The organism is Nocardia thraciensis (genome assembly GCF_054782435.1).
Genome location: NZ_BAAGSM010000001.1, coordinates 1 through 47,755 on the forward strand (window position 1 = coordinate 1; position 47,755 = coordinate 47,755).

A 47,755-nucleotide genomic window follows, 5' to 3' on the forward strand; every position below is an offset into this window, starting at 1 on the left:
ACCGGACGCAACCCGGTCCCATGCTCATGGCAAACCGGTGGTCCCTTCAGGCTGGCAGCCGACATCACCTCCCGACGTGCTCCCACCTCACTTCCCGGCGTGCTCCCGCTCTTAATTCCCGACGCACTCCCACCTCACTTCCCGGCGTGCTCCCGCTCCTTATTTCCCGGCATGCTTTTCGCCGGGACGATTCAGGCCAGCTCCGGGACGGGGCCGATGTGGATCGCTCGGTAGACCTCGTTGCGGAGTGCGTTGGCCTCCGCGTCGGTGAGGGTGTGGGTCAGGGGCCGGATCACCAGTCGCACAAGGGCATTGACCTGGCCCGGCGACATGGCCAGGCGGGTGCGCGCCCGCGCCGGAAGGTCCGCGTACCGGGTTCGGGTGAGCACGTGGATCGACTCGATATCACCAGCCCGCTCACCCAGCGCCGCGCGGACGGTGTCGCCGAGAGTCTCGTCGTCGGTGTCATCGGCGATCACCACCGACAGGTCGCGGCGCACGGGGGGCATCGTGGACACCGGGCGCCACGGACTCAGATCGACCATCTGCCCGGCGATGCGGGCATCCTCGGCCCGCAGGTACCGGATGTCGGGAATTCCCTTGCGCAGCATCAGGGCCCGGTCCATCCCCATGCCGAGCGCGAGACCCGACCACCGGGCCGGGTCGAGTCCGGCGCCGCGCAGCACGTGGTCGGCGATCAGACCGCATTCCGCCAGTTCGAGCCACTCGCCCTGCCACACGTCCACCTGGTGGCCCCCGCGGGTGTACGGATGCCGGGCGGGGACCATGCGCCATCGCGCGCCCGGGAGCACCGCGTCGGCCAGGTGGGCGACCATCTCGCGCAGTTCCCCGGCCCCGGTGGTCCCGGAACGCAGCCGCCACAGATCGACCTGCTGCGGTTCGCCGACGTGGATGCGGTCGACGACGTCGCGCCGGTAGGCCAGGCCTGGGAGCACGATCAGCGCGTCGGTCGAATTACCCTCCGCCGCTGTCGAATAGCCGCGCAGGACGGCCGGGATATCGGCCGATGTGTGACTGCGCAGCATCGTGGTCGGGCTCAGGTACCGGGTGTACCGCGCGTCGCGGGTCACATCCGCGGGGTCGTAGCCGAGCAGATCGTAATTGTCGGTGATCGCCACGATCGGCGTCGTGCGGACGGTACGCACGGTGGTGGACGGCCAGGCAGCGCTCAGCGCTCGAATCACGCTGTCCAGCAAGCCTTGTGCGGCATGGTAGCCCTGCGCCGGATCGGTCACGTCCCGCACGGACAAGGCCCGGGCCAGCTCGGCGGGGGTGAGATAGGTGGACATCGGGGGCTCCTCGCGGTCGGTCGGCTCGGGGACGACCCCGGCCGACAACCCCGGGAGCTACGCGAATGAGCGCATACGATTCCACCCGCGGCTCGGCGGCCGGGGGTGCGTAAATCGCCTGCACAGTTCCACATCATCAGGATAATGCCCGCCGCAACTGAATTCACGATGGGCGTGCCGGCAATGACGATGGGTGATGTCCCCTACTCGAACTGTTCGCTCGGTAGCAGAGCCAGGAAGTTGTGGACCAGGGCGCGGTCGTCGCCGACGCGGTGCGCGACGTAAACCGTTGTGGTCGCGGCGGTTTCGGCGAGAGGGAGGATGCGGACGGTCCGCGGGGCGGTGAAGGTGGCGCTGCGCGGGGCGACGGTGATACCCAGGCCCTCGCCGACCAGGTAGAGGATAGTGGTCCAATTGTTGCCCTCCTGCACGATGCGGGGCATGCGGCCGGACTCCACCAGCGGGCGCAGATTCTTGTCGTGCGCGTGCGAACCCGCCGCCCGGGGGAAGAACACCAGCGGATCGTCGGCGAGTTCGGCGCCGGTGATCTCGCGACGTCCCGCGAGCGGGTGGTCGACGGGCAGCACAGCCATGAACGGCTCGGTGGCCAGCGGAAATACCACCGTCCCGGCCTGCTCGTCGGGGTCGCGCACGATCGCCATATCGAGCGCGCCGTAGCCGAGCTGCGCCATCATATGAGTGGTGTAGCCCTCGATGAGTTCGATCTGGACCAGCGGATAGCGGTCGCGGAACTGCCGGACGCTCCGCAGCGGCTTCAGCGGGAGGACCGACGGCACGAAGCCGAGGTAGAGGCGCCCCTGACTGCCCTGGCCGATGCGCGCGACCTCGTCGAGGTCGCGCGTCGCATGGCCCAGGATCGCCGCCGCGCGTTCCCGCAGCACGTCACCCGCCGGTGTGCAGGCGACGGTGCGCGAGGTGCGGTCGAAGAGCCGGGTGCCCAGCATCGCCTCCAGACGCTGGATCTGCTGGGTCAGCGCGGGCTGAGCGATATGCAGCCGAGCGGCCGCGCGACCGAAATGCAGTTCCTCGGCGACCGCCAGGAAGTACCGCAGATGCCGCAGCTCGACCCCATCAACCATAAGCTCAAGATATCAATCCGACCTATCAAGTATTGGACGTGATGAGTCATTGCCGGGCAAGCTGACCACCGTGACACAGCAGACCGAACCCGTTGCCCCCGCACAGCTCGAATCCCTCGTCGTCGAGCCGATGTCGAGCCCGGCCGATGCGCGGGCGTTCAAGGAGCTCAACCTCGACTGGATCCTCGAGATCTTCTCCCTTGAACCCGCCGACAGCGTGCTGTTGGACAATCCGGAGCGCGAGATCGTCGCCAAGGGCGGGCAGGTGCTGATCGCCCGCGCCGGGGACGAGGCCGTCGGATGCGTGGCGCTGGTCCCCGAAGGCGACCACGGCGAGTACGAACTGTCGAAGATGGCGGTCGCCCGCGATCTGCGCGGCCGCGGCCTGGGCCGGGTCATCCTGCGCGAAGCGATCGAATTCGCCCGGCGGCAGGGCGCGACCGCACTGTTCCTCGGCAGCAGCACCACATTGCGGAGCGCCGTGCACCTGTACGAGTCGGTCGGATTCGTGCACGTCCCGAGTGATCGGATCGGGCCGATGCCCTACGAGCGCGCGGACGTGTTCATGCGATACGAATTTAGCTGAACCACTGGGGGTTTCGTCCGGCCGCACTACGGCCCCGACTGAAGGGGTTCCGCGCGCTGGAGTTCGTCCAGGAAATCACCCACCGCCTGGGCGACCCCGGCGGGATCGTCGTCGTGTATCCAATGCCCGGCACCCGGGAACTCGACGAGCCGAGTGCGCGGGCGGCGGGCGACCATCTCGTCGGCCAACTCCGCGGGCAGCAGTGGGGAGTGCTCGCCGCGCAATACCAGTGCGGGGCAGGTGGATCCGAGCCAATCGGCCCACCAGTCCCCGAGCCCGCCCTCCTGCACGGCCATCATGTCGTCCCAGTCGAACAGCAGCCGCCACCCGTCGTCGTCGGGCACCGCGCTCTGCATGAAGTAGCCCGGGTCAGGTACGCCACGCGCCCGGATCGCCTCGGCCAGTTCGTCTTTCGTGGCCGCCGTGGTCGGCCAGCCACGCACGTCCAGCGTCGGCCGCTCGATTTCCGGTGCGCGCATCACCGGGCCGACATCCTCGATGATCAACGCCGACACGAGGTCCGGACGCCGGGCGGCGAGCCGATAGGCGGTGATTCCGCCGTGCGAATGCCCGAACACCACTGCCGGTGCGAGCCCGAGGGCCTCGATCGAACCGGCGGCATCGGCCACGAAGTCGTTGCTCGCGTAGCTCTCGGACCGCCCGGAACGGCCGTGCCCGCGCTGGTCGGGGGCGATGATCCGCACCCGCTCGGACAGTTCACGCGCCAGCCCGACGAATATGCCACCCCGCCCGAAACTCCCGTGCAGCGCCACCACCGCCTGTCCATTACCGCCGAAGTCCACGACCGGAATCTCCGCATCGCCGAGCCGCACTTGCTGTTCACGCACCGAACCATTCTGCGATATGGCGCAACCGATTTTCCGCCCCGACTCGGTGTGGATCGGGCGGACAGGTGGTTGCGCTACTGCTCGTGCGGACCGACGATCAATCACTCGCCAGGCTTTGCCAGGTGCATGGTTATCACCGGCGCGACTCTGGTGACGAGTTCGTCCAGCGATTCGGAGGCGATCGGCTCCACCCGCAGGATGTAGCGCAGGTAGGCGATGCCCAGCAGCTGCGCCATCGACAGGTCGATCCGCAGTTCCGCGTCCGGACCCGGCAGCGCCGCCGCGAGCTGGGGATACAGCTGCTGCTGGATGAATTCCCGGACCAGGGCGGCGGAATCCGCGTGCGTGGCGGCCCCGCGGAGGATCGCCAGCAACGGGGCCCGCGACTCCGGCCGATCCCAGGCCTCGAAGAACACCCGGGTCAGCCGCGCCCCCAGCTCGCCGCGGTCGCCCTCGACGACACGACCGGCGATATCGGCGGGATCGAACGGCCAGCCCATGGTGGCGCGGAACAGCTCGGCCTTACTTCCGAAATAGTGCCTGATCAGCGCGGGGTCGACGCCCGCCGCGGCGGCGATGTCGCGCACGGAGGTCTGCTCGTACCCCGCGTCGGCAAACTTGCCGCGCGCGGTGTCCAGCAGCACCTGCCGGGTGTCGGTCTTTCCTGGGCGTCGTCCGATCGGAGGCATGATGCCGGAAATTCTACAGTCGTTGACTTTCTTCTCCGCGCGGGGCTAGTCTGAGATCAGAAACTCAACAAGTGAGGAGTTCCCGATGCCTGCTCCGCGATGGGTCGCCCGGGCCAACAAGTTCGGGCTGAACAGGCTCACCAGGTTCATCGCTCCCTGGGCGCCGGGGTGGGCGGTCGTCGTCCACCGAGGGCGCAAGTCCGGCAAGACATTCCGGACTCCGCTGTGGGCCTTCCGCCGGCGCGGCGGCTACGTGATCGCGCTGACCTATGGGCCGCAATCGGATTGGGTGCGCAACGTGCTCGCGGCCGAGGGTTGCGAGCTCGAAAGCCGGTGGCGCCGTTACGAAGTCGGCAATCCCCAGGTCTACCGCGACGAGCGGGCGAGCGATATGCCCGCGTTCATACGGTTCATGCTGCGCTACGTGATCCAGGCGCCGGATTTCCTGAGTGTCGACGTGGTGCGGGAAGCGGCGGCGGCCTGATCGACCTACCCGAGCTGGAAGCGAGCCAGGGCCTCGCTCAGCACCCGCAGCCGCTCCTCCCGGAACTCCGGCATCCCGTTCTCCACCGCGTGCAGCACGTCCAGCGCTGGATCCGCGCACGCCCAGAATCGCAGCTTCGCCTCCTGCCGCGAGCCGAGTTCCGTTCCGCGGCAGTGCTGTACCCGCCGCACGAAATCCGGTCCGGCGTCGGGGTACAGGTAGCACAGGTCGTAATCCGGGTCGCCGATCTCGACATCTCCGAAATCGATCAGACCGGTGATCTCCGTACCCGTCACCAGCAGGTGGTCCAAGCTGACATCGGCGTGCGTCAGGGTCGGGCGGTAGTCGAAGTTGGCGTCGTCGCCCAGATAGCCCTCCCACGCGCGCAGCAGGGCATCCGCCTCGGTCGGCCCCAGCAGCGGAACCACCTCGGCACGAACGGTTTTCAGATCCGCCGTGAATTCCGCTCGCAGATCCCAGGTTTCGACCCCCAACTCCCGCGCGCGCACCACGGAGAAGCCGTGCACGCCCTCGATCAGCTCCGCGATCCGCCGGGGCGTCGCGGGCAGGTCCAGCAGACCCAACCGCTGCCACTGCTCGTCCGACAGCGACTCGCCGGGAACCGCCGGATACACACAGAATTGACCGGGCCCCAAAGGATTCGGCGCCGTGAACAGGAAACGCGGGATCGGCACCGCGAGGCGATCGGCCAGCTCCGGCAGTAATAGGGCCTCGTGCGCGATCCCCGCGGCCCCGTGCGGATCCTGCGGCAGTCGCAGCACGTACGGCCCCTCCGGCCGCTCGAGCAGCAGCGCCACACTGTCCATCCCGGCACCCAGCCTACGCAGCGCACCCGTCGCCAGTTCCGGACGCGGTGACGCGGCGAGCGCATCGCGAACGCGCGCCTCCCAGTCCTCCGGCAACCGCACACTCGCACTCATGTCCACGCCCGTATCGTACGGATACCGGTACCTCGCGAATATCGGCGCGGCGCCGCCTGAAACCGGTGCGCTCAGACCGGGCGGGCGATGAGCAGGTGCGCCGGGATCGGCTTGTGGTCGATGACGCGGTCCTCGACGGTCAGGCCCGCCTGCTCCAGCGCGCCGATCACCTCCGCCACCGGGCGCAGCCGGAATCCGTATGCGGTGAACGGCATCTCGGCCATCCCGTCCGGATCGCCGATGCCCACCACGACGCGGCCGGTCGGGCGCAGCACCCGTGCCAATTCCGCACAGGCGCGGTCGAGTTCGGGTACGAAGTACACGGTGTTGACCGTGATCGCGGCGTCCAGGCTCGATTCGGCCAGCGGTAGTTCGGTAAGCGAGCCCTGCAGCACGCGCAGCCTGCCCGCGCCGATATCGCGAGCGAACCGAGACTTGGCCCGCGCCAGCATATCCGGTGAGATCTCCACGCCGTGCACCGTGCCGTCCGCGCCGACCCGGTCCAGCAGCAGCGAGAGCCCCGCGCCGCCGCCGAAGCCGATATCCGCGGCGGCCTCGCCCGGGGCGACCGCGGCGGCCTCGGCGGCGCCCTCGATCGCGAAGCGGTTGACGCGGTTCAGCATGGCCGCCACGCCCTTGCCCAGCAGTCCGTGCGGATTGCCGAGCTGACCGGCGAGGGTGGACATCACACGTGCGGCAACGGGATTCACCCCACGCATGCTACCGGTATTGACTTCAGGTCGGCCTGAACTTGCACACTGGTGACATGAGCAGCTCTCTCGACTCCGAGGTCCGAGAGACGGCGGACCTGTCGATCGGCGATCTGGCCGTCCGATTCGGGCTGGCCACGCACGTGCTGCGGCACTGGGAGGAGATGGGGCTGCTGGCGCCGCACCGGGACCGGGCCGGGCGTCGCCGCTACCGCGAGGCCGACGCCGAGACCGTCACGCTGATCCTGGTCGCCAAGGGAATCGGCCTGTCGCTGGAGGAGATCCGCGACCTGTTCATCGCCGCGCCCGACCGCGGCGCCCGACGCAGGCTGCTGCGCGCGCACCAGGTGCGGCTGCAAGAACAGATCGCGCAGGCGCAGGCGGCGCTGACGGCCATCGGGCACGCGCTGGACTGCGGGTCCGCCGACATACGGGCCTGCCCGAACCTCCGCGACCTGCTGGCGCGGGCGCTGCCTCTTCTCGGCGATCCCGCGCAGCGCGGCGGTCCACTACTGCGCGCGCTGACGAGCCACGAGCCCTGCGAATGACCGCGGCCAGATCCCCGGACCCGCGCTGATCCGGGCATAGCTTGCGCGCACGCTCGGGCGCGACGGGATATCCACGCTGGAACCCTCGCGCAGGGTCCAGCAATCGGCCACTGGCCCTGCATCCAGGGTCCAGTCCTGTTGCATGCTGGCCGGATGTTGCTCCGCCGCCTGTGTGCCCTCTACGTCGGACTCTGGTTGTACGGATTCTCGATGGCCGTGATGATCCGCGCGGCGCTCGGCCTGGACCCCTGGGACGTGTTCCATCAGGGAGTAGTGCGGCACGTTCCGGTGAGCTTCGGAACCGTGACCGCCATCACCGGGGTGGCGGTGCTGCTGGCCTGGATTCCGCTCCGGCAGAAGCCGGGCCTCGGCACGGTGAGCAATGTGGTGGTGATCGCGATCTCGGTGGATGTCGGGCTGTGGCTGCTCCCGCAGGTGCAGGCGCTGCCCGTGCGGGTGGGCGCGATGGCCGCGGCCGTGGTGCTGAACGCGATAGCGACCGTGCTCTACATCGGCGCCGGTATGGGCCCGGGGCCGCGGGACGGCCTGATGACCGGACTCGTACAGCGCACCGGCCGCCCGGTGTGGGCGATCCGCACCGGCATCGAGGCGACCGTCCTGGTGACCGGCTGGCTGCTCGGCGGCAGCGTCGGCATCGGCACCCTCGTCTACGCCTTCGGCATCGGCCCGTTGATCCACCTGATCCCGCTGGTCGACCGCTGGCTGCCCGGATTCCACGGCACCCGCCGCGAACCCGAGCCGGTGCCCGCCTGAGCCGGATTCGGTCGCCGCCGCCAACCCCGGTGTCAGCGCGGCCGCAGACCCGGTACCGCGAGCCGAACACGGTTGGGCGCCGACGAATTCGACCGGGTACTGAACACCAATTTGCGCGGCACCTTCCTGGCGATGAAATACCAAGTGCCCCATATGATTCGGTCAGGCGGTGGCACCATTGTGGTGACCTCCTCGTCGAATACGCTCGCCACCGAGGCCGGGCGGGGCGCGTACACGGCGAGTAAGCGCGCCCTGGTCGGGCTGGTCCAGGCGGCGGCGCTCGACTACGCGGCCGACGCCTCGCCACCGCGGAGGAGATCGCCGCGTTCGCGCTCACCCTCGCCTCCCCGGAGCACCCCTACCTCACCGGTGCGCAGCTGGTCATCGACGGCGGCAAGACCGCCCACGCCTGAAGCGGGTTCAGTTGTCGCGCACGATGATTCCCGCCGCACACGCGAAGGCCGGGGCGAGGTCCAGCAGTTGCATGGTGCTGATCATGGCGCCCCGCAGGGACTCGATACCCGCGGTGATCTCCAGGGTGACCGCGCCGCGCAGATCGACATCGTGCAGCGCCGCGCCGTGCAGCGCGACCTCGTCCAGCCGAGTGCCCGGGAAGCTCACCCGCGTCAGTGCCGCCTCGCCGAAATCGGTGTCCCGCAGCACGCAGTCGGCGAACGTGACGTCCTGGAGCAGCGCGTTGCGCAGGTTCACCGAATCGAACTTGCAGCCCTCGAACCGGATCCGGCGCAGCTGCGATCCGACGGCCTCCACCCCGGACAGCGCGCAGTCGACGAGTTCGGTATTCAGCCAACCGGTCTGGCCGAGGTTGGTGCCGATCCACCGCACATGCCGCAGCCAGACATCGTCGAATCGGGTGTACCGCATGACCCCACCGCTGAATTCGGTTGCGGTGAACGCGGATTCGACGAACTTACTGCCGCCGATATCGAGCCCCTCGAAGGTGCGACCGTCGATGTGCGCGCTCTCGTAGTCGGCATCGGATTCCGGCTCGGCACCGAAGGGCTCCAGGAACCGGGCATAGGGCAGATCGGTCAGCTCGCGAGGCACTCCTGCACCCTAGGCGAGGGCCCCGACACCGCGGCTAGCCGATCCCGGGGAACGGCGGCAGCGGCGGAAGCTGGATGAGCGGCGGCGGCGCGGGTGGAGGCGGCGGCGCGGGCTCCGGCGCGGGCTCCGGTTCGGGTTCTGGCTCGGTTTCGGGGGCCGGAGCCTCCTCCTGCACATAGGGCGCCACATACGGCTGCACGGGCGCGGGCTCCTCGACCGGGGGAGCCTGCGGCTGCGGAATACACACCCAACCGCCGTCAGGTCCGTGACCCCAGTGCGCGATGATGCCGTCGTGCGTGCAGTCGTCGCCTATCCGGCGCTCGACGATCTGTGACCGCGGTGTGCAGTTCAGGCTGCCGTCCGGCGCGGGCTGCCACTGCGCGACGATGCCACCGGCCGAACAGTCCCCGCCGACCCGGCGCGGGGGCAGCGGCGCCGCCGACGTGCCGCGGGCCCCGGTCGAGGCGGGCCGGGCGCCGGTCGAGGTGCCCGGTGTCGCGGTGTCCTTGTCCGACCGGTCGAGCAGCACCCCCACCAGAGCCGCCACCGCGATGACAGCGACGGCCACGGCCACGACGGCGACACTGCGCGCGGTGTTGTTCCCCCTGTTCGGCGGCGCGGTCGGCGGCCGACTGTCCGGTGACTCCATGGTCGGAACCCTTTCGTTGCACCAGCGTCGTGGACGCTGCCCCGAAAAGCCCGGTCACCTGGGACGATACCGAACAACGCGCCCCGGTGGCGCTGTGACGCGCCCGCGGAGCCGATCGGTCGGTCCAGATCGATGCGCACGACAATTCCTTCACACGCGCGCGGGTCATCGTCGGGCACCACCTGCGCGGTGCCGGTGTGCCAGTGGCCGGGCGGGCGCACCCGGTCGGTGCTGGATATCGCGCCGATTCACCACGGCCCGACGGTAGCACCGGCGCCCCTACCGCACGGGTTCGAAATCCGTCTGCCCGATGTCGGTGAGCGCGTAGATTCCCGAGGCGAGATCGAGGGCCGTGACAGTGCGTGCCGCGGCCTCATCGATGTGGATGCGCGGCGGATCGGGAAAGTCCCCGGTCTCCGGATAGTAGGTGTCGGGGCCGTAGAACTGGCCGTACCGCAGCACCACGCCGCCGATGTCGAGCACGGCGGATTCCAGGAATTCCTTGGCTTCCTGACCTTCTCCGCCCATCTCCCAGGCCACGCTCTGCGCCAGAAAGCGTGCGGCGCCCGCCCCCTGCGCCGCCGCCACCAGGTTGGCGGTGCCCTCGCGCCGCATCCGCGCGTTGGCGGCGCGCCCGGCGGGCAACTCGGCGAGATCGTCGGGCAGGTCGGTGAGCTGATGCAGCACCAGGTCGGGGGCGAAGGCGCGCACCGCCTGTTCCAGCGCGGGCGCGTCGAACACGTCGCACACCACCGGTTCGGCTCCCATCTCGGCCAGCGCGGGGGCCTTCCCCGGCGACCTGGTGAGCGCGGCCACCTCGGCCCCGATCGCGACCAACAGGGGCGTCAGCCGGACGCCCAGCACTCCACTCGCACCAGCCAGAAAGATCCGCACAGCCGCCACCCTAGCTCTACCGTGCGATCGTGGTGTTCGAGCCGGAGACCGTGCTGATCTCGGACGGCGGGCTGGCGACCGAGTCGGGAGGTAGCTCGGCTGTCCGCGGCCTTGCGGGGCTGAGTGCGCGACTCACAGCAAGCAGATCAGGATCCCCGAGGCGGCGGTGGCGGCGATCAGCAGCGGCCCGCCGACGCCCAGCGCGATACCGGTGAGGAGTCCGGCACGGGTGTGGACGTGCCACCCGGGCCGCGGCGCGGCCAGGCGCTCGGCGCGGGCGAGCACATCCGCTCCACTGGCGGCCAGCGCCCCGGCGGGCGCCGCGCCGGACAGGGTGAGCAGGCCCGACAGCAACGGCGCGCGACCGTGCCTGCGCACCGCGGCATCGTCGGCGCACATCTCCAGCAGCCGCGCCACCTCCCGCGCGCCGACCGTGCACAGCCGCAGCCGCGGAAACGTCGTCGCCAGCCCGCGCATCACCGTCAGCACCAAGGGGTGCCTGCGTTCCAGATGCGCGTGCTCGTGCGCCAGCACCGCGTCCAGCTCGTCGTCTTCCAGTGCGGCCAGAGCGCCGGTGGTGACCACCACGACGCTCGGCGCGCCCGCCACGCAGTAGGCCGCGCGTTCGGCGGTGTCCAACACCACCAGGTCGGCGACCTGGTGACGCCGCACCCGGCGCCCGGTCAGCCGCAGCGCGTCGGCGTGCTCGTGCGCCCGCAGCCGCATGCGCAGCTGCAGCCGGGCCAGCCGGATGCCGAGCACGATCGCGAGCGCGGTCAACGCGCAGATCACCGCCATGAGGCCCAGCTGGGCCGCCAGCCCGGCGTGCCCGGTGGCGATCTCCTCCGCCTCGTGCAGGCCCGAGGCGACCAAACGGTCCGGATGGAACCAGGTCCGGGTGATGTCGGCCAGCGCCAGCACCAGGCCGACTGTCCAGGATCCGAGTACGCTCGCGATCAGCGTCAGCCAGGCCGCCACGCCCAGGTGCGGCGCGACCCCGTGCCGGTTCAGCCGCGGCAGGACGCGCGGCGCGACCATGGCCACCGCGGTCGCGTAGCCGAACAGGCCGATCGCCACGGTCACGTACCGTCCGCCAATCGTCGCAGCGCGGCCCGCAGCCGCTCGGATTCCTCCGGGCCGATCTGCTCGATGAAGTGCGCCAACACCAGGTCGGAGCGGCCGCCGTCGTGCAGTGCCTCCCGCATCAGCCGCGCGCTGTGCTGCTCGCGGGTCAGGGTCGGCCAGTAGCGGAAGGCCTTGCCCTCGCGGCGGCGTTCCAGCCACCCCTTGCGGTACAGATTGTCCATGGTGGACATGACCGTCGTGTACGCGATCTCGCGCTCAGCGGTCAGCTCGTCGAACAGCTCCCGGACGGTGGTCGGGTCGCCGTCTCGGTTCCAGAGGCGGTCCATGACCACCGTCTCGAGTTCCCCGAATCCGCGCGTACGCACAGCACCTCCTAGTCGTCGGCCGCTCCGAACAACCGGTACAGCCCATGTGCATACTATCTACGTACATAGACAGTAGGTCAGGTGGTGCGGCCGCGATATCTACTTGACCGATCCCGGCAGCATATTCTACTGTCTACGTACGTAGATAGTAGACCAGACTTCGGCGGTCGTTCACCCTCATCGGCCGCCGAACGTCACGATGCAATCGGTCGGTTGTGCGCGCGGCACCGGGGTTTCCCTCATCATCCCTGGTGAATCGCGCGGCGCATGGGGACAACACGCGCCGCACAACGGTCCGCCACGCTCGTGACGAGCACCGCCCCGGGTCCCGGCGCCGGCACGCCGCACCCCGGGGCGGTCGCATGTCCCGGCCGAGCATGAGGGGCCGGACGGCCGATGATGGACGCGCGGCATCGGTCGTCCGCGTCCGGGTTCACCCTGCGCGCGACCCAGCGGATGGTGGGCGACGTACTGGCCGATCACCTCCGCGATCGGCTCGACATGCCGGACGACGAATTCACCGACACCGTCGCACTTGCCACCGAATACTCGTAGACGTATATTCGTGGACGAATAAGGAGGTGTGGTGGTCAAGAAGCGAAAGGTCGGCAATCTGCAGGCCCTAGCGGTACTCGCGGTGCTGGTCGAGCGGCCGATGCACCGCTACGAGATCGCGGCCGTACTCAAGCAGCGCGGCAAAGAACGCGATATGGACATCAAGTGGGGCTCGCTGTACACCGTGGTGCAGAACCTGGAGAAGCACGGCTTCCTCGAGGTCGTCGGCAGCGAGCGGGAGGGCTCGCGGCCGGAGCGGACCATCTACGCCACCACCCCGGCGGGCCGCGCCGAGCTCGAGGACTGGACGCGGGAGTTGCTCTCGACGCCGGAACCCGAGCCGCATCGGTTCATGGCGGGCCTGTCCATCGCCTCCTTGCTCCCGCCCGACGAGGTGATCTCCCTGTTGAGCGCGCGGCTGGAGGGTTTGGACCGAGCGATCGCCCGCCTCCGCGACGACCTGGCGAAGACCGCCGCGGTGCCGCGGCTGTTTCTCATCGAAGTCGAATACGACATCGCCATGCTGCGGGCCGAGGCCGCCTGGGTGCGCTCGCTGCGCGACGAACTGACGTCGGGGACCTTCCCCGGCGTGGCGCCGTGGCGGCAATGGCACGCCGAGGGCATGGCGCCTGCCGAGGTCGTCGAGCGGGTCGAAAGGGGGGAATTCACATAGACGACGGCACGTGAATACGTGTCCAGCGGAAAACCGGGCCCGGAGAGGTGCGGCAACACCTCGCCGAGCCCGATCGAATCACCGTCTCGAACCGCATCCACCCGGGGCGAACCCGGACCGAGTTTGGCAACTACAGGATAACTGGGCTCCCTACGCGTGGATCGGTGCGGACATCCGAACCCACCAGGGAGAACACTTATGTCCATTCGGACCGCTCTGGTCGTCGGCGGCGGCATCGCCGGACCGGTGACCGCCACCGCGCTGCGCAAGGCGGGCATCGAGGCCCGCGTCTACGAGGCGTATCCCGGACCTGCCTACAACATCGGCAGCGCGCTCGGCTTCGCCCCGAACGGCCTTGCCGCCCTGGACATCGTCGACCTCGGCGATGCGCTGCGCAAGGCCGCGCTGCCCATGACGAACACCATGATGTCGATGGGGCACAAGCAGATCACCGCCCCGGTGCCCGCCACGCTGGAACCGCTGCACGTGGTCGACCGCGGTGCCCTGCACGAGGTGCTGCACGACGGGGCCGTCGCGGCGGGCGTGCCGTTCGAGTACGGCAAGAAGCTGGTCGGCGTCGACGAGCACAGCGACGGCGTCACCGCCCGCTTCGCCGACGGTTCCGCCGCCACAGCCGATCTGCTGATCGGGGCGGACGGCATCAAGTCGAAGGTCCGCGCCCTCATCGATCCGAAGGCGCCGACCGCCGAATACCTCGGCATGCTCGGCTTCGGCGCCTACACCGAGTGTTCGTTCGAAATCCCGCCGCAGACAATGGTTTTCGCCTTCGGCAAGAACGCCTACTACCTGTACTGGTCGCTGCCCGACGGTCGGGTCGGCTGGGGAGTCAACCTCCCGCACAAGCAGTACATGTCGCTGACCGAGGCACAGCAGGTACCGGCCGAACAGTGGCTGCGCACCCTGCGTGAGACATACGGCGAGGACGTGCCCGGTGGCGAACTGGCCCGCAACACCACGCCCGAGGAGTTGGTCTCGGTCGGCGCGCTGCACATCATGCCGCCGGTGCCGACCTGGTACCGCGGGCGGATGGTCCTGGTCGGTGATTCGGTGCACGCACCGTCGAACAGCACCGGCCAAGGCGCGTCGCTGGCCATCGAGAGCGGCATCCAGCTGGCCCGCTGCCTGCGCGACTTCGACGATCCGGCAACGGCTTTCGCCGCCTACGAGCGGATCCGTCGCCCCCGGGTCGAGAAGATCGCGGCCCGCGGCGCCAAGATCAGCCACAGCAAGACCATGGGCCCGATCATGCGCCGAATGATGCCGGTTCTCATGCCCACCATGGCCAAACTGATGAAATTGGAGAAAACACTGACCCGCGAACAGAGCTACACCATCGACTGGGACATCCCTGTCGACGTCCACTCCGAACTCGCCAGGGCGTGACGCACGGGGCCGGTCCGACCCCGTCGTTCCGGCCCACCCCTGATTCCCCGTAGTTCCGGCGCGCTTTTTGCCGGAACTACGGGGACGCATGCGCAGGCAACGCCCCCGGCCTGTCCGCCTCGTCCAGCAACTTCGCGGCGATATTGTCCAGCGCCCGATCCAGCAGGAGGCGGTCCTCGGGGTCCGAGCAGTCCCAGTCGTCGAGGTAGCCGCACAGCCACCGGCGCCACGCGGCGAAGATCCGGTCGAACTCGCGCTGCCCCGAATCGGTGAGATCGATCAGCTCACCGTCGAATTCGACATAGCCGTTGTGAACGGCCCGCTCGTACACCGGTTCCAGCACCTCCGGCGGCATCCAGTGGGCGCGGGCGATCGACGCCAGCGTGGCCCCGCCGCGCACCCGGTTCAGCATCTCCACCTGTCCGATGGCCCAGGCCTGATCGCGGGTCAGCGAGCTTTCCGCGGCCGCCAGAATGCGCGGATCGGGTAGTTCGTCGTCGCGCAGCCGCCGCATCACGCTGGCCAGCGAATGTTCCAGCCGCACAACGCGGTCCACCGAATCCGGCACCGCGAAACCGCCGCCCACATCGGTGGCCTCGGCGCGGGCGCTGTCACGCAGCGGCACCTGCTCGAGGAACCACGCCACCAGGAATCCGAGCACCGCCACCGGAACCACCCAGCGGAACACGTGATCGATGGTGTGGGCGTAGGCGTCGATGATCGGAATCCGCTGCGCTTGCGGAAGTTCCCGCAGCAGTTGCGGATTGCCCGCGGCCGCGGGCGGGATCCCGGGATCTTGGGCGAGCGCCCCGGCCAGATCCTTCCCGATCTGATTGCTGTACAGAGTGCCGAAAATCGCTGCGCCGAAGGTACTTCCGACGGTACGGAAGAATGTCACGCCGGAGGTGGCGGTGCCGAGGTCGGAATAGGGCACGGTGTTCTGCACGACGATCGTGAGCACCTGCATGGCCAGGCCGATCCCGAGCCCGAGGATCAGCATGTACAGCGACTCCAGCCAGAAGCCCGTGGTGCGGTCCATCGTCGACATCAGATACAACCCCAGCGCCATCACTCCGGTGCCCGCGATCGGAAAGTACTTGTAGTGCCCGGTCTTCCCGACCACCTGACCGGAGATGATCGACGTGGTGAACAGCCCCACCACCAGCGGCAGCGTGCGGACCCCGGAGGCGGTGGCCGAAACCCCGTTGACGTACTGGAGATACGCGGGCAGATAGGTCATCGCCCCCAGCATGGCGAAGCCGACGATGAAGCTGAGGATCGAGCAGACGGTGAAGACATTGCTGCGGAACAGATGCATCGGCAGCATCGGTTCCGCCGCGCGCAGCTCCGCGAAGACGAAGGCCGCCAAGAGAATTGCCGCCGCGACGAACAGCCCGATGATCATCCCGGAGCCCCACGGGTACTCCTGCCCGCCCCATTCCAGCGCCAGGATCAGACAGCTCACACCGACGGCCACGAGCGCGATCCCCGCGTAGTCGATCGCCGGGCGCACCGCCGCGCGAACGGACGGAATCGCCCGCGCCGCAACGACGATCATCAGAATCGCGATCGGCACGTTCACGTAGAAACACCAGCGCCAGCTGGCGTGATCGGTGAACAGCCCGCCCAAGGTCGGCCCGATCACCGTGGTGACGCCGAACACCGCGCCCAACGCGCCCTGGTACTTGCCGCGTTCGCGCAGCGGGATGACATCGGCGATCAACGCCATCGCGGTCACCATCAACCCGCCCGCACCGATGCCCTGAACGGCGCGGGCGATCACCAGCAACGTCATCCCGTGCGCCAGCCCGGCGACCATCGACCCGACGATGAAGATCAGCCCGCTGAGCTGGAACACCAGCTTGCGGCCGAACAGATCGCCGAACTTGCCCGCCAGTGCGGTCGCGACCGCCTCCGCCAGCAGATAGGAGGTGACCACCCACGCCATATGCCCGGCGCCGCCCAGGTCGGCGACGATCGTTGGCAGCGCGGTGGACACGATGGTCTGATCGAGCGCGGCCATGAGCATGCCCAGCACGACCGTCCCGAAGACGATATTGGCCCGAGCATGGCTGACGGGCGCGGCGGCGGAATCGGTGACTGCGGGCGCTGCGGTCATTAGCTCAGTATGTGCTGCGATATCGAACTCTTCCTGCAGGCACGACAACGATCCAGCTCGAGGCCATTAGCTGACGGGTAATTCCGGTATTACAGAGTGGCATGAGCGGCGCACACCAACCGACCCAGACACTTTCGCCAGAACTTACTCTAGAGTAAGGTCGGCGTGAGAGAATGCACCGACGCTTCTCGTACACGGTAGGTAGTGAGGTCGCACCATGGCGTGGAATCCCAGCGAAATACCGGATCTGACCGGGCGGACGTTCGTGATCACCGGGGCCAACGGCGGTATCGGCAAGCACACCAGCAGGGTGATCGCGGGTAAGGGCGGGACCGTGGTCATGGCCTGCCGCAACACCGCCAAGGCGCAGGAGATCGCCGACCGCATCGACGGCGACGTGCGGGTGGCCGCGCTCGACCTGGCAGATCTCGCGTCGGTCCGCGAGTTCGCCGAGCAGACCGGCGAGTTCGACGTGCTGATCAACAATGCCGGGCTGATGAACATCCCGTTCTCGCGCACCAAAGACGGTTTCGAAACCCAGTGGGGTGTCAACCATTTGGGTCATTTCGCGCTGACCGGGCTGCTGCTGGACCGCATCCGCGACCGGGTGGTCTCGCTGGCCAGTATCGCGCACCGGCAGACGCCCAAACTCTGGGTCGACGACCTCAACTACGAGCATCGCAAGTACCAGCGCAACCTGGCCTACGCCCAGGCCAAGCTGTCGAACCTGATGTTCGCGCGCGAGCTGCAGCGGCGGCTGGCCGAATCGGGTTCGGCCAAGCGCTCCTACGCCGTGCACCCCGGGGTCTCGGCGACCGACCTGTTCACCCGGACCGAGACGCCGATCGACCGGATCGCCAAGCCGTTCATCGCGATGGTCGGCCACTCCCCCGCCAAGGCCGCGCAGTCCACCGAGTTCGCCGCCACGATGCCCGACGCCGACCCGAACATCTACTGGGGCCCGACCCGGTTGTTCGGGGCGCAGGGCCCGGTGAAGCCCGCGCCGTCGAGCAAGCTGTCGAACGATCGCGGGCTGTGGCGGCGGCTGTGGGAGGAATCCGAGCGGCTGACCGGAATCACCTACAAGTTCTAGGACCCCGGCTCCACTGTGGAAATTCCGGGCCCTGCCACTACGTATCGTGTAGTAGACGGGTACCGTGGTATGCGTGTCCGCCCCACACCGTCGCCCGGCTCTGATCATTCTGGTGGTCGTCGCCGCGCTGGCCTGCCTGGCCCTGGGCTGGTGGCAGTGGGGACGGTTCGAGTCGGCGACCGGCACCGCCCAGAATCTGGGCTACGCGCTGCAGTGGCCGCTGTTCGCCGGGTTCGTGGTGTTCGCCTACTTCCGTTTCGTGCGCCTGGAGCGCGACACCGACGCGGGCGAGCCGGAATCGTCCGATGCGGATACTTCCGCTGCACGAATCCGTGCGAACGCCAAACCCGTTGCCCCGCGCGAGATTCCGGCTGGCCTGCTGCCCGAACGGCCGACCGCGCCGCGCGACGACGACCCAGTTCTCGCCGAATACAACCGCTACCTCGCCGAACTGAACGCGCAAGACATGGACCAGCAGATGCACTCCGCCGGTCTCATCACCCGCGACACCGAGCGGAGCACCCCGTGAGCGCCGCGGCCCCACGCCTCCCGCACCCCCTACCCATTCCCGCACCCTCTACATCGCTTGCAGCGCGTGCGGAAATGAACACGGGGTGCGCGAACGGACATCGACGCATGATCACCGAGAGGAGCGCCGGTTGAGCGCCACGGACAACTCCACCGATACCGCCGGGCCGGATGCGCTGGCCCCCAAGCCGACCGCCGCCGACCCAGCGAAGGTCAAGCCCGCGCTCGTTCGGTATCGCGCGCTCGCGTGGATCACCGGTCTCTGGCTGCTGCTGCTGACCGCGGAGATGATCGCCAAGTACGGCTTCGACGTCGACACCCCGAGCTGGATCGCGGTGGTGCACGGTTGGGTCTACTTCATCTACCTGATCATCACCGCCGACCTGGCGATCAAGGTGCGCTGGCCGATCGGCCGCACCATCGGCACCCTCCTGGCAGGCACCATCCCCTTCCTGTCCTTCTACGTCGAACACATCAACGCCGAACAGGTCAAACAAACCTACGGCATCTGACGGCGCACAAGCACTTCGCGCACCCCCTGCATGCCCTCGCACCCCGTGCAGCGCTTGTAGCGGGTGCGAGAGCGAATGCGGGGTGCGGGAAGGTCAGCGTTCGGCCAACTCCGCGAGGACAGGGAGTAGGGCTCGGAGGGCGCGGCCGCGGTGGGAGGCGGCGTCTTTCTCGGCGGGGTCGAGTTGGGCCGAGGTGCGGGTGCCGCCGTCGGGGACGAACAGCGGGTCGTAGCCGAAACCGTTGTCGCCGACCGGTTTCCGGCCGATCGTGCCCGGCCATTCGCCGACCACGACGACCTCGCGGCCGTCGGCGACCAGCGCACACGCGGAGACGAAGCGCGCCCCGCGGCGGGCATCGGGGACGTCGGTGAGCTGGCCGAGCAGCAGCTCGTTGTTGGCCGCGTCGTAGCCGTGGCGGCCGGACCAGCGCGCCGACAGCACGCCCGGCATCCCGTTCAACGCATCCACGGCCAGGCCGGAATCGTCTGCGACACAGGCCAATCCGGTGGCGGCCGCGCCGTCGCGCGCCTTTGCCAGCGCGTTCTCCTCGAAGGTCGCACCGGTTTCCGGCGCCTCGTCGTAGGGCGGCACCTCGTTCAGGCCGACGATCTCGAGGCCCTCGATCCCGGCCTCGGCGAGAATGCGGCGCAATTCCACCAGCTTCTTGGCATTGCGGCTCGCGACCAGCACCCGCCGCTCGGTCACTTCTTCTTCTCCGGCTCCGGCAGCACGCCCGGGTACGGCTGCGCCAGCGCCTCCTTCTGCACCGCGAACAGCTGCTCACAACCGGCCAGCGCGGAATCCAGCAGCTTGTCGAGGGTGGAGCGCGGGAACGTGGCGCCCTCGCCGGTGCCCTGGATCTCCACCAGCGTGCCGGTGTCGGTGGCGACGACGTTCATGTCGACCTCGGCGCGCGAATCCTCCTCGTAGGGCAGGTCCAGCCGCACCCGGCCGTCGACCACGCCCACGCTGACCGCGGCGATCATGCACGAGATCGGCTGCGGATCCGCGAGCTGCCCCGCCGCGCCCAGATAGGTGACCGCATCCGCCAGCGCCACGTACGCACCGGTGATCGCGGCCGTCCGGGTGCCGCCGTCGGCCTGCAGTACATCGCAGTCCAGCGCGATGGTGTTCTCGCCGATCGCGGCGAGGTCGATGCAGGCGCGCAGCGACCGGCCGACCAGGCGACTGATCTCCTGGGTGCGCCCGCCGACCTTGCCCTTCACCGACTCCCGGCCACTGCGGGTGTGGGTGGCCGCGGGCAGCATCGCGTATTCGGCTGTCAGCCAACCCAATCCGGAGTCGCGCCGCCACGGCGGCACACCCTCGGTCACGCTCGCGGTGCACATCACTCGCGTCTGCCCGAATTCCACCAGCACCGAACCCGCCGGATGCGTGGTGAACCCCCGGGTGATCCTTACCTCGCGGAGTTCGTCGTCCGCCCTGCCATCGGCTCGTCTAGACACACGAGGCAGCCTAGTGGGAACCTCCGACGAATCCGGGACCCGCCTGGATATCTATCACCTCGCCGGGTGACACCGCGTGCACCGGACCGCTGAACTGTTCCTTCGCCTCCGCGATCACATCCTCGCGCGAGGTCCACGGCGGGATGTGGGTCAGCAGCAGTTCGCCGACTCCCGCCTGGGCGGCGATCATGCCCGCCTCGGCGCCCGAAAGATGAATGCCCGGTGGACGATTGTCCGGGTCGTGCGTCCACGACGCCTCCGACAGCAGGATGTCGGCGCCCTGCGCGAGTTCGAAGACCGCCGGGCACAACGCCGTGTCGCCGGTGTAGACCAGGGTGCGTCCACTGGCGGTGGTGAGCCGCAGGCCGTAGGACTCCGGTGGGTGGTACATGCGCCGCGCCAGCACGGTGTGCCCCGGACCGAAGGTGATCTTGTCGCCCTCCGACCAGGGACGCATATCGATCACGTCGGACCAGTCGTCGCAGTGGCCGCCGATCTCGGCCGAGGCGTTGCCGATCCGCAGCGAGGTGTCCGACGGCCCGTAGACGATCGCGCGCCCGCTCGGCGGATTCGGGTGATAGCGCCGCCATACCAGCAAGCCCGGCAAGTCCAGGCAGTGGTCGGCGTGCAGATGGGTAAGGAATATATCGACCTCACCAGGATCCTGATAGCGCTGCAGCGCCCCCAGCACACCCGGTCCGAAATCGATGACCGTCGGCGTCATATCCGGTCCGGTGAGCAGATAACCCGACGCTGGGGAATCCGGGCCGGACACACTGCCCGAACACCCGAGGACGGTGAGGCGCATTCCCCCATGCTGCCACGCTGCATTTTCGCTCAAGAGGGGATCCCCCAAACCACCGGCCGGGCTCCGCGATCACCCCGGCGACGCGGAGCGGCCGACACTACCCCCGCGGCGACGACGTTCATCCCCGGAGAGTACCCAACCGGCAACCAGTCCACCCACCGCCCCGAAAAGATGTCCTTGCCAAGAGATTCCGGGCTCTCCGGGCAGCACACCCCACAAAATCGACCCGTACAGCAACCCCACGCCCACGCCGATCAGTATCTGCCGGAGGTTTCGCGCGAATATCCCGCGGGAGATCAGATAGGTCAGCCACCCGAACACGAGCACCGAGGCGCCGATGTGCACGGTGCCGGCGGCTCCGGTGAGCCAGGTTCCCGTCTCGCCCACCAGCCAGACGATCGCGGTCGCCGCCAGCCCGCGCCCGATCCCGGTCAGCAGCGTCAGCAGTCCCAACACGATGACGGGCAGCGTATTGCCCACCAGGTGCGCCCAGTCTGCATGCAGCAACGGCCCGAACGCGATGCCGCTCAACCCGTCGGCGGTGCGGGGCTGCACGCCCTCCTGGTCGAGCCGGTGGTCGGTGAGGGTGTCGACGCCCTCGATGGCGTAGAGCAGCGCGACGAAGGCCAGCGTCATCCCGATCGCCCGCTGCCACAACAACTTCAGCGCGGGCGAGGAGCTACCCCGCTGCGGGACCGCGGATTTCCCCTGCTGCCCGCGCAGTGCCGCGATCCGATCGGGATCGAACGACGAACCCATGCCAGCGGTCATCGCTATCGCCTCCTGCGGGGTCCGGGCTGGACGCGCCCGATCGGGATCCGGACTCCACATACCGAGCGTACCGAGAGGTGCACCCGTCCCGTCACTACCGGGATCCATCGCCGGTCATCCCGGCACAGAGGGGGCGGCCTACGCCCAGAGTTGGCCGTCCAGTTTCTCCTCGGCCTCGTCCAGCGTGCCCTCGTATGCCCCGGTGGACAGGTACTTCCATCCCCCGTCGGCGACCACGAAGGCGATGTCCGCCCGTTTACCTGCCGTGCGCGCCTTATTGCCCACGCCCAGCGCGGCATGCAGGATCGCGCCGGTCGAGATGCCCGCGAAGATCCCCTCCTCGGATACCAATTCCCGGGTGCGGCGCACGGCGTCGTAGGGCCCGACCGAGAACCGGGAGGTCAGCACCGATTCGTCGTACAACTCGGGAACGAAGCCCTCCTCGAGGTTGCGCAGCCCGTACACGAGTTCGCCGTAGCGCGGTTCGGCGGCGACGACGTCGATGCCCGGCACCTTCTCGCGGAGGAAGCGGCCGGTGCCCATGAGCGTGCCGGTGGTCCCCAGACCAGCCACGAAATGCGTGATCTCCGGCAGATCGGCCAGAATCTCCGGTCCGGTGCCCTCGTAGTGCGCCAGCGCGTTCGCGGGATTGCCGTACTGGTACAGCATCACCCAGTCGGGATTCTCGGCCGCGATCCGCTTCGCCTGCGCCACCGCCTGATTGGACCCGCCCGCCGCGGGCGAGTCGATGATCTCGGCGCCGAACATGGTCAGCAGCTGCCGCCGCTCCACCGAGGTGTTCTCCGGCATGACGCAGACCAGGCGGTACCCCTTCAACTTGGCCGCCATGGCCAGCGAGATTCCGGTGTTGCCGCTGGTCGGCTCCAGAATCGTGCAACCCGGCCGCAGCGTCCCGGCCGCCTCCGCCCGCTCGATCATCCGCAGCGCCGGGCGGTCCTTGATCGACCCGGTCGGATTGCGGTCCTCGAGCTTGGCCCACAGCCGGACGTGATCGTCGCCGTCCCACTGCGGCGACAACCGGCGTAGGCCCACCAGCGGCGTGTTGCCGAGCGTCTCGATCAGGGATTCGTAGCGCGCCACGGGATCAGCGCGCGCCGCCGGCGACGGCGGGAAGAATCGTGACGGTGCCGCCCTCGGGCACCTCGGCCGCCAGCCCGCCCGCGAACCGCACGTCCTCGTCGTCGACATAGATATTGACGTAGCGGTTCAGCTTGCCGTCGGACAGCAGCCGCTCCTTCAGACCCGCGTAGTTGCCGTCGAGGTCGTCGATGACGGCGGCGAGGGTGCCGCCGGCGGCCTGCACCCGCTTCTCGCCTCCGGTCAGGGTACGCATGATGGTCGGGATGGACACGGTTACCGACATTTACTGCTCCTTGTTCTGGTCGGGACGGCTCGCGCCTTGACGGCTCAGGCGTTCGAATATGCGGGCACGATCTGCACGGGCTCCTCGGTGACCACGCCGTCGACGATCCGGTAGCTGCGCAACTCGTGCTGTTCCGGATCCCGGGTGGAGACCAGCACATAGTGCGCGTTCGGCTCGGAGGCGTAGGAGATGTCGGTGCGGCTCGGATAGGCCTCGGTCGCGGTGTGCGAGTGGTAGACGACCACCGGTTCCTCGTCGCGATCGTCCATCTCGCGCCACACCCGCAGCTGTTCGCCGGAGTCGAACCGGTAGAACGTGGGCGAGCGCTCGGCATTGATCATCGCCACGAACCGCTCGGGGCGGTCGGAACCCTCGGGCCCGGCGACGATCCCGCACGCCTCGTCCGGATGATCGGCGCGCGCGTGCGCCACCATCGCGTCCACGAGGTCGGCCCTGATCACCAGCACAGTCGAAATCCTTCCGCTCGCCGTTCGTCAACGGCCCAGAATATGCACCTATTCCCGGGCCGACGGGCGCAGCCCCCGAATTTCCCGCGCGGGGTCGGAAAATGTGCTAGTCGCGGTGACTGTCAATAGTTATGTGCGGTGAGAAATCCCGTTAAGGGGCCAGCGCCTGCAGCAGGGAGTCCTGCATCCAGGTGAGCCAGTGGTAGACGTCCAGGTGCGGTGCGCGCGGATCGTTCGGATCCAGCTGTTCGGGCGTGTCGGCGTCGATGCCGAGGGCGGTGCCCAGGGCCAGGCGCACGTCGTTGAGGGCGGTCAGCCAGGCGTCGGCCTGCTCCGGGGTGAGCACGATCTTGCCGCCCTCGGACGGGAGGGTCTCGAGCACCACCGCACCGGCTGCCACCTTGGCCTCGATGATGTCGGGCTCGTGCAGGCCGCGCAGCGCGCTGTTGAGATCGGCGCGGTCGGCATCGGGGGAACCGGGCTCGGACCGGTGGAACTCCGGGAGTAGTCGGGCCAGCCGGGGGTCGTCGGGCGGGTTGGTATTGCCGCTGCGCAGCCCGGTCAGCGCGGTCAGATCGTCCTCGGGCGCCGACTGCGCCCGGTCGTTCAGCAGCCCGGTGACCGCGCCCACCAGCGAGCGCAACACCTCCGCCTCCCGCACGTCCATCTCCGACCGCAGCTTGAGCCCGCTCAGCGAGTTCTTCCTGCTCCACTTGCGCACGGGGCTACGGTAGTCGCCGCGGTCAGTCGTCACGCTGCATGGTCGCCCATAGTCCGGCCGCGTGCAGGCGCTGCACGTCGTGTTCCATCTTGTCCCGGGAGCCGGACGACACCACCGCCTTGCCCTCGTTGTGCACCTTGAGCATCAGCTCGGTTGCCTTGGCTTTGCTGTAGCCGAACAGCTTCTGGAATATGTAGGTCACGTAATGCATCAGGTTGACCGGATCGTCCCAGACCACCGTGACCCAGGGCCGGTCCTCGGCCTCGAGAATCTCGGTGGACTCGATCGCCTCCGGGGTAGCCTGTGCCGCCGACAGCGCCGGGTGCACGCCGACCGGACCGGCGGCGACCCGGACAGCGTCTTCTATACACAGACCCATAACCTTCAGGGTACGACTCGACTCCGAATACACAACACCCGCGCCCAGCCGTTATGTCCAGTTCCCGGCGGCGTCCCGCACCGGGCCCGACGGGGCCGCTGTCTACAGTGACGACGTGGACACCACACCCGGAGTTACCAGCACCGCGCTGCTGACCGACCAGTACGAACTGACCATGCTGGCGGCCGCGCTGGCCGACGGATCGGCCCGGCGCCACTGTACGTTCGAGGTATTCGCCAGGCGCTTGCCGCACGGTCGGCGCTACGGTGTGGTCGCCGGTACCGGCCGGATGCTCGAGGCCCTGGCCGAGTTCCGTTTCGGCGAGCCGGAACTCGCGATTGCCGGGGAGTTCCTGGACCGGCGCACCCTGGAGTGGCTGCGCACGTACCGATTCACCGGCGAGATAGACGGCTATCGCGAGGGCGACCTCTACTTCCCGGGTTCGCCGATCCTGTCGGTGCGGGGCAGCTTCGCCGAATGCGTCGTGCTGGAGACCCTGGTCCTGTCGATCCTCAACCACGACAGCGCGATCGCCTCGGCGGCCGCGCGCATGGTCAGCGCCGCCGCCGGGCGCCGCATGATCGAGATGGGGTCGCGGCGCACCCACGAACTGGCCGCGCCAGCCAGCGCCCGCGCGGCCTACCTGGCGGGGTTCGACGCCACCTCGAACCTGGAGGCCGTGCGCCGCTTCGGTGTTCCCGGCGCGGGCACCAGCGCGCACGCGTTCACCCTGCTGCACAGCGGACCCGACGGCCAGCACGAGGCGGCGGCGTTCCGCGGCCAGATCGAGGCGCTCGGCATCGGCACCACGCTGCTGGTCGACACGTTCGACATCACGCAGGGCGTGGCCACCGCGATCGAGGTGGCCGGGACCGGATTGGGCGGGGTACGCATCGATTCCGGCGATCTCGGCGTCCTGGCTCGACAGGTGCGAGACCAGCTGGACTCGCTCGGCGCGACAGGGACCCGCATCGTGGTGTCGGGGGATCTGGACGAGTATTCGATCGCCGGGCTGCGCGCCGAGCCGGTCGACGCGTACGGCGTCGGCACCTCGCTGGTCACGGGTTCGGGCGCGCCGACCGCCGGGATGGTCTACAAGCTGGTGGAAGTCGACGGCGTGCCGGTCGCCAAGCGCAGCAGCCACAAGGAGTCGCGCGGGGGCACCAAGAAGGCGGTGCGGTTGTCCCGGCGGACCGGCACGATCGTGGAGGAGATCGTCTATCCGGCCCACGCCGCGCGGCCCGGGAACGGTCACCAGGTTCGCGACCTGCTGGTCCCGCTCGTGCGCGAGGGCCGCGTCGTCGAGGGGCAGCCGACCCTCGCCGAATCTCGCGACCTGGTCGCGCGGGGGTTGGTGAGCCTGCCGTGGGAGGGGCTGAAACTGTCGGCCGGGGAGCCCGCGATCGGCACCACTTTCCTACAATGAGGACACCGCGAACGCCCCGTTCGAGACCGAGGTACAGCAGATGACCAGAGCACTCATCGTGGTCGACGTGCAGAACGACTTCTGCGAGGGCGGCTCGCTCGCCGTCGCGGGCGGCGCCGCGGTGGCCGAGCGGATCTCGGAGTATCTGAGCGTCGCCGACTACGACGCGATCGTCGCGACCCGCGACCACCACATCGATCCGGGATCGCATTTCTCCGACGATCCCGACTATGTGGGCACCTGGCCGCCGCACTGCCGGGCGGGCACGCCCGGCGCCGAATTCCACCCGAATCTGACCATCGCGCCGATCGAGCAGATCTTCTCCAAGGGCCAGTACAGCGCCGGATACTCCGGTTTCGAGGGCACCGCCGACGACGGCACCGCCCTCGCGGACTGGTTGCGCGCCAACGATATCGACACCGTCGACATCTGCGGTATCGCCACCGATCACTGTGTCCGCGCCACCGCGCTCGATGCCCGCGCCGCGGGATTCGACGCCCGAGTTCTGCTGGTGCTCACCGCGAATGTCGCACCGCACACCACGGAGAAGGCACTCGACCAAATGCGTGGTGCGGGTGTAGAACTCGCCGGTGAGCTGGAGGGCTGAGTCCGCCCTCGAGGCCGCCGCGCCAATGCGGTCAGCTCGACACCACTTGCCCCGGCTCGCCCCGACACGACGTCCCCGGCTCGCTCGACACGACGTCCCCGGCTCGCTCGACACGACGTCACCCCGGCCGATGGAATCGGCCGGGGTCGACGGAACCTCTTGCCCTACACCAGCTTTGCGAAGAATCCGCGGATATCCGCCGCCAGCACCTCGGGCACCTCGTAGGCGGCCCAGTGTCCGCCTTCCGCGTACTCGTTCCACTGCACGATGTTCGCGTGGTCGCGCTCGGCGAACTTGCGCGGCGGCTTGAAGTCGTACCCGAACGAGGCCAGGCCGATAGGCACCGTGGTCGGCGCCGCGGCGTGCTCGCCCTTCGCGTTCTCGTAGTAGAACCGGGCCGAGGACGCCGAGGTGTTGGTGAACCAGTAGATCGCGACGTTGGTGAGGATGTCGTCGGGATCCAGCGTCCCCAGCAGCTGCCCGCTCCAAGCCAGCTGCCCGGCCGGTGAATCCGACAGGCCGTGCGCGATCGTGCTCGGCTGCGCGCGCTGCGTGAAGTCGTGGATGGAGTGCTCGAGGAACTTCTGGCCGAACTGCACGCCCATCAACTCCTGCTCGCTGAGGCCCTCCATCTCGCCCGGCTCACCCTTCGGGAAGGAGAAGATCTGGTTGACGTGCACGCCGATCACGTTTTCAGGTGCGAGCCTGCCCATTTCGGGCGAGACGATCGCGCCGCCGTCGTTGCCGTGCACGCCGTAGCGCTCGTACCCCAGCCGCCGCATCAACTCGACGTACGCGGCGGCCATCCGCTCCGGCGTCCAGCCGATGTCCCGGGTCGGGCCGGAGAAGGCGAAGCCCGGGTACGACGGGATCACCAGGTGGAACTCGTCGGTCAGCCGGTCGACCAGGCCCAGGTACTCGACGAACGAGCTCGGCCACCCGTGGGTCAGCATCAGCGGCGTCGCGTCCGGATTCGCCGAGCGCACATGCACGAAGTGGATGTGCTGCCCGTCGATCTCGGTGACGAAGTGCGGGTGCGCGTTCAGCTTCTCCTCCACTGCGCGCCAATCGAATTCGTCGCGCCAGCGCTCGATCAGGGGCCGCACGAACGCGCCCGGCACGCCGTACTCCCAGCCCGGGGGCACCGGGATGCCGAGATCCACCTTGCCCGCGAACCGCTCGGCGGGAAGTTCGGCGGCGAACCGGGTGTGCGCGAGGCGGTAGTTCAGGTCATCCAGGTCGGCCTGCGGGATCTCGATGCGGAAGGGGCGGATGTCGGACATTGTGGATCTCCTTGCTCTCCGGAGCGGTGTGCTCCGTTCTGACACTCTAACAGAACAGAGCATTCCGTTCCAAATTTTTCCCGATAATTCACCACAGCGACGCCTCGGACCACGGTCGCCGGCGGCCAGTTGCCGCACACCCTCGCATGTCCGATGCTCGAATGAATTCCATTGGGCCGGAACGATCCGCCGTCGAGCTCGCAGGCAGTCGACCTCGCTGTCGGACCGGCGCAGTACCCTGCCAGGGTGCCCGAACTGCCGCCCGTTCCGACCCTGCTGTCGACCGCCGTCGAGGCCCTCGGCGGCACGGCCCGCAAGGGCCAGCAGACCATGGCGGCCGCGGTCGCGCACTCCATCGATACCAAGGAGCACCTGGCGGTGCAGGCCGGTACGGGTACCGGCAAGTCGCTGGCGTACCTGGTGCCGAGCCTGCGGCACGCGGTGCAGACCGGCCGCACGGTGGTGGTCTCGACGGCGACCATCGCGCTGCAACGCCAGCTGGTGGACCGCGATCTGCCGCGCCTGGCCGAGGCGCTGAGCACACCGCTGGGCCGCCGGGCGCAGTTCGCGATCCTCAAGGGCCGCAACAACTACCTGTGCCTGAACAAGATCAACAGCGCGATTCCGGACGAACCTGCCGATGCCGAGCTTTTCGACGCGTTCGCGGTGTCCCGGCTCGGCCGCGAGGTCCAGCGCCTCAACGACTGGGCGTCCGACACCGAGACCGGCGACCGCGACGAGCTGGCTCCGGGCGTGAGCGACCGGGCCTGGCGGCAGGTCAGCGTGTCCTCGCGAGAATGCCTGGGCAAGTCCCGCTGCCCGTTCGGCCAGGACTGCTTCGCCGAACGCGCCCGCAGCGAATCCGGGCAGGCCGATGTCGTGGTCACCAACCACGCGCTGTTGGCCATCGATGCCATCAGCGGCATCCAGGTGCTGCCCGAGCACGATGTGGTGGTCATCGACGAGGCGCACGAACTGGTGGACCGGGTCACCGGCGTCGCCACGGCCGAACTGTCCACCGCCGCGATCAGCGCCGCCGCCAAGCGCTGCGCGAAACTGATCGACGAGCAGGAGGTCGACCGGCTCGAGGGCGCCGCCGAGGCCTGGCACGACCTGCTCGAGGAGATGCCCGCGGGCCGGTGGGACGAGCTGCCGGGCGGCGCGTCCGGGGTGCTGGCGCTGATCCGCGACGCCGCCTGGAACTGCCGCACCGCGCTGGCGCCGCCGGGTTCGTCCGCCCCGCAGGGCGATCCGGAGGCGGCTGCCGCACGCAATCAGGCGGTGGCCGCGGTCGAGGAGATCCACGACACCGCCGTCCGAGCGCTGACCACCTTCGAGGAGAGCGATCCGGCCGCCCGGCGCGACGTGATCTGGCTGGCGGCCGACGAGATGCGCGGCGTGCCGCGGCGCACCCTGCACATGGCGCCGCTATCGGTCGGCGGACTCCTGCGCAGCCGCCTGTTCGGCGCCGCCACCGTGGTGCTCACCTCGGCCACACTGCAGGTCGGAGGGTCGTTCGACGGGCTCGCCGTCACCTGGGGCCTGCCGCCGCAGTCGGCCAACCGCGTCGACGCCGCCCTGGCCAACGGCGCCGAGGCGCCCGCGGACGCCGACACCGTGCGCTGGAACTCGCTGGACGTCGGTTCCCCGTTCGATCACGCGAAATCCGGAATCCTGTACGTAGCCAAGCATCTTCCGGCCCCGGGCCGCGACGGCCTGCCCCCGGCCTACCTGGACGAGATCGAGCGGCTGATCCGCGCCGCGGGCGGTCGCACGCTGGGCCTGTTCTCCTCGATGCGCGCCGCCAAGGCGGCCACCGAGATCCTGCGGCAGCGCCTGGACACCCCGGTGCTGTGCCAGGGTGACGACGCCACCGGCGCGCTGGTCCGCAAGTTCGCCGACGATCCGGAGACCTCGCTGTTCGGCACGCTGTCGCTGTGGCAGGGCGTCGACGTGCCCGGCCCGTCGCTGAGCCTGGTGATTCTCGACCGCATCCCGTTCCCCCGCCCGGACGATCCGCTCCTGGTCGCGCGGCAGCGGGCGGTGGAGTCGCGCGGCGGCAACGGATTCATGGCGATCGCGGCCAACCACGCGGCGCTGCTGCTGGCCCAGGGTACGGGCCGCCTGCTGCGCAGCACCGACGACCGCGGCGTGGTAGCGATCCTGGATTCCCGTCTGGCCACCGCCCGCTACGGCGCCTACCTGCGGGCCTCGCTGCCGCCGTACTGGGAGACCTCCGACCCGGAAGTGGTGACCAAGGCCCTGCGGCGCCTGACCTCGACGGCGACCGCGGCGGCGAAATAAACCTCACGCGGCTGTGACATGACTCTCATCCCTTGGACCGAACTTCTATGCGGAAGTAAATTGGGCGGCGATACTCCGATGACCCCCAATTCCCCATCGGATGTATCTGATGCCCCCGCGCCAAGCCCTGCACGCGGTGCGGGGGCACCAAAATCTTCCGCTCCGCGCGACGCTCGGAATCCGCGCCGCCCGGCTCGAGTGTTCGGAGCGTCTTCGGTCAGAGCGTCCACTTCAGGATCAGGGTGATCACACCGGCGACGATCGCCAGCACGACGGCGGCCGCACCCCAGACCACGCCCTTGCGCTCCCACGGACGGCCGTGGTCCAGCGAGTAGCGGCCGGGTCCGGTGAAGCCGAGCGCGGCGGCGGCGATTCCGAACAGCAGCGCCATCTCGTAGCCCGGTCCGCCGGTGCCGCCGAAAAGGCCACTGGCCCATGTCGCATTGATCGCGTTGACCATGGTGCCGAGCGCGATGGCCGCCGCGAGCGGCGTCAGCAGGCCCAGCAGCAGGAGGATCCCGCCGGTGAGTTCGCTGAGCCCGGCCAGGGTTCCGAAGAGCTTGCCGGGGTTGTAACCCATCTGGTCGAACATGGTGTTGGTCGCGTCCAGGCCGGGGCCGTTGAACCAGCCGAACAGCTTCTGTGCGCCGTGCGCGGCCAGGAGGCCGCCGAAGAACAGGCGCAGTACCAAAAGACCGACATCGGAAGTGTCGGCGCGGCGGCCTAGCTCGCTGGAGGCGGTGGTGTGGGCGGTCATGATTATCTCCGTGTCCTCATCAACTAGTTAGTTGTTGCAAACAAACCGGACCATGGTCCGGTTTGTTCACGGGGAGACAACCCTAATCGGTTCGATCGTTATTCCGCGATCTCGATTTGTTCCGCTCGGAACCTATTCCGCCAGGAAGAAGAAGTAGCCGAGGAATACGGCCATCAGCACCCACATCACCCAGTGGACCTCGCGCACGCGCCCGCGGGCGACCATCACTACTGGATAGAACAGCAGACCCATGGCAATGCCGTTCGCGATCGAATAGGTCAACGGCATCATGATTACGGTGAGGAACGCCGGGATCGCGTATTCCAGCTTGCCCCAGTCGATTTCGCCCAGTGCGCGGGCCATCAGCACACCGACCACGATGAGCGCGGGCGCGGTCACCGCGGGCGCCCCGGCGACGACGGCGAACAGCGGGAAGAAGAACATCGCGATCAGGAACCATCCCGCCGTCGCCACGGCGGTCAGCCCGGTGCGCCCGCCCGCGCTGACGCCGGCGGTGGATTCGACGTAGGCGGTGGTGGTGGACGTGCCGATGACGGCACCCGCGGTGGTGCCGACCGAGTCGGCGGCCAGCGCCTGCGCCGCCCGCGGCAGCTTGCCGTCCGGGCCCAGCAGCCCGGCCTGGTTGGCGATGCCGATCAGCGTGCCCGAGGCGTCGAAGAAATCGACGAACAGCATGGTCAGCACGACGATGATCATCTGGCCGGTGAAGGCGTCCGGCAGGTGGATGATCGCCTGCCCGAAGGTCTGGTCCAGCCCGTGCGGCATGGCAACCACCGCATCCGGCAGGTCGACCAGCCCGGTGACGATTCCGACCACGGTGGTGGCGAGAATGCCGTACAGCACGGCCCCGTGCCAGCGCAGCACCATGAAGATCACCGTCACCAACAGGCCGAACAGCGCCAGCAACGTCGTGCCCTTGGTGAATTCGCCCAGATGCACCAGGGTCGCCTCGCTGGCGGTCACGACACCGGCGTTCTTCAGCCCGAGAAACGCCACGAACATTCCGATCCCGGCGCCGACCGCGAGCTTCATCTGCATCGGGATGGCGTCGATGATCTTCTCGCGGACCTTGGTGACGGCCAGCACGAAGAAGATGACGCCGGACAGGAAGGTGCCCGACAGCGCCTCCTGCCATGGGATGCCCATCTCGAGCACCACGGTGTAGGCGAAGAAGGCGTTGAGCCCCATGCCCGGCGCGAGCGCGACCGGATAGCGCGCCCATATGCCCATGACCAGCGTGCCGAACACCGCCGCGACCGCCGTGGCCGTGAACACCGCCTGGGTCGGGATGCCGAGCGGCCCGAGCTGGCCCTGGTCGCCGAGGATCGATGGATTCACCGCGAGCACATAGGACATCGCCAGGAATGTGACCGTCCCGGCCATGATCTCGCGCCTGTAGGTCGAACCGAGTTCGCTGACCCCGAAGTAGGAGTCGAGTCGACCGCGCGGTCGCGGCTGCACGTCAGTACTCATGTTTTGTCTCCACCCTCGGCCCGGAACGACAAATGCTATATCCACTGCGAGACATCCGCTGTCCCCGCGGATATCCGGTGGGCACCGTATCTGCCGCGACACGCCCGGCGCCATCCGGACTCGGCGAACCGATGGCAATCACGATCAGCACGCGCCTACTGGGACAGCAAGTCCTATGCGTAATCCGCCGAACCGAGCTTTCGAAACGGCCGAGCGAGAAGTGCAAGCAGTTGGTTACCGATATCGTCGAAACGGCCGTCGACTTGGCGGTCGCCCGCAAAGCGCTGTGGGATCTCCTCCTCGATTCCGAGACCTACTCCCGGATGTTCCCCGGCGTCGGCGCCTGCGAACAACTCGACTCCGACGGCGGCGGGCCGATGCTGCGAATGCGCCTGGGCGGTGCCGAGCACCAGATTCGCAACATAGATGTGCGGCTGGTCCCCGGTAAGGCTCCCGAATTTCTGGAGTTGCAATGCCTGGGCCCATCGTCTCCCGGTCCTTCGGGCACCCCCAATTGTTCGAGGGAGACGAACCCACGGGAACGACCAAGGGCTATGGGCTGGGGGTGGCGACCAGGCCCAGTTCGGCGTTGGTGGCGAGTAGGGGGTGGTGCGGGAGGATGCGGACGGTGTAGCCGACCGCACCGGACAGGGGGACGGGGGTGTCGACGGTGAATACCTCGACGCCGGAATCCGTTCCGGCGTACGCCATTTCGATGGTCGTGACGTCGGACAGGTCGTCGTCCATCGAGACCCGGCCCAGCACGGCCTGCACCACCACCTCCGTGGGTGCCAGGCCGCCGAGATCTATGCGCGCTCGCAGCGACAGCCCGGCGCCGATCACCGGTGTGTCGGGCAGCCCCGCGCTGTCGACCTGGATCACCTTCACCAGCTGCCAGGCCGCCTCGACGCAGCGCCGGTACTCCGCCAGCTCCCGCGCACCCGCGAAATCGTCTTGTGCCACAGCGTTGTACGCGCCCGCCGCGGGCGTGTAGTACTCGACGGCGTAGTCGCGCACCATGCGGGAGGCGAGCACCTTCGGGCCCAGCGTCCGCAGCGTGTGGCGGACCATCTCCATCCAGCGCACCGGCAGACCGTCGCTGTCGCGGTCGTAGAAGCGCGGCAGCACGGCGCGTTCCAGCATCTCGTACAGGGCGCTCGCCTCGAGATCGTCGCGGCGGTTGTCGTCGCGCACGCCGTCCGCGGTGGGAATGGCCCAGCCGTTCTCGCCGTCGTACATCTCGTCCCACCAGCCGTCGCGGATCGACAGGTTCAGCGAGCCGTTGAGCGCGGCCTTCATCCCCGACGTGCCGCACGCCTCGAGCGGGCGCAGCGGATTGTTCAGCCACACATCGCATCCCCAGTACAGGTAGCGCGCCATCGACATGTCGTAGTCGGGCAGGAAGACGATGCGGTGCCGCACGGCCGGATCGTCGGCGAACCGCACCACCTGCTGGATCAGCGCCTTGCCGCCATCGTCGGCCGGGTGGCTCTTGCCCGCCACCACCAGCTGCAGCGGCCGGTCGGGATCGAGCAGCAGCGCGCGCAGCCGCTCCGGATCGCGCAGCATCAGGGTCAGCCGCTTGTAGGTCGGGACCCGGCGGGCGAAGCCGACGGTGAGCACGTTCGGATCGAAAACCTCATCCACCCAGGCCAATTCGGCCGGGGCGGCGCCACGCTCCAGCCACGACGCGCGCACTCGTCGTCGCACCTCCGCGACGAGGATGCCGCGCAACGCGTTTCGGGCCGACCACAGCTCGCGCAGGTCGACATCGCACAGCCGCTCCCAGCCGCGCGCCTCCTCCACCAGTTCGGGGCCGACGAATTCGCGGGCCTTGTCGATCCATTCGCGGGCCGCCCAGGTCGGTGCGTGCACACCGTTGGTGACCGCGCCGATCGGCACCTCGGCAGCATCGAAGCCCGGCCACAGCGGTGCGAACATGGCACGGCTGACCTCGCCGTGCAGCTGCGATACGCCGTTGGCGCGCTGTGCCATCCGCAGGCCGAGGTGCGCCATGTTGAACACCGAGGGGTCGGTCTCGCGCCCCAGCGCCACGATGCGATCCACGGAAACGCCTGGCAACAGCGAGGATTCACGCTCGCCGTGTGCGCCACCGAAGTACCGGCGCACCAGCGCACCGGCGAACCGGTCGATTCCCGCTGGCACCGGGGTGTGCGTGGTGAACACCGTTCCGGCGCGGACCGCGGCCAGCGCCGCATCGAAATCCAGTCCGGCGGCCATGAATTCACGGATGCGCTCGATGCCGAGGAATCCGGCGTGGCCCTCGTTCATATGGAACACGTCCGGGTCGGGCAGCCCGTGCGCCCGGGTGTAGGCGCGCACCGCCCGCACCCCGCCGATACCGGCGAGGATCTCCTGTTTGATCCGGTGATCCTGGTCGCCGCCGTAGAGCCGGTCCGTCACCGACCGCAGCTCCGGATCGTTGTCGGCGATGTCGGAATCCAACAGCAGCAACGGAATCCGGCCGACCTGCGCGATCCACACCCGGGCCCGCAACACGCGCCCCTCGGGCATGGCCAGGTGGAGCAGTACCGGCGCACCGGCGGGCGCGTCACCCGTGCCCGGCGGATCGGTGAGCAAGCGCAGCGGCAGCCCCTGCGGGTCCAGGTGCGGATATCGCTCGGACTGCCAGCCGTCGGCGGTCAGCGACTGCCGGAAATAGCCGGAGCGATACAGCAATCCCACGCCGATGAGCGGCAGGCCCAGGTCGGAGGCGGACTTGAGGTGATCGCCCGCCAGGATCCCGAGACCGCCCGAATAGTTGGGCAGCACCTCGGTGACGCCGAACTCCATCGAGAAGTACGCGATAGCCGTCGGCAGGGCGTCGCCCCGCTCCCCGTCCGCCTGCTTCTGGAACCAGCGCGGCCGCGTCAGATAGTCCCGCAGATCAGCTGCCGCGGCGTCGACCGCGCGGACGTAGGCATCGTCCGCGGCCTGCTCGTCGAGCCGCGCGGCGGGCACCTCCCCCAGCATCCGCACCGGATCGCGCCCGACCTCGAGCCAGAGCGCCTGATCCAGCTCGGCGAACAGATCCTGCGTGGGCGCATGCCACGACCACCGCAGATTCGTCGCCAGCTCGGCGAGCGCGGACAGCCGTTCGGGCAGATGGGCACGGACCGTGAACCGACGAAGTGCCTTCACCGCAACGACCATACAGGGCGCCGCACCGCCCGGGTGTGGCCATATGACCACGCGAAATACACCCGTGACCAGCCGGGCGCTCAGTCGGCGGGCGGCAGTGTCCGGTCCAACAGCGACACCAGCTCCCGCCAATGGCGCTCGGCGGCCTGTTCGTCGTACGCGGAGGTGTCGGTCTGGGTGTAACCGTGGCGGGCGCCCGAGTAGACCTCGCAGCGATGGGCGATACCGGCGTCCGACAACGCCCGCTCGAAGCGTTCGACCTGTTCTGGAGGCAGCGACGGGTCATCGTCGGCGTGGCCGAAATACAGTTCCGCCGTGACGTTTCCGACCACCAGGTGCGGGCTGTCGGGACCGTCGGTGACGAGACCACCGGCATGGAATCCCGCCGCGGCACCGATCAGTTCCGGGAAACCGGCGGCGGTGCGCAGCGCCAGCCGGGCGCCCATGCAGTAGCCGGTGGCGCCCATCGGCCCGTCGGCGGTCCGCTCGTACGCCGTCAGCCAGGCCAGATAGGCGTCGGCATCGCGGAGCACCAGGTCGGGGGTCAGTTCGTGGATCATCGGCAGCAGTTGCTGGAACAGTTCCGGTCGCTGGGACGGGTCGATGAAGTCCGGCAGGTCGACCACGGGCGCCCGGCCGTGCCGGTACAGCACATTCGGGACCAGCACCGTGTATCCGTGCCCGGCCAGCCGGTCGGCCATGGCGCGCAGGCTCGGCCGCAGCCCGAAGGCGTCCATGTAGAGCAGGACTCCCGGATGCGGAGCGCCGTCGTCCGGGGACGACACGTAGGCGTCCGCGACCCCGTCGGATGTCGTGATATCCACCGAAAGGCCTTGTACGGCAGTCAAGGGGGAAACCTCCTCCAGCGTCGTTACCTCCGCCGACTCCAACGGAGACAACCTCCGCTTCGGCATCGACAGCCTTCCACATTCGGCCGTCGATCGAGTAGCCACGCGGGAACTACCGGTACGGTTGACTTCGTGACCGGTCGCATCGCCATCGATGACACCGCCCCGTCCATCCCCGGTGGCCGCCCGGCCAAAGCCGTGGTCGGCGAGGTGTTCCCGGTGCGGGCCGTCGTGTGGCGGGAGGGCCACGACGTGGTGGGCGCGACGCTGGCCGCGCGGTCACCCGCCGCCCGCACCCAGCGGATCCGGATGTCGCCGGAATTCGAGCCCGACGTGTTCAACGCCGTGTTCACCCCGAATCAGCCGGGCCTGTGGACCTACCGCATCGAGGGCTGGAGCGATCCGATCGCCACCTGGCGAGCGGCGGTGGAGGCCAAGCTGGCGGTCGGGCAGAGCGCCGCCGACCTCGCCAACGATCTCGAGCTCGGCGCGCGGCTGCTGGACCGGGCGGCACAGCAGGTGCCGAAGAAGCAGTGGGAGCGGCTGCGCGCGGCGGCGGCCGCGCTACGCGCCGAGGGGCAGCTCCCGGCCCGGGTCGCGCCCGCGTTCAGCGCCGAGGTCGGCGAGATCCTGCGCGTCACCCCGCTGCGCGACCTGATCACCCGCGGCCCGCAGCATACGGTGCTGGTCGAGCGCAGGCGGGCACTGTACGGCGCGTGGTACGAGTTCTTCCCCCGATCCACCGGCGGCTGGGACGCCGACGGAAACCCGGTACACGGCACCTTCGCCACGGCCGCCGAGGAACTGCCCCGAATCGCCGCCATGGGTTTCGACGTGGCCTACCTGCCGCCGGTCCACCCCATCGGGCGGGTGAATCGCAAGGGCCGCAACAACTCCCTGACCGCCGAGCCCGACGATGTCGGATCGCCGTGGGCGATCGGCGCCGAGGAGGGCGGGCACGACGCCGTCCACCCGCTCCTGGGCACCGAGGCCGACTTCGTCGAATTCGTCGACGCCGCACGAGAACTCGGGATGGAGGTGGCGCTCGATCTGGCCCTGCAGTGCGCACCCGACCATCCGTGGGTGCGCGAGCATCCCGAATGGTTCACCACCCAGCCGGACGGCACGATCGCCTTCGCCGAGAACCTGCCCAAGAAGTACCAGGACATCTACCCGCTCGACTTCGACAACGATCCGGACGGGTTGTACGCCGAGGTGCTGCGTGTGGTGCGGCACTGGATCACGCTGGGCGTCAACATCTTTCGCGTCGACAATCCGCACACCAAACCGGCCGACTTCTGGGAGTGGCTGATCGCGCAGGTGCGCCGCACCGATCCGGACGTGCTCTTCCTGTCCGAGGCCTTCACCCGACCGGCCCGGTTGTACGGGCTGGCGCGGCGCGGATTCGGGCAGTCCTACACGTATTTCACCTGGCGCACGGGCAAACACGAGCTGGCGGAGTTCGCCCGGGAACTCGCCGCCAAGGCCGACGAGGCCCGGCCCAACCTGTTCGTGAACACCCCCGACATCCTGCACGAGAGCCTGCAGCACGGCGGGCCGGGCATGTTCGCGATTCGCGCCGTGCTGGCGGCGACGCTGGCGCCGGCCTGGGGGGTCTACTCGGGCTTCGAACTGTTCGAGCATCAGGCGGTGCGACCGGGCAGCGAGGAGTACCTGGACTCGGAGAAGTACCAGCTGCGGCCGCGCCACTTCGCCGCGGCCGCCGCGCGCGGGGAGTCGCTCGAGCCGTGGCTGACCCGGCTCAACGAGATCCGCCGCGCGCATCCTGCGCTCCAGCAGTTGCGCTGCATCGCCTTTCACCACGTCGACAACGACGCGCTGCTGGCGTACTCGAAGATCGACCCCACCACCGGTGACGCGGTGCTGATCGTGGTGAACCTCGATCCCTACGGCGCCGAGGACGGCATGATCTCGCTGGACCTGCCCGCGATCGGACGCGAGTGGCACGACCACCCGGTGGTGCTCGACGAGATCACCGGCGAGGAATACCACTGGGGCCAAACCAATTACGTGCGCCTGGACCCGGTCCGCGCGGTCGCGCACATCCTCGCCCTGCCGCCCGTATCCGCTGCCGCCCGAACCGAATTGGCGTACCGGAGGTCGTTCCGATGAGGGGCCGATGAACCGCCGCGACCTGCTGCTGCTGGCCGCGGGCACCCATCCCGACCCGCACACGGTGCTCGGCGCACACCCGCATCCCGAGGGTATGGCGATCAGAGCCCTTCGCCCGCACGCGGATTCGGTCGCGGTCCGGATCGGCGAGGCGGACTATCCCCTCGAGCACGTCGAGCACGGCGTCTTCGAGGGCGTGGTGCCGTTCATCGAAATCCGCGACTACCGGCTGCTGGCGGCCTACCCGGGCGGCCAGACCGTGCTGGTGGCCGACGGCTACCGATTCCTGCCGACGGTCGGCGAACTCGACCTGCACCTGATCGGCGAGGGTCGGCACGAGCGGTTGTGGGAGGTACTCGGCGCGCATCCGCGCAGGTACACGACCCTCGACGGCGAGGTGACGGGGACCTCGTTCGCGGTCTGGGCGCCCAACGCCCGCGGGGTCTCGGTGATCGGCGATTTCGACGCCTGGAGCGGAACCACCGCGCCCATGCGGAGATTGGGCGGATCCGGGGTCTGGGAGCTGTTCGTACCCGGCATCGAGCCGGGCGCGCTGTACAAGTTCCGGGTGCACGGCGCCGACGGGCGCACCGTCGACCATGCCGATCCGTTCGCGTTCGCCACCGAGGCGCCGCCCGCCACCGCCTCGGTGGTCACCGAAAGCTCCTACACCTGGCGCGACGACGACTGGCTCGCCGTGCGTGCCCGCACCGATCCGACACGGGCGCCGATGAGCGTCTACGAGGTGCACCTCGGCTCCTGGCGCGCGGGGCTCGGTTACCGCGAGTCGGCCGAGCAACTGGCCGCGTACGTGCTGGAGCAGGGGTACACCCACGTCGAACTGCTCCCGGTCGCCGAGCACCCCTTCGGCGGCTCCTGGGGTTATCAGGTCACCTCCTACTACGCTCCGACGGCCCGGTTCGGGACACCCGACGATTTCCGCGCCTTCGTCGACCACCTGCACGGCGCGGGGGTCGGCATCATCCTGGACTGGGTTCCGGCCCACTTCCCGCGCGACGAGTGGGCCCTGGCCCGCTTCGACGGCACGCCGCTGTACGAGCATGCCGACCCCCGCCGAGGGGAGCAGTTGGATTGGGGCACCTACGTTTTCGACTTCGGCCGGCACGAGGTGCGCAACTTCCTGGTCGCCAACGCGCGCTACTGGATCGAGGAGTTCCACATCGACGGGCTGCGGGTCGACGCCGTGGCATCGATGCTGTACCTCGACTACTCACGGCCCGAGGGCGGCTGGGAACCCAATGTTCACGGCGGCCGCGAGAATCTGGAAGCCGTTGCGTTCCTGCAGGATATGAACGCCACCGTGCTCGAGCACCATCCGGGCGTGGTCACCGTCGCCGAGGAATCCACCACCTGGCCCGGCGTCACGCGCTCGACCGACGTCGGCGGCCTGGGCTTCACGATGAAGTGGAATATGGGCTGGATGCACGACACCCTCGGCTATCTCGGCCGCGACCAGATCCACCGCAGCTGGCATCACAACGAACTCACGTTCTCGGTGGTCTACGCGTGGAGCGAGAACTACGTGCTGCCGATCAGTCACGACGAGGTGGTGCACGGCAAGGGCACGCTGTGGACGCGGATGCCCGGCGACGACTGGGCGAAGGCCTGCGGGGTGCGGACGCTGCTGGCCTACATGTGGGCGCATCCGGGCAAGCAACTGCTGTTCATGGGGCAGGATTTCGGCCAGTTCCGGGAGTGGTCCCACGACCGCGGCCTGGACTGGCACGAGCTGGACAACCCGCTGCACAACGGCATTCGGCTGCTGGTGCGCGACCTCAACGCCGCCTACCGCGCGCATCCGGCACTGTGGACGCAGGACACCGCACCCGGCGGCTACGCCTGGATCGACGCCGACGACAGCCTCAACAACGTGATCGCGTTCCTGCGCTACGGGTCCGACGGTTCGATCGTCGCCTGCGTCTACAACTTCTCCGGCGCCCAGCACCGCGACCACCGCATCGGTCTCCCGGCCTCCGGCCGCTGGCGCGAAATCCTCAACACCGACGCAGACACCTACGGCGGCAGCGGAATCGGCAACCTCGGCGGGGTGCACGCGACCTCCGAGCCCTGCCACGGGCGGCCGTACTCGGCCACGCTCACCATGGCCCCGAACAGCGCGGTCTGGCTGACCCCGGGGTAGGGCCTTCCGGCCGAAAGCATGCCGGAATTATCAGAACTTCCAAGGCGTAGGGAGGTCCGGGACCAGACAGTTGTAGGTGCGTTCCACAAAGACGGGGGCGCCGCGGAAGGTGCCCTCGGCCCGCAGTGTGACCGGGTGGTAGCGGAAGCAGCGAACGCCCGGGTCCTCCTCGGGCAGGGCGAGGTCGCCGGTCAGCAAGTACTCACAGGCGGCGACGGGGTCCGGATGGGAGCCGCCGACCGGATCGCAGGTCAGCTCCGCCGTGCGGGTCGGCTGATCGGAGTCTTCTCGCGTGAGCACGAGGCGGGTGGACGTGTCCTCGGCCGCGGCGGCGCCCGGCACCAGGATCACCGCCGCAGCGGCGGCCGCGCCCGCAAGCACCCGGGCGATAGTTGTCGTCATGTGCGAACGTTCGCCTTCCCCCGACCCGATCCGCCGGTTCACACCGCATGTCGCCCGGCGGCCCGGACTCGTTTCGCGACGGACGCTCAGTACAGCGCGGTCGCCAGCTTGCGACGGGCGGCGACCACCGCCGGATCGGCCGTGTCGAACAGTTCGAACAGCTCGACCAGGCGGGTGCGGACACGGTTGCGGTCGTCCCCGGCGGTGCGCTTGATCAGCTCGATCAGGCGCGTGAACGCCGCCTCGGGCTCCTGGTTGAACAGTTCCATATCGGCGGCGGCGAAGGCCGCATCGATATCGGCCGGATCGGCGTCGGCGCGGGCGACCGCATCGGCTGGCAGCCCCTGCGCGCGGGAGTAGAAGCGCAGCTGACGCAGCGCGGCCTTGGCCTCGGAATTGGCCGGTTCCTCGGCGAGAATCTTCTCGTACGCGGCCTCGGCCCCGGCGACATCGCCGCGCTCGATCGCCTCCTCGGCGGCGGTGAACCGCGGATCCTCCGGCGCGGCGGCCTCGGGCGCCTCCTCCCCCTCAGCGCCCTGCAGCTTGCCGCGCACCGCGTCGATCACGGCCGCGATCCACTGCTTCACCTGCGGTTCGGGCTGGGTGCCCTGGAAATCGGCCAGCGGCTGGCCCGCGGCCACGGCGATCACGGTCGGGATGCCCTGTACCCCGAGCGCCTGCGCGATGCGCATATTCGGCTCGGCCTCGACGGTGGCCAGGTCCCAGCTGCCATCGCCCTCGGCAACGAGCTTCTCGAACAGCTTCACCAGATCTACGCTGGCCGGGCTGCGCTGCGAGTACAGGACGATGACCACCGGCACCTGCATCGAGCGACGCAGCACCTTGGTCTCGAAATCGGCCTCGGAAACCGCGTGACCGGTCGGAGCGTCCGTGGCGGCCGGCTGTTTCAGAGCGGACAGATCCACCGCACCGGACATGGCAGCGGCGACGGCGGGCGAGGGACGACGTGCAGCAGGTCGAGTCACGGTTTCCAGTTTGTCACGAACGGGCGGTGGAGGATGCGGCGGCCGCGCTGAGCTCACCCAATTGGCCGGAACGGATCGCCCAGCGCTCGAACCAGGCCGAAGTGAACGGGACCACGGACGAGAGCAGTCCCAGCGCCAGCGTCTTGCCCGGCCACTCGAACTCGCGGAATGCCAGCAGCACATTCAGCACGAACAGCAGGAACAGAATGCCGTGCAGCATCCCGAACACCATCACCGGCCAGGTGATCGGTTCCGGCAGACGCTTGAGCACGGAGCCCGTCAGCAGCAGCGCCCACGACACCGCCTCCAGCGTGCCGAACAGACGCACCCGCTTGGCCACGGTGCTCACATCGAAGAATTCGCCCATGGGCTCTATTGTGCCCAATGCCCACACCTCTACGACAGCGGGTAGTTGGTGTGGCATGCAACACACCCCACCGGCACCACCCGTCATCCCGATGGGTTACCCGACCTTGACGATCAAGGCGTCGCCCTGACCTCCACCACCGCAGAGCGCCGCAGCACCCACGCCACCCCCGCGACGCTTCAACTCCAACGCCAGGTGCAGGAGAATGCGGGCACCGGACATGCCCAGGGGATGGCCGATGGCAATAGCCCCACCGTTGACGTTGACCTTCGCCGGATCGATCCCCAGCTTCCGAGTGGAGGCGATACCAACAGCCGCGAACGCCTCGTTGATCTCCACCAGATCCAGATCGGCAGGCGAAATCCCCTCCCGCGCACAAGCTTTGGCGATGGCGTTGGCGGGCTGCTCCTGCAGCGTGGAATCCGGACCGGCCACCACGCCCGCGGCGCCGATCTCGGCGATCCAGCTCAGGCACAGCTCCCGCGCCTTGGCCTTGCTCATCACGACCACCGCGGCGGCGCCGTCGGAGATCTGCGAGGCCGACCCGGCGGTGATGGTCCCGTCCTTGCGGAAGGCCGGGCGCAGCCTGCCCAGCGATTCGGCGGTGGTGTCGGCGCGGATGCCCTCGTCCTCGGTCACCAGGATCGGGTCGCCCTTGCGCTGCGGCACCGCCACCGGCACCACCTCGTCCTCGAAGACCCCGTTCTTCCAGGCGGCCGCGGCCTTCTGATGCGAGGCGGCGGCGAACTCGTCCTGATCCGCGCGGCTGATGTGGTCGGCGTCGTTGCGCGTCTCGGTCAACGCGCCCATCGCCTGATCGGTGAAGATGTCGTGCAGGCCGTCGAAGGCCATGTGATCGCGCAGGGTCACGTCGCCGTACTTGAAGCCCTCGCGGCTCTTCTCCAGCAGATGCGGCGCCTGCGTCATCGACTCCTGCCCCCCGGCCACCACGATCTCGTACTCACCGGCGCGAATCAGCTGATCCGCCAAGGCGATTGCGTTGATACCGGACAAACACACCTTGTTCAGCGTCAGCGCCGGGACATCCATCGGGATGCCGCCCGCCACCGCGGCCTGCCGCGCTGGAATCTGTCCCGCACCGGCGGTCAGCACCTGGCCCATGATGACGTAGTCGATCTGATCGGGCCGCACGCCGCCCTTCTCCAGCGCCGCCTTGATGGCGAATCCGCCCAGATCGGAGCCGCTGAAGCCCTTCAGCCCACCCAGCAGCCGGCCCACCGGGGTCCGCGCGCCGGAGACGATGACAGAAGTGGTGGTCACGGTATGCCTCGCTTCGTGGATCGGTGAACGCTGTACTCAACGGTAACCGGTGCCGTCTCGGCAGCGCCGTGCAGGTGCGCGCTACCGTTCGAAGGGTGAGCACCGCCGATACGTCCGAATTCATTCCCGCCGACTACGTGATCGCCGTCGACCATGTCGGCATCGCCGTCCCCGACCTCGACACCGCCGTCGCCTGGTACTCCGAACACCTCGGAATGGTCGAGACCCACCGCGAGGTGAACGAGGCCCAGGGCGTCCACGAAGCGATGCTGTCGCTGCCCGGCGCCGGGGACGATTCGACTGCTCTGCAGTTGCTGGCGCCGGTGAACGAGGCGTCGACCATCGCCAAGTTCATCGATCGCAACGGTCCGGGGCTCCAGCAACTGGCCTACCGCGTCACCGACATCGATGCCGTGGCTACCTTCCTGCGTGGCCGGGGCCTGCGTTTGCTGTATGACGCACCCCGCACCGGAACGGCGGATTCCCGTATCAACTTCGTACACCCCAAGGATGCTGGCGGTGTGCTCATCGAGCTTGTGGAGCCAGCCGCGAATCCTACTCACTAGTACCGCAATCCGGCCGCGGAAACTTGTCGTAACGACATTCGCGGTCGGGTCACCATGGTGGCACGGTAGGCTGTAGTTTGTGGGGCATGTCGTCCACTGAGCCCGATCGCAATCGCTTCGTCGCGTTGCCGTTTACCGTGGTCCGTAAGGGCTACGACCGCGATGAGGTGCGCAATTATTTCGACCGATTTGATGCCGAACTAAGGGTCACCGCAACAGATCGCGACGCCGCCGCAGCCCAGGCCAGAAACCTGGCCGCCCAGCTGGAGGACGCACGCGACGAAATCGACGAACTCCGCAAGGAAGTCGACCGCCTGTCGGTGCCGCCGACCACTGCCGAGGGCATGAGCGATCGCATCTCGCGCATGCTGCGCCTGGCCTCTGACGAGGCCTCCGAGGTCCGCGCCCAGGCGCAGGCCGAGGCCGCCGAGATGATCTCGATCGCGGAGCAGCAGGCCACGGAGATGCGCGGCAAGTACGAGTCGCTGCTGGCCGAGACCAAGGAGAAGCGGGAGGCGCTCGAGGTCGAGTTCGAGCAGACCCTCTCCAACGCGCGGGGCGAGTCCACCAAGATCGTGGAGGCCGCCCAGGCCGAGGCCGAGCGCATCACCAAGGAGGCGGAGGCCAAGCGCAAGGCCACGCAGCAGGACTTCGAGGTTACCATGGCCGAGCGGCGCACCAAGCTCACCCGCGCCATGGAGGAGCTGGAGGCGTCCAGCCGCTCCGAGGCCGCCCAGCGCATCAAGGACGCCACCGACGAGTCCAACCGCCTGGTCACCTCCGCCACCCAGCAGGCCGATCGCAAGATCGCGCACGCCAAGGAACTGGCCGAGGAGATGCGCGTGCTGCGCGGCCGAGTTCTGGCCCAGCTCTTGGGCATTCGTGGTCAGCTCGATTCCGTTCCGGCCATGCTCGCCGCGGTCAACCGCGAGAGCGAGCTGCTCGACGGCGCCCCCGAGCAGCGTTCGCTGCAGGGCAAGCAGTCCGGCTCCGGACGCCAGAAGGCGATTCCCGAGGTGAAGGACGAAGAGATCGTCGACGACGAGCGCGAGAACGCCGAAGTCTCGAGCTAGCGCCAATCCCGCCGGGCGACACAACCCACCACCGTCCGAAGGCCGCCCCCACCCGGGGCGGCCTTCCCTATTTCTCCCGTATTACATTGCGGCGCAGGGCATGACGTGGTCGCCGTCCCGTTGCCCAGCGGCCGAGACTGCGCTCAGGACCAGCGTCGGGTGATGCCGCGGGTGTACCTGCCCTTCCAGCATCCGGTGTGCCAGTGGCGGCGGTCGTCCTCGCCGCCGTATTCCAGCCAGGCGACGATATGCGCTGTGCCGGGCGGGATTTCGTGATCACAGCCTGGACAGCGGTAGGTCTTGGTCGCGCGGGAACCCGGGACCGTGCGGACCACGTAGGTGTCCTCGCCGTCCGGCCCGCGCTCGGTGCGCCCGAAGACATCGCCGATCGGTCGCGGCTCCCGCTGGAACCGCGTCGACGACTGCTTGGGACGAGGCTTCCGGCGGGGCATACTTCGACCTAGAACAGCCGGAATTCGTCGCTGTCGGTGCCGCGGAGCGCGTTGTAATCCAATGTCAGGCAACGGATTCCGCGGTCGGTCGCGAGCGTCTTGGCTTGCGGCTTGATCTGCTGCGCGGCGAATACGCCGGTGACCGGGGCCAGCAGCGGATCACGGTTCAGCAACTCCAGGTACCGGGTCAGCTGCTCGACGCCGTCGATCTCACCGCGCCGCTTGATCTCCACCGCCACGGTGGCGCCGTCGGCGTCGCGGCACAGGATGTCCACCGGCCCGATCGCCGTCATGTACTCGCGGCGGATGAGCGAGTAGCCAGCGCCGAGGGTCTCGATGTGCTCGGCCAGCAGCTCCTGCAGATGGGCCTCCACGCCGTCCTTGACCAGTCCCGGGTCGACGCCCAGTTCGTGCTCGGAGTCGTGCTCGATGTCCTCGACGGTGATACGCAATTCCTCACCGGCCTTGTTGGTCACCACCCACAACTTGGCCGCTTCGGTTTCGCTGTCGCGCTCCTCCAGCCAGCAGGGCGGACTCATCCAGTTCAGCGGCTTGTAGGAGCCTCCGTCGGAATGCACCAGCACCGAACCGTCGGCCTTCATCAGCAGCAGCCGGCGAGCCATCGGGAGGTGGGCGGTGAGCCGACCAACGTAGTCGACCTGACAGCGAGCAATCACGAGGCGCACCGGTCGAGTGTAATAACCGGCCCCCGCTCGGCTGTATCGGCATCAGTTCCCGGGCGATTCGTCCCGTCCGACACTTCCGGCGCGGTGGTCAGCCGACGAGCATCAGGTAGCCGAGCGCGGTTGCGACCGCGAGTAGCCCGCATTCGAACCGGCTGAGCTTGGACGAGGTGCCCGACATTTGTGAACGTGCGGCCCAACGCCACACCGGACACCGCGACGGCCAGCCACGTGATCGACCAGGTGGCGCGCCACTTCGACGGCACCAGCACCACAAAGGCACCGATCACGGCCATGGCACCGTAGCTGATGCCGACATCCTCGGCCGTCGTGAGGGAGATCGATACCCAGTCCGCCGTGACCGCGACCCACAGGCCCACGGCGACCAGGAGTGTGGCGCCGATATGTCCGGCGACGAAGATACGGATCGTGGTGAGTGCGCCGAAGCGCAGCTCGGCCAGCGCGAGCAGGCACATCAACAGCGGAATGACCAGTGCGGCGACAGCACCGTCGCCGACCACGAGAGCGAGCTGACATCCACAGCGCGTCGCGGGTAACGATCCGAGAAAATGGCGAAGGCCCCCAACTGTGTTGGGGGCCTTCGTGAACGATTGTTCCGGCGGTGTCCTACTCTCCCACACCCTGTCGAGTGCAGTACCATCGGCGCTGGCAGGCTTAGCTTCCGGGTTCGGAATGGGACCGGGCGTTTCCCCACCGCTATAACCGCCGTAACTCTATGAAACCGACCGCGGCCCAGCACGGTCGTCCCGGCACGCTCTCGGCCGGGATCCCGCACAGGACACGGTGTGTTGTTTCAGATACCGCACAGTGGACGCGT

At 68.6% G+C, this 47,755-nt stretch carries 51 protein-coding genes, 1 rRNA gene and 1 pseudogene; 18 read left to right on the forward strand and 35 right to left on the reverse strand.

Annotated features, from left to right (window positions below):
• Nucleotides 1–191: 191 nt before the first annotated feature.
• Together srmL and ACYVLQ_RS00010 are read right to left on the reverse strand one after the other, a co-directional pair.
• Nucleotides 192–1,310, reverse strand: coding sequence for a PheS-related mystery ligase SrmL (gene srmL / locus ACYVLQ_RS00005; RefSeq protein WP_460695238.1), 1,119 nt, complete (start codon nt 1,308–1,310; stop codon nt 192–194).
• 203 nt (nt 1,311–1,513) lie between these two features.
• On the reverse strand, nt 1,514–2,410 hold the full coding sequence (locus tag ACYVLQ_RS00010; protein WP_460695239.1) for a LysR family transcriptional regulator: 897 nt from the start codon (nt 2,408–2,410) through the stop codon (nt 1,514–1,516).
• 70 nt (nt 2,411–2,480) lie between these two features.
• Between ACYVLQ_RS00010 and ACYVLQ_RS00015 the strand changes: the two genes are divergently transcribed.
• On the forward strand, nt 2,481–2,996 hold the full coding sequence (locus ACYVLQ_RS00015; RefSeq protein WP_460695240.1) for a GNAT family N-acetyltransferase: 516 nt from the start codon (nt 2,481–2,483) through the stop codon (nt 2,994–2,996).
• 26 nt (nt 2,997–3,022) lie between these two features.
• On the opposite strand, the gene ACYVLQ_RS00020 is transcribed toward ACYVLQ_RS00015, so the two are convergent.
• A complete protein-coding gene (locus ACYVLQ_RS00020) occupies nt 3,023–3,844 on the reverse strand; it encodes an alpha/beta fold hydrolase (RefSeq protein WP_460695241.1) in 822 nt (273 codons plus the stop codon).
• Between the two features lie 101 nt (nt 3,845–3,945).
• On the reverse strand, nt 3,946–4,533 hold the full coding sequence (locus tag ACYVLQ_RS00025; RefSeq protein ID WP_460695242.1) for a TetR/AcrR family transcriptional regulator: 588 nt from the start codon (nt 4,531–4,533) through the stop codon (nt 3,946–3,948).
• Nucleotides 4,534–4,618: 85 nt separating this feature from the next.
• On the opposite strand from ACYVLQ_RS00025, the gene ACYVLQ_RS00030 reads away from it, so the two are divergent.
• A complete protein-coding gene (locus ACYVLQ_RS00030; RefSeq protein ID WP_460695243.1) occupies nt 4,619–5,017 on the forward strand; it encodes a nitroreductase family deazaflavin-dependent oxidoreductase in 399 nt (132 codons plus the stop codon).
• A gap of 5 nt (nt 5,018–5,022) precedes the next feature.
• On the opposite strand, the gene ACYVLQ_RS00035 is transcribed toward ACYVLQ_RS00030, so the two are convergent.
• Complete coding sequence (locus ACYVLQ_RS00035; protein ID WP_460695285.1) at nt 5,023–5,958, reverse strand: phosphotransferase family protein; 936 nt, start codon at nt 5,956–5,958, stop codon at nt 5,023–5,025.
• Between the two features lie 71 nt (nt 5,959–6,029).
• Nucleotides 6,030–6,644 carry a class I SAM-dependent methyltransferase gene (locus ACYVLQ_RS00040; RefSeq protein ID WP_460695286.1) on the reverse strand — a complete coding sequence of 205 codons (615 nt, stop codon included), beginning with the start codon at nt 6,642–6,644 and terminating at the stop codon, nt 6,030–6,032.
• 80 nt (nt 6,645–6,724) lie between these two features.
• On the opposite strand from ACYVLQ_RS00040, the gene ACYVLQ_RS00045 reads away from it, so the two are divergent.
• The 3 genes and pseudogenes from ACYVLQ_RS00045 (at nt 6,725) to ACYVLQ_RS00055 (ending at nt 8,403) form a co-directional block, all read left to right on the forward strand.
• Entirely contained in the window at nt 6,725–7,216 is a 492-nt protein-coding gene (locus ACYVLQ_RS00045; RefSeq protein ID WP_460695244.1) for a MerR family transcriptional regulator, read from the forward strand.
• 153 nt (nt 7,217–7,369) lie between these two features.
• On the forward strand, nt 7,370–7,990 hold the full coding sequence (gene yczE / locus ACYVLQ_RS00050; protein ID WP_460695245.1) for a membrane protein YczE: 621 nt from the start codon (nt 7,370–7,372) through the stop codon (nt 7,988–7,990).
• Nucleotides 7,991–8,062: 72 nt separating this feature from the next.
• Nucleotides 8,063–8,403: pseudogene (locus ACYVLQ_RS00055) on the forward strand (SDR family NAD(P)-dependent oxidoreductase).
• Nucleotides 8,404–8,410: 7 nt separating this feature from the next.
• Here ACYVLQ_RS00055 and ACYVLQ_RS00060 read toward each other — a convergent pair.
• From ACYVLQ_RS00060 to ACYVLQ_RS00080, 5 genes are all read right to left on the reverse strand, one after another.
• On the reverse strand, nt 8,411–9,058 hold the full coding sequence (locus ACYVLQ_RS00060) for a pentapeptide repeat-containing protein (RefSeq protein ID WP_460695246.1): 648 nt from the start codon (nt 9,056–9,058) through the stop codon (nt 8,411–8,413).
• Between the two features lie 34 nt (nt 9,059–9,092).
• Nucleotides 9,093–9,707, reverse strand: coding sequence for a hypothetical protein (locus ACYVLQ_RS00065; protein ID WP_460695247.1), 615 nt, complete (start codon nt 9,705–9,707; stop codon nt 9,093–9,095).
• Between the two features lie 279 nt (nt 9,708–9,986).
• Entirely contained in the window at nt 9,987–10,601 is a 615-nt protein-coding gene (locus ACYVLQ_RS00070; protein ID WP_460695248.1) for an NAD-dependent epimerase/dehydratase family protein, read from the reverse strand.
• 132 nt (nt 10,602–10,733) lie between these two features.
• The gene (locus tag ACYVLQ_RS00075) at nt 10,734–11,684 is read right to left on the reverse strand and encodes a M56 family metallopeptidase (protein WP_460695249.1); all 951 of its coding nucleotides are present in this window, start codon (nt 11,682–11,684) and stop codon (nt 10,734–10,736) included.
• Nucleotides 11,681–12,052: a BlaI/MecI/CopY family transcriptional regulator gene (locus ACYVLQ_RS00080; RefSeq protein WP_460695250.1), complete on the reverse strand. Its 372-nt coding sequence runs from the start codon at nt 12,050–12,052 to the stop codon at nt 11,681–11,683. The genes ACYVLQ_RS00075 and ACYVLQ_RS00080 overlap by 4 nt, the downstream gene beginning before the upstream one ends.
• Nucleotides 12,053–12,448: 396 nt before the next feature.
• Here ACYVLQ_RS00080 and ACYVLQ_RS00085 point away from each other — a divergent pair, with 396 nt between their 5' ends.
• From ACYVLQ_RS00085 to ACYVLQ_RS00095, 3 genes are all read left to right on the forward strand, one after another.
• Complete coding sequence (locus ACYVLQ_RS00085) at nt 12,449–12,607, forward strand: hypothetical protein (RefSeq protein WP_460695251.1); 159 nt, start codon at nt 12,449–12,451, stop codon at nt 12,605–12,607.
• 31 nt (nt 12,608–12,638) lie between these two features.
• On the forward strand, nt 12,639–13,280 hold the full coding sequence (locus ACYVLQ_RS00090) for a PadR family transcriptional regulator (RefSeq protein ID WP_460695252.1): 642 nt from the start codon (nt 12,639–12,641) through the stop codon (nt 13,278–13,280).
• A 198-nt stretch (nt 13,281–13,478) separates the two neighbouring features.
• Complete coding sequence (locus ACYVLQ_RS00095) at nt 13,479–14,684, forward strand: FAD-dependent monooxygenase (protein WP_460695253.1); 1,206 nt, start codon at nt 13,479–13,481, stop codon at nt 14,682–14,684.
• 76 nt (nt 14,685–14,760) lie between these two features.
• Here ACYVLQ_RS00095 and ACYVLQ_RS00100 read toward each other — a convergent pair whose 3' ends face one another.
• Nucleotides 14,761–16,803: an MDR family MFS transporter gene (locus tag ACYVLQ_RS00100; protein ID WP_460695254.1), complete on the reverse strand. Its 2,043-nt coding sequence runs from the start codon at nt 16,801–16,803 to the stop codon at nt 14,761–14,763.
• A 217-nt stretch (nt 16,804–17,020) separates the two neighbouring features.
• Between ACYVLQ_RS00100 and ACYVLQ_RS00105 the strand changes: the two genes are divergently transcribed.
• The 3 genes from ACYVLQ_RS00105 to ACYVLQ_RS00115 all read left to right on the forward strand — a co-directional run bounded on the left by ACYVLQ_RS00105 (nt 17,021) and on the right by ACYVLQ_RS00115 (nt 18,936).
• Nucleotides 17,021–17,896, forward strand: a complete 876-nt coding sequence (locus ACYVLQ_RS00105) for an oxidoreductase (protein WP_460695255.1) — start codon at nt 17,021–17,023, stop codon at nt 17,894–17,896.
• Between the two features lie 73 nt (nt 17,897–17,969).
• Nucleotides 17,970–18,425 carry a transcriptional regulator gene (locus ACYVLQ_RS00110; protein WP_460695256.1) on the forward strand — a complete coding sequence of 152 codons (456 nt, stop codon included), beginning with the start codon at nt 17,970–17,972 and terminating at the stop codon, nt 18,423–18,425.
• A gap of 175 nt (nt 18,426–18,600) precedes the next feature.
• The gene (locus tag ACYVLQ_RS00115; RefSeq protein WP_460695287.1) at nt 18,601–18,936 is read left to right on the forward strand and encodes a DUF3817 domain-containing protein; all 336 of its coding nucleotides are present in this window, start codon (nt 18,601–18,603) and stop codon (nt 18,934–18,936) included.
• A gap of 93 nt (nt 18,937–19,029) precedes the next feature.
• Here the strand turns inward: ACYVLQ_RS00115 and ACYVLQ_RS00120 are convergent, their stop codons facing one another.
• From ACYVLQ_RS00120 to clpS, 9 genes are all read right to left on the reverse strand, one after another.
• Nucleotides 19,030–19,641, reverse strand: coding sequence for a non-canonical purine NTP pyrophosphatase (locus ACYVLQ_RS00120; protein WP_460695257.1), 612 nt, complete (start codon nt 19,639–19,641; stop codon nt 19,030–19,032).
• Nucleotides 19,638–20,402, reverse strand: a complete 765-nt coding sequence (gene rph, locus ACYVLQ_RS00125; RefSeq protein ID WP_460695258.1) for a ribonuclease PH — start codon at nt 20,400–20,402, stop codon at nt 19,638–19,640. The genes ACYVLQ_RS00120 and rph overlap by 4 nt, the downstream gene beginning before the upstream one ends.
• A gap of 10 nt (nt 20,403–20,412) precedes the next feature.
• Nucleotides 20,413–21,210 carry a cyclic nucleotide-degrading phosphodiesterase gene (locus tag ACYVLQ_RS00130; RefSeq protein ID WP_460695259.1) on the reverse strand — a complete coding sequence of 266 codons (798 nt, stop codon included), beginning with the start codon at nt 21,208–21,210 and terminating at the stop codon, nt 20,413–20,415.
• A 69-nt stretch (nt 21,211–21,279) separates the two neighbouring features.
• Nucleotides 21,280–21,981, reverse strand: a complete 702-nt coding sequence (locus ACYVLQ_RS00135) for a rhomboid family intramembrane serine protease (protein WP_460695260.1) — start codon at nt 21,979–21,981, stop codon at nt 21,280–21,282.
• A gap of 138 nt (nt 21,982–22,119) precedes the next feature.
• Nucleotides 22,120–23,082, reverse strand: coding sequence for a PLP-dependent cysteine synthase family protein (locus tag ACYVLQ_RS00140; protein WP_460695261.1), 963 nt, complete (start codon nt 23,080–23,082; stop codon nt 22,120–22,122).
• Nucleotides 23,083–23,086: 4 nt separating this feature from the next.
• Nucleotides 23,087–23,365, reverse strand: a complete 279-nt coding sequence (locus tag ACYVLQ_RS00145) for a MoaD/ThiS family protein (RefSeq protein ID WP_460695262.1) — start codon at nt 23,363–23,365, stop codon at nt 23,087–23,089.
• A 44-nt stretch (nt 23,366–23,409) separates the two neighbouring features.
• Nucleotides 23,410–23,832: a M67 family metallopeptidase gene (locus tag ACYVLQ_RS00150; RefSeq protein ID WP_460695263.1), complete on the reverse strand. Its 423-nt coding sequence runs from the start codon at nt 23,830–23,832 to the stop codon at nt 23,410–23,412.
• 151 nt (nt 23,833–23,983) lie between these two features.
• A complete protein-coding gene (gene aosR / locus ACYVLQ_RS00155; RefSeq protein WP_460695264.1) occupies nt 23,984–24,553 on the reverse strand; it encodes an oxidative stress transcriptional regulator AosR in 570 nt (189 codons plus the stop codon).
• 22 nt (nt 24,554–24,575) lie between these two features.
• The gene (gene clpS / locus ACYVLQ_RS00160) at nt 24,576–24,932 is read right to left on the reverse strand and encodes an ATP-dependent Clp protease adapter ClpS (RefSeq protein ID WP_460695265.1); all 357 of its coding nucleotides are present in this window, start codon (nt 24,930–24,932) and stop codon (nt 24,576–24,578) included.
• 115 nt (nt 24,933–25,047) lie between these two features.
• On the opposite strand from clpS, the gene ACYVLQ_RS00165 reads away from it, so the two are divergent.
• Complete coding sequence (locus tag ACYVLQ_RS00165; protein WP_460695266.1) at nt 25,048–26,358, forward strand: nicotinate phosphoribosyltransferase; 1,311 nt, start codon at nt 25,048–25,050, stop codon at nt 26,356–26,358.
• Between the two features lie 40 nt (nt 26,359–26,398).
• Nucleotides 26,399–26,965 carry a nicotinamidase gene (locus ACYVLQ_RS00170; protein ID WP_460695267.1) on the forward strand — a complete coding sequence of 189 codons (567 nt, stop codon included), beginning with the start codon at nt 26,399–26,401 and terminating at the stop codon, nt 26,963–26,965.
• Nucleotides 26,966–27,129: 164 nt separating this feature from the next.
• Here ACYVLQ_RS00170 and ACYVLQ_RS00175 read toward each other — a convergent pair whose 3' ends face one another.
• Complete coding sequence (locus ACYVLQ_RS00175; protein ID WP_460695268.1) at nt 27,130–28,248, reverse strand: epoxide hydrolase family protein; 1,119 nt, start codon at nt 28,246–28,248, stop codon at nt 27,130–27,132.
• Between the two features lie 246 nt (nt 28,249–28,494).
• On the opposite strand from ACYVLQ_RS00175, the gene ACYVLQ_RS00180 reads away from it, so the two are divergent.
• Nucleotides 28,495–30,552, forward strand: coding sequence for an ATP-dependent DNA helicase (locus ACYVLQ_RS00180; protein WP_460695269.1), 2,058 nt, complete (start codon nt 28,495–28,497; stop codon nt 30,550–30,552).
• 217 nt (nt 30,553–30,769) lie between these two features.
• Here ACYVLQ_RS00180 and ACYVLQ_RS00185 read toward each other — a convergent pair whose 3' ends face one another.
• The 5 genes from ACYVLQ_RS00185 to ACYVLQ_RS00205 all read right to left on the reverse strand — a co-directional run bounded on the left by ACYVLQ_RS00185 (nt 30,770) and on the right by ACYVLQ_RS00205 (nt 36,813).
• The gene (locus ACYVLQ_RS00185) at nt 30,770–31,309 is read right to left on the reverse strand and encodes a DoxX family protein (protein WP_460695270.1); all 540 of its coding nucleotides are present in this window, start codon (nt 31,307–31,309) and stop codon (nt 30,770–30,772) included.
• A 132-nt stretch (nt 31,310–31,441) separates the two neighbouring features.
• The gene (locus ACYVLQ_RS00190; RefSeq protein WP_460695271.1) at nt 31,442–32,803 is read right to left on the reverse strand and encodes an NCS2 family permease; all 1,362 of its coding nucleotides are present in this window, start codon (nt 32,801–32,803) and stop codon (nt 31,442–31,444) included.
• A gap of 173 nt (nt 32,804–32,976) precedes the next feature.
• Complete coding sequence (locus ACYVLQ_RS00195; RefSeq protein WP_460695272.1) at nt 32,977–33,213, reverse strand: hypothetical protein; 237 nt, start codon at nt 33,211–33,213, stop codon at nt 32,977–32,979.
• Between the two features lie 142 nt (nt 33,214–33,355).
• On the reverse strand, nt 33,356–35,965 hold the full coding sequence (gene glgP / locus ACYVLQ_RS00200; protein ID WP_460695273.1) for an alpha-glucan family phosphorylase: 2,610 nt from the start codon (nt 35,963–35,965) through the stop codon (nt 33,356–33,358).
• Between the two features lie 80 nt (nt 35,966–36,045).
• Nucleotides 36,046–36,813 (reverse strand): dienelactone hydrolase family protein, encoded by a 768-nt coding sequence (locus ACYVLQ_RS00205; RefSeq protein ID WP_460695274.1) that lies wholly within the window; start codon nt 36,811–36,813, stop codon nt 36,046–36,048.
• A 132-nt stretch (nt 36,814–36,945) separates the two neighbouring features.
• Here ACYVLQ_RS00205 and ACYVLQ_RS00210 point away from each other — a divergent pair, with 132 nt between their 5' ends.
• Entirely contained in the window at nt 36,946–38,946 is a 2,001-nt protein-coding gene (locus ACYVLQ_RS00210; RefSeq protein WP_460695275.1) for an alpha-1,4-glucan--maltose-1-phosphate maltosyltransferase, read from the forward strand.
• 7 nt (nt 38,947–38,953) lie between these two features.
• A complete protein-coding gene (gene glgB, locus ACYVLQ_RS00215) occupies nt 38,954–41,107 on the forward strand; it encodes a 1,4-alpha-glucan branching protein GlgB (RefSeq protein WP_460695276.1) in 2,154 nt (717 codons plus the stop codon).
• Between the two features lie 30 nt (nt 41,108–41,137).
• Here the strand turns inward: glgB and ACYVLQ_RS00220 are convergent, their stop codons facing one another.
• From ACYVLQ_RS00220 to ACYVLQ_RS00235, 4 genes are all read right to left on the reverse strand, one after another.
• Nucleotides 41,138–41,509 carry an SSI family serine proteinase inhibitor gene (locus ACYVLQ_RS00220; RefSeq protein ID WP_460695277.1) on the reverse strand — a complete coding sequence of 124 codons (372 nt, stop codon included), beginning with the start codon at nt 41,507–41,509 and terminating at the stop codon, nt 41,138–41,140.
• An 86-nt stretch (nt 41,510–41,595) separates the two neighbouring features.
• A complete protein-coding gene (locus ACYVLQ_RS00225; protein ID WP_460695288.1) occupies nt 41,596–42,447 on the reverse strand; it encodes a co-chaperone YbbN in 852 nt (283 codons plus the stop codon).
• 61 nt (nt 42,448–42,508) lie between these two features.
• Nucleotides 42,509–42,862: a DUF3817 domain-containing protein gene (locus tag ACYVLQ_RS00230; protein WP_460695278.1), complete on the reverse strand. Its 354-nt coding sequence runs from the start codon at nt 42,860–42,862 to the stop codon at nt 42,509–42,511.
• A gap of 96 nt (nt 42,863–42,958) precedes the next feature.
• The gene (locus ACYVLQ_RS00235) at nt 42,959–44,143 is read right to left on the reverse strand and encodes an acetyl-CoA C-acetyltransferase (RefSeq protein WP_460695279.1); all 1,185 of its coding nucleotides are present in this window, start codon (nt 44,141–44,143) and stop codon (nt 42,959–42,961) included.
• Nucleotides 44,144–44,238: 95 nt separating this feature from the next.
• Here ACYVLQ_RS00235 and mce point away from each other — a divergent pair, with 95 nt between their 5' ends.
• Together mce and ACYVLQ_RS00245 are read left to right on the forward strand one after the other, a co-directional pair.
• The gene (gene mce, locus ACYVLQ_RS00240) at nt 44,239–44,709 is read left to right on the forward strand and encodes a methylmalonyl-CoA epimerase (RefSeq protein WP_460695280.1); all 471 of its coding nucleotides are present in this window, start codon (nt 44,239–44,241) and stop codon (nt 44,707–44,709) included.
• 86 nt (nt 44,710–44,795) lie between these two features.
• Nucleotides 44,796–45,782, forward strand: a complete 987-nt coding sequence (locus ACYVLQ_RS00245; RefSeq protein WP_460695281.1) for a hypothetical protein — start codon at nt 44,796–44,798, stop codon at nt 45,780–45,782.
• Between the two features lie 143 nt (nt 45,783–45,925).
• Here the strand turns inward: ACYVLQ_RS00245 and ACYVLQ_RS00250 are convergent, their stop codons facing one another.
• The 4 genes from ACYVLQ_RS00250 to rrf form a co-directional block, all read right to left on the reverse strand.
• On the reverse strand, nt 45,926–46,234 hold the full coding sequence (locus tag ACYVLQ_RS00250; protein WP_460695282.1) for an ATP/GTP-binding protein: 309 nt from the start codon (nt 46,232–46,234) through the stop codon (nt 45,926–45,928).
• A gap of 8 nt (nt 46,235–46,242) precedes the next feature.
• The gene (gene nucS / locus ACYVLQ_RS00255) at nt 46,243–46,920 is read right to left on the reverse strand and encodes an endonuclease NucS (protein WP_460695283.1); all 678 of its coding nucleotides are present in this window, start codon (nt 46,918–46,920) and stop codon (nt 46,243–46,245) included.
• Nucleotides 46,908–47,438, reverse strand: a complete 531-nt coding sequence (locus ACYVLQ_RS00260) for a rhomboid-like protein (protein WP_460695284.1) — start codon at nt 47,436–47,438, stop codon at nt 46,908–46,910. Before ACYVLQ_RS00260 ends, nucS begins: the two co-directional genes overlap by 13 nt.
• Nucleotides 47,439–47,531: 93 nt before the next feature.
• Nucleotides 47,532–47,648 (reverse strand): 5S ribosomal RNA (rrf, locus tag ACYVLQ_RS00265).
• Nucleotides 47,649–47,755 lie beyond the last annotated feature (107 nt).

What these genes read in the sequence shown, in the direction of transcription:
- ACYVLQ_RS00185 (WP_460695270.1), bottom strand. Translation starts at nt 31,309, where the DNA reads ATGACCGCCCACACCACCGCCTCCAGCGAGCTAGGCCGCCGCGCCGAC.
- ACYVLQ_RS00190 (WP_460695271.1), bottom strand. Translation starts at nt 32,803, where the DNA reads ATGAGTACTGACGTGCAGCCGCGACCGCGCGGTCGACTCGACTCCTAC.
- ACYVLQ_RS00085 (WP_460695251.1), top strand. Translation starts at nt 12,449, where the DNA reads ATGATGGACGCGCGGCATCGGTCGTCCGCGTCCGGGTTCACCCTGCGC.
- ACYVLQ_RS00250 (WP_460695282.1), bottom strand. Translation starts at nt 46,234, where the DNA reads ATGCCCCGCCGGAAGCCTCGTCCCAAGCAGTCGTCGACGCGGTTCCAG.
- ACYVLQ_RS00025 (WP_460695242.1), bottom strand. Translation starts at nt 4,533, where the DNA reads ATGCCTCCGATCGGACGACGCCCAGGAAAGACCGACACCCGGCAGGTG.
- ACYVLQ_RS00230 (WP_460695278.1), bottom strand. Translation starts at nt 42,862, where the DNA reads ATGGGCGAATTCTTCGATGTGAGCACCGTGGCCAAGCGGGTGCGTCTG.
- ACYVLQ_RS00105 (WP_460695255.1), top strand. Translation starts at nt 17,021, where the DNA reads ATGGCGTGGAATCCCAGCGAAATACCGGATCTGACCGGGCGGACGTTC.
- ACYVLQ_RS00035 (WP_460695285.1), bottom strand. Translation starts at nt 5,958, where the DNA reads ATGAGTGCGAGTGTGCGGTTGCCGGAGGACTGGGAGGCGCGCGTTCGC.
- ACYVLQ_RS00145 (WP_460695262.1), bottom strand. Translation starts at nt 23,365, where the DNA reads ATGTCGGTAACCGTGTCCATCCCGACCATCATGCGTACCCTGACCGGA.
- ACYVLQ_RS00245 (WP_460695281.1), top strand. Translation starts at nt 44,796, where the DNA reads ATGTCGTCCACTGAGCCCGATCGCAATCGCTTCGTCGCGTTGCCGTTT.
- ACYVLQ_RS00135 (WP_460695260.1), bottom strand. Translation starts at nt 21,981, where the DNA reads ATGACCGCTGGCATGGGTTCGTCGTTCGATCCCGATCGGATCGCGGCA.
- ACYVLQ_RS00065 (WP_460695247.1), bottom strand. Translation starts at nt 9,707, where the DNA reads ATGGAGTCACCGGACAGTCGGCCGCCGACCGCGCCGCCGAACAGGGGG.
- ACYVLQ_RS00010 (WP_460695239.1), bottom strand. Translation starts at nt 2,410, where the DNA reads ATGGTTGATGGGGTCGAGCTGCGGCATCTGCGGTACTTCCTGGCGGTC.
- ACYVLQ_RS00220 (WP_460695277.1), bottom strand. Translation starts at nt 41,509, where the DNA reads ATGACGACAACTATCGCCCGGGTGCTTGCGGGCGCGGCCGCCGCTGCG.
- ACYVLQ_RS00175 (WP_460695268.1), bottom strand. Translation starts at nt 28,248, where the DNA reads ATGTCCGACATCCGCCCCTTCCGCATCGAGATCCCGCAGGCCGACCTG.
- yczE (WP_460695245.1), top strand. Translation starts at nt 7,370, where the DNA reads ATGTTGCTCCGCCGCCTGTGTGCCCTCTACGTCGGACTCTGGTTGTAC.
- ACYVLQ_RS00045 (WP_460695244.1), top strand. Translation starts at nt 6,725, where the DNA reads ATGAGCAGCTCTCTCGACTCCGAGGTCCGAGAGACGGCGGACCTGTCG.
- ACYVLQ_RS00040 (WP_460695286.1), bottom strand. Translation starts at nt 6,644, where the DNA reads ATGTCCACCCTCGCCGGTCAGCTCGGCAATCCGCACGGACTGCTGGGC.
- glgB (WP_460695276.1), top strand. Translation starts at nt 38,954, where the DNA reads ATGAACCGCCGCGACCTGCTGCTGCTGGCCGCGGGCACCCATCCCGAC.
- ACYVLQ_RS00100 (WP_460695254.1), bottom strand. Translation starts at nt 16,803, where the DNA reads ATGACCGCAGCGCCCGCAGTCACCGATTCCGCCGCCGCGCCCGTCAGC.
- ACYVLQ_RS00170 (WP_460695267.1), top strand. Translation starts at nt 26,399, where the DNA reads ATGACCAGAGCACTCATCGTGGTCGACGTGCAGAACGACTTCTGCGAG.
- ACYVLQ_RS00030 (WP_460695243.1), top strand. Translation starts at nt 4,619, where the DNA reads ATGCCTGCTCCGCGATGGGTCGCCCGGGCCAACAAGTTCGGGCTGAAC.
- clpS (WP_460695265.1), bottom strand. Translation starts at nt 24,932, where the DNA reads ATGGGTCTGTGTATAGAAGACGCTGTCCGGGTCGCCGCCGGTCCGGTC.
- srmL (WP_460695238.1), bottom strand. Translation starts at nt 1,310, where the DNA reads ATGTCCACCTATCTCACCCCCGCCGAGCTGGCCCGGGCCTTGTCCGTG.
- ACYVLQ_RS00095 (WP_460695253.1), top strand. Translation starts at nt 13,479, where the DNA reads ATGTCCATTCGGACCGCTCTGGTCGTCGGCGGCGGCATCGCCGGACCG.
- ACYVLQ_RS00130 (WP_460695259.1), bottom strand. Translation starts at nt 21,210, where the DNA reads ATGCGCCTCACCGTCCTCGGGTGTTCGGGCAGTGTGTCCGGCCCGGAT.
- ACYVLQ_RS00225 (WP_460695288.1), bottom strand. Translation starts at nt 42,447, where the DNA reads ATGTCCGGTGCGGTGGATCTGTCCGCTCTGAAACAGCCGGCCGCCACG.